Origin of the sequence: Streptomyces sp. NPDC048192 (assembly GCF_043202415.1) — a bacterium.
Lineage (GTDB): Bacteria > Actinomycetota > Actinomycetes > Streptomycetales > Streptomycetaceae > Streptomyces.
Genome location: NZ_JBIDAL010000025.1, coordinates 1 through 57,671 on the forward strand (window position 1 = coordinate 1; position 57,671 = coordinate 57,671).

Consider the following 57,671-nt stretch of genomic DNA (forward strand, 5'->3'; position numbering starts at 1 on the left):
GCCGATGGTACTGCAGGGGGGACCCTGTGGGAGAGTAGGACGCCGCCGAACAATTCTTGGGAAAGGCCCACGCCACACGGCGTGGGCCTTTCTGCATTTCCAGGACCGTTGTTACTGCAGGGCCCACCTTCCCCGAAGGCCCGCTGGACCGGCGCCGCTCAGAGCCGGCCCGCCGCCTTCAGCGCGAGATACGCATCCGCCAGTGCCGGCGCCAGATCCTCCGGTGTCGCGTCCACAACGGTCACCCCGTGCCGTCGTAGCTGCTCGGCGGTGCGTCGGCGTTCCTCCTGGGCCTGAGCGGCCGCTGCGGCCTCGTACACCGCCTCAGCGCTGCCGCGTGCCTCAGCCATGCCTGCGATGTGCGGATCGGCCACCGAGGCCACCAGAAGGGTGTGCCGCTGAGTGAGCTGTGGAAGCACCGGGAGCAGGCCCTGCTCCACCGGCGCGGCGTCGAGCGTCGTGAGCAGGACGATCAGGGAGCGGCGAGGGGCCGTACGCAGAGCCGCCGCGCTCAGGCCGCGTGCGTCCGTCTCGACGAGTTCCGGTTCCAGCGTCGCCATCGCGTTCACCAGGCCGGGCAGTACGTCTCCCGCGGAGCGGCCCTGCACCAGGGCGCGCACTCGGCGGTCGTAGGCCAGGAGGGCCACGCGGTCGCCGGCGCGGGACGCCAGGGCCGCGAGGAGGAGTGCGGAGTCCATCGAGGCGTCCAGGCGTGGCGCGTCGCCCACACGGCCGGCCGAGGTGCGACCCGTGTCGAGGACAAGGAGGATGTGCCGGTCCCGCTCCGGGCGCCAGGTGCGGACGGCCACGCTGGAGTGGCGGGCGGTGGCGCGCCAGTCGATCGAACGGGTGTCGTCGCCGGGGACGTACTCCCGGAGGCTGTCGAACTCCGTTCCCTCGCCGCGTGTCAGCACGCTGGTGCGGCCGTCGAGTTCGCGCAGTCGGGCGAGTTTCGACGGAAGGTGCTTTCGGCTGGTGAAGGGGGGCAGAACCCGTACCGACCACGGCAGGGTGTGGGCGCCCTGGCGGGAGAACAGGCCGAGGGGGCCGTAGGAGCGGACCGTCACCCGGTCGGCCTGGCGGTCGCCGCGGCGGGTGGGCCGCAGCCTCGTCGTCACACGCCGGCGTTCGCCCGGGGGGACGGTCAGCCGGTGACGGCAGGCAGCGATCTCGGTGCCGGGCTGCCAGCTGCTGGGCGGCCAGGCATCCCTAAGGCGGGCCCGCAGCAGACGCTTGGACGGGTTGGTGATCGTGAGTGTGACGTCGGCGGTGTCGCCGAGACGGGTGGTGGTGTCGCCGGACCTGGACAGGACGAGCCGGCGTACGGGGGCGGCGAGTGCGTAGTCGCAGGCGCAGGCGAGGGCCAGGGAGCCGTTGACCGCGAGGAGGCCCGTCCAGCCGGGGTCCAGGATGCCGACGGGCAGGGAGCCGAGGGCCGCGAGGAGAGCGGCGCGTCCGGTGAGTGCCATCAGCGGGGGACCGGGACGTTGGCGAGGACGGCGTTGATGACGGAGTCCGCCGTCACGCCTTCCATCTCGGCCTCGGGGCGCAGCTGGACCCGGTGGCGCAGGGTGGGCAGGGCGAGGGCCTTGACGTCGTCGGGGATGACGTAGTCGCGGCCCGTGAGCCAGGCCCAGGCGCGCGAGGTGGCCAGCAGGGCGGTGGCTCCGCGGGGGGAGACGCCGAGGGTGAGGGAGGGCGACTCGCGGGTGGCGCGGCAGATGTCGACGACGTAGGCGGTGATCTCCGGGGAGACCGTCGTCTTGGCGACGGCGGCGCGGGCTGCCTCGAGATCGGCGGCGTTCGCGACGGGGCGTACGCCGGCGGCGCGCAGGTCGCGCGGGTTGAAGCCCGAGGCGTGGCGGGTGAGGACATCGATCTCGTCCTGCCGGGAGGGCAGAGGGATCGTCAGTTTGAGCAGGAACCGGTCGAGTTGGGCTTCGGGGAGGGGGTAGGTGCCCTCGTACTCGACCGGGTTCTGGGTGGCCGCGACCAGGAACGGTTCGGGGAGCGGGCGGGGGGTGCCGTCGACCGTGACCTGGCGTTCCTCCATGGCTTCGAGCAGGGAGGACTGGGTCTTCGGCGGCGTGCGGTTGATTTCGTCCGCGAGGAGGAGGTTGGTGAAGACCGGGCCTTCCTGGAAGGAGAACGCGGCGGTGCGGGTGTCGTAGACGAGGGAGCCGGTGACGTCGCTCGGCATCAGGTCGGGGGTGAACTGGACGCGTTTGGTGTCGAGTTCGAGGGCGGATGCGAGGGCGCGGACCAGCAGCGTCTTGGCGACTCCGGGGACTCCTTCGAGGAGGACGTGTCCGCGGCACAGAAGGGCGACGACGAGGCCGGTCACGGCGGGGTCCTGGCCGACCACGGCTTTGGCGATCTCGGCGCGCAGGGCTTCCAGGGAGGCCCGGGCGGTGCCCGCTTCCCCGGTGTTCCCGGCGTTGTCAGTGGTCGGGTCCATCATGGACGGCGTACCTCTCTTTCGAGGGCGTCGAGTTGGTCGGTGAGTGCGATGAGGGCCGCGTCGTCGCCGGGCGGCGGTCCGAAGAGGAGGGAGTGCAGGGCCTGTTGGCCACCGGTGAGGTGGGCGGACAGGGCGGGGAGCAGGGCCTCGGGGGAGTGCGCCTGGGCGACCGGGACGCCGACGAGGGGGGCGAGGCGGATGCGGGTGGCGGAGCGAAGAGCGGCGGCGGCGCGGTCGCGGGCGTCGGCCTTGCGGTAGAGGCGGGCGCGGCCTTCGGTGGTCTCGGAGGCGCGGATCGCGACGGGGAGTTTCTCGGGCACGAGCGGGCCGAAGCGGCGTGCCCGCCAGAAGGCGGCCAGGGCTGCCGCGATGAACAGCTGCAGGGTGCCCCAGAGCCAGCCCGACGGGATGAGGTCGAAGAAGGTCTTGCGGTCGCCGTCGCCGGTGGCCGAGGCATCGGAGAGCGAGGGGAGGTACCAGACCAGATGGGGGCGGGAGCCGAGGAGTTGAAGGGCGAGCGAGGCGTTGCCCTGCTTGTCGAGGCGGTCGTTGAGGAGGACGTCGGGCGCGCCGAGTACGACGGTGTCGCCGCTCCCGGATGTCTCGGGGACGCGCAGCAGGGTGGCGAGGCGGGCGCTGGGGTAGCAGGCGTCGGCGTCCAGGTGGGTGGTGGAGTAGCGGATGCCGCCGGTGTCGGCGCTGCCCGCGCGCCGGGCCTCGGGCAGGGCGCAACCGGGGGCCAGCGTGGTGTTCGTGCTCGTGGCGGGGTCCGCGGTGACTCCGGGGACGAGTCGCTCGACGGACGGGCCGCCGGGCGCGACGAGAACGGTGCGTCCGCCGGAGTGGGCCGTGGCCTGGTGCAGCCGGTCCTGCTGGCGCGCGGTCAGCAGGTCGGGTACGGCGACGAGCAGGGTGGTGTCCGGTCCCGCGGCGGCGCGTGCGGCGCCCAGTGTGGTGACCACGCGTGTGGAGATGCCCCGGTCGGCGAGGAGTTGGGCGACGGCGCGGCTGCCGTAGGGGTCGGCGGAGCGCGGGTCGAGTTCGCCGTGCCGGTCGGTGGAGCGGACGACCGCCATGACGACGGCCGCCGCGAGGATGAGTGCGGCGGCGAGCGCGATGCCTCGCTGGCGGGTCCACACCTGGCGGACGGTGGGCGCGGTGGAGGTCGTCGGCAGCGTGGCCTCTGCGGTCACTGGGCGGCCCCCTGGCGGGTGCTGTGGGCCGTGTCGGCGGTGCTGTGGGCGGGCCTGGTGCGTTCCAGGTCGCGGTCGAGTTCGGTGATGCGGTGGTACGACTGCTCGGTGGCCCTGCGTCCGCCGTATGTCACGGCGTCGAACTCACGGGCCGCGGCGCGCAGCCGGTCGGTGTGTGCGGGCAGGGTCCCGCCGGCTTCGGCGGCCGCTTCGTCGGCGGTGCGGCCCGGGCGGACGTCGAGCAGGGTGCGTTCCTCCAGAGAGCGGACGATGGCCCGCATGCGTTCCTGCACGGCCTGGTTCCAGTGACCCTGGGCCGCGTGCGCCTCGGCGGTCGCGCGGTGTTCGGCGGCGCTGCGGGGACGGTCGTCGAACAGGGCGGCGGCGGTGGAGGAGGGCTGCCGGCGCGGTGTGCCCAGGCGCCACCACAGGGCGGCGACGACGGCCACGACGAACAGGATGACGACGATCAGGCCTACCGTGCCGCCGGGAGTCGCCGAGGCGGCCGACCCGAACAGCCGGTCGAGCCAGTCCCAGAACGCGTCCAGCGCACGCTGGAACAGCCCCGGATCGTTCTCGTGGTACATCCGCTTGGACAGCTCCCGGCGGGCCGCCTCCCGCGCGGGATCGCGCGGGAGGGTCACCGGCGGACCGGGAGACGGGCCGCCGGCCGCGCCGAGGGCGGCGTGCGCCGCGCGCAGCAGGCCGCGTACGGCCCCGCCGTCGGCGCCGGCCGGGCCCGCCGCCGTGAGCACTCCCCCCGTGGGACTCACCGCATCAGCTCCCCGGGACGGCGCCGGGTCCGGCGGTGCCCTGGACGCCGGCGGCGCGGGCCAGTTCGAGGTCGAGGGCCTCGCGCCGGATGCGCTGGTCGATGTAGAGGAGCACGGTGACGCCCGCGCTGATCGGGAGGGTGAGCGTGGTGCCGATCAGGGCGCCGACGCCCTGGATGATCAGGGTGGCCCAGCTGGTGTGGCCGGCGCCGGTGTTGAGCAGGCTGTTCATGCCGTCGCCGCTGACGGCGGCCCCGAAGGCGGTGAACGGCATGGTGATGACCGCCGAGACCATGAAGGTGAGGAGCACGGTGAGCAGCACGATGCCGAAGGTGCGCCACCAGGAGCCGCGGACGAGCTTCGCGGACCGCCGCATGGACTTCACCACGCCCTGCCGTTCCAGCATCAGGGCGGGCGCGGCCAGGTAGAAGCGGATGCCCAGCCAGACCACGACGACGGCGGCGGCGAGGAAGCCCAGGACGAGCAGGGCGGCTCCGCCGGCGGTGCTGCCGGCGACCAACAGGGCGATGCCGGGCAGCGCGCCGCCGACGGCGATGCCGGTGAAGATCAGGGCCAGGAGGATGAGCAGGCCGAACAGTCGCGGAATCTGCGGCCGGGACTCGCGCCAGGCCTCGCCGGCGCCGACCGGTCTGCCGAGGACGGCTCGGCTGGTGATGGTGGTGAGCAGGGCGGTGGCGATGATGACGGCGACCGCGCGGATCACCGAGACGATCCCGGTGCCGATCATCGTCTCGCGCAGGGCGCGGAACGCCTCGTCGGGGCTGGCGCCGGGGTCGTTGAGGGTCGACTGGACGGCGGTGTCGTTCAGGACGAGGCCCTGCAGCAGGACGGTGCTGGTGTCGAGGAGGAGGGCGACCGCCAGCGAGATGCCGAGCACCGTGCGCCAGTGGGTGCGCATGGTGGAGACGGCGCCGTCGAGGATCTCACCGACGGCGAGCGGGCGCAGCGGGATGACGCCGGGCTTGGCCGCGGGCGGGGGGCCGCCCCAGCCGCCGCCCCAGGCTCCGTAGCCGGGGGTGCCGTAACCGGGGTAGCCGCCGTAGCCGGGGGGTGGGCCGCCGTAGCCGCCCTGCGGGCCCGCCTGGCCGGCGCCGTGGCCTGCCTGGCCGTGTGGTCCGGCCCAGCCCGGGCCGGGCGGCGGGGGAGGCGGGGCCTGCTGAGGGCTGGGGGCACCGGTGGGCGCGGACCACTGGCCGGGCGGCGGCTGCTCCTTGGACCACTTCACACCCGGGCCCTGCGCATGCGGGTCCGGCTGGGGTGCGGGGGCGGTGTCGCCGGGGCGGTCGGCAGGCTCGGCGGGACCGGACGTGCCGGGTTCCCGCCCCTCGTTCGACGGGGCGGTTCCGGGCGAGGCCCAGCCCGGAGTGTCTGTCATCGAAGCTCCTTCTCGGTGCCCGTCCGCGGTCGCGGCGGCAGGTTGGCAGCCATCGTGCCATGGGGTGGTCATCGGCGGACCGGCCGCGGTGGGGGCTGGATGCCTTCAATTGTTCGCAGGATCCGGGGCAGACTGACGGCATGGCTGATCAGCAGGCGCGAACCGACGGTGACAAGCGGCCGACCGAGATACCTGCGATCCGATGGGAGGAACCGCCCGAAGGCCCCGTGCTGGTCCTTCTCGATCAGACACGGCTGCCGGCCGAGGAGGTCGAGCTGGTGTGCACGGACGCGTCGGCGCTGGTGGAGGCGATCCGTTCGCTGGCCGTGCGCGGGGCGCCCTTGCTGGGCATCGCGGGGGCGTACGGCGTCGCGCTCGCCGCCGCGCGCGGCTTCGACGTGGCCGAGGCGGCCCGCCAGCTCGAGGGGGCACGGCCCACGGCGGTGAACCTGTCCGTCGGCGTGCGCCGGGCCCGGGCCGCGCACGAGGCGGCGCTGGCGCGGACCGGCGATCCCACCGAGGCGGCGACGGCGGCGCTGGCCGCGGCGCGGGCGCTGCACCAGGAGGACGCCGAGGCGAGCCGGCGGATGGCGGCGCACGGGCTGGCGCTGCTGGACGAGTTGCTGCCGGGCGGCGGGCACCGGATCCTCACCCACTGCAACAGCGGTTCGCTGGTGTCGGGCGGGGAAGGCACGGCCTTCGCGGTGGCTCTCGCGGCGCACCGGCAGGGGCAGCTGCGGCGTCTGTGGGTGGACGAGACGCGTCCGCTGCTGCAGGGCGCGCGCCTGACGGCGTACGAAGCGGCCCGCAGCGGTATGGCGTACACCCTGCTCACCGACAACGCGGCGGGCTCGCTGCTCGCGGCGGGGGAGGTGGACGCGGTACTGATCGGGGCGGACCGGATCGCGGCCGACGGCTCGGTGGCGAACAAGGTGGGGAGTTATCCGCTCGCGGTGCTGGCGCGGTACCACCATGTGCCGTTCATCGTGGTGGCGCCCGTGACCACGGTCGATCCGGACACCCCGGACGGGGCGTCCATCGAGGTCGAGCAGCGGCCCGGTTTCGAGGTCACGGAGATCACGGCGCCGCAGGTGGCGGCGGCGGGAGCGGGAGGCGGGATTCCGGTGGCGCCCCTGGGGACGCAGGCGTACAACCCCGCGTTCGACGTGACGCCGCCCGAGCTGGTGACGGCCATCGTCACCGAGGAGGGCGTGGTCTCACCGGTGACGGCCGAGGCTCTGGCGGAACTGTGCGCGAGGTCCCGGCAGGTTGCGGCCGGCTGACCGGCCGCCGGGGATCGCCGACACGCCCGGACCGCGGGGCGCCGGCAGCCGGCACCGGCATCGGTGCCGGCGGACCGGGGGCAGACAGTGACGGCCCGGTACGACTAAGGTCACCGGCCAGTGACCTCCCTCACCAGGGCACCTGTCACTGTTATGAGAATGGGATGATGTCGTTTATGAAGGGACGAGTCCTTGTCGTCGACGACGACACCGCACTGGCCGAGATGCTCGGCATCGTGCTGCGTGGTGAAGGTTTTGAGCCGTCTTTCGTAGCCGACGGCGACAAGGCGCTGGCCGCGTTCCGCGAGACCAAGCCCGATCTGGTGCTGCTGGACCTGATGCTGCCCGGACGGGACGGCATCGAGGTGTGCCGGCTGATCCGGGCCGAGTCCGGGGTGCCGATCGTGATGCTCACGGCCAAGAGCGACACCGTCGACGTGGTCGTGGGCCTGGAGTCCGGCGCCGACGACTACATCGTCAAGCCGTTCAAGCCCAAGGAGCTGGTCGCCCGGATCCGTGCGCGGCTGCGCAGGTCCGAGGAGCCGGCACCGGAGCAGCTGACCATCGGTGACCTGGTCATCGACGTGGCCGGGCACTCGGTGAAGCGGGACGGGCAGTCGATCGCGCTGACCCCGCTGGAGTTCGACCTGCTGGTCGCGCTCGCCCGCAAGCCGTGGCAGGTGTTCACCCGCGAGGTGCTGCTCGAGCAGGTGTGGGGCTACCGGCACGCCGCGGACACGCGGCTCGTCAACGTGCATGTCCAGCGGCTGCGCTCGAAGGTCGAGAAGGACCCGGAGCGGCCGGAGATCGTGGTGACCGTCCGTGGTGTCGGTTACAAGGCAGGGCCGAGCTGACATGTCCCGGGACAGTGCCGCTTCGGCTCCCGGCCGGTCCGGGACTCGGCCGGGGCGGACTGTCGGCCGGGCGGCGGGTACGCGTTTGAGGACCTTTTTCGACGGCGGGCTGCTCGAGGGCGGGGTCCAGGGCAGCCCGGTCATCAGGCTGTTCCTGCGCTGGGTGCGCCGTCCGCTGCTGCCCGTGATGCGGCTGTGGCGGCGCAACATCCAGCTGCGGGTGGTCGCCACCACCCTGGTGATGTCCCTGGGCGTCGTGCTGCTGCTGGGCTTCGTGGTGATCGGGCAGGTGCGCAACGGCCTGCTGGACGCGAAGGTGAAGGCCTCGCAGAGCCAGGCCACGGGCGGCTTCGCGGTGGCCAAGCAGAAGGCCGACGAGGCGGCCGGCGGGGCCGGGACCGGGGCGGCCGCGGGAAGCGGCACCGCCGACGGCACGGCGACCGCGGACGGCCGGCAGTCGCAGAACGTCATCCAGTGGATGAGCGACCTGGTGGAGTCGCTGTCCAGCGGTGGCGCGGGCGCCTTCGACGTCGTCACGCTGCCCGTGGGCGACGACAGCGGCGGCGGCCGCAGCCCGCGCGGCTCCGGGAACGTCAACCCGACCTCCAGCATCCCCGACGACCTGCGCGAGCGGGTCAACAGCGGCACGACCGCCGCCCAGAGCTACACCAGGATCGTCTACTCCAACGGCAAGGACTCGCAGCCGGCGCTGGTCATCGGCAAGCAGGTCAGCGACCCCAACGGGCGGCCGTACGAGCTGTACTACCTGTTCCCGCTCACCCAGGAGGAGAAGTCCCTCAGCCTGGTCAAGGGCACGCTCGCCACGGCCGGGCTGTTCGTGGTCGTCCTGCTCGGGGCGATCGCCTGGCTGGTGGTGCGCCAGGTCGTCACGCCGGTGCGGATGGCGGCCGGGATCGCGGAGCGGCTGTCCGCGGGGCGGCTGCAGGAGCGGATGAAGGTCACCGGCGAGGACGACATCGCCCGTCTGGGTGAGGCCTTCAACAAGATGGCGCAGAACCTCCAGGTGAAGATCCAGCAGCTGGAGGACCTGTCGCGGATGCAGCGCCGGTTCGTGTCGGACGTGTCGCACGAGCTGCGCACCCCGCTGACGACGGTCCGGATGGCCGCCGACGTCATCCATGAGGCGCGCGAGGACTTCGACCCGGTGACCGCGCGGTCGGCCGAGCTGCTCGCCGACCAGCTGGACCGGTTCGAGTCGCTGCTCGCGGACCTGCTGGAGATCAGCCGGTTCGACGCGGGCGCGGCGGCGCTGGAGGCCGAGCCGATAGACCTCAGGGACGTCGTCCGGCGCGTGGTCAGCGGCGCCGAGCCGCTCGCCGAGCGCAAGGGCACGCGCATACGCGTGGTCGGTGACCAGCAGCCTGTCGTCGCCGAGGCCGACGCCCGGCGGGTGGAGCGCGTGCTGCGCAACCTCGTGGTCAACGCCGTCGAGCACGGCGAGGGCAAGGACGTCGTCGTCAAGCTCGCCGCGGCGGGCGGCGCGGTGGCGGTCGCGGTGCGCGACTACGGCGTCGGGCTCAAGCCGGGCGAGGCGACCCGTGTCTTCAGCCGCTTCTGGCGGGCGGATCCGGCACGCGCGCGTACCACCGGCGGCACGGGCCTCGGGCTGTCGATCGCCCTGGAGGACGCGCGGCTGCACGGCGGCTGGCTGCAGGCGTGGGGCGAGCCGGGCGGCGGTTCCCAGTTCCGGCTGACGCTGCCCAGGACCGCGGACGAGCCGCTGCGGGGCTCGCCCATACCGCTGGAGCCCAAGGACTCGCGCCGCAACCGCGGCCTCGACGAGGCCGGGCTGTCCGGCGGGGGCGAGGAGAAGCGGGCGACCGTTCCGGTGCAGAAGGGCGGCGCCCAGTCGTCCGCGCTGCCGCCGCGCGACCCGATCGCGCCGCGGCCCGCTCCCGCCGCCGACCCGGCCGCGCTGCCCGGCAACGGCAACGGCGCGCGCGTGGTGCCCCGGCCCACCGGTGGTCAACGGCGCACCGAGGACAGGCCCGCCGCCGCTCCGGCCGCGGACCCGGGGCCGGGCCGGGGCGAAGCGGCCGAGGCGGAGGAGTCGACCGAGCCAGGGGAGGCATTTCGTGGGCGCTGACCGCGAGGGGGGCGCCCGGCTCAGTCCGGGACGCGCGGTGACATGGGCCGCCTTGGGGACCGTACTGCTGGCCGGGTGCGCCTCGATGCCCGACAGCGGGGATCTGCGGAACGTGGAGTCCACGCCGCGGCAGGACACCGGGGTGCGGGTGTTCGCCATGCCGCCGGCCGAGGGCGCCGGTCCCGCCGAGATCATGCAGGGCTTCCTGGAGGCGCTGACCAGCGACGATCCGGCGTACGACACGGCCCGCAAGTACCTGACGACGGCGGCGGCGCACTCGTGGCGGCCCGAGCAGTCCACCACGGTCCTCGCCAACGGGCCGAGCATCGAGCCGGACTGCAGGCCGGGCCCGGGCTCGGAGCACACCAGCAGCGTCACCTGCGTCCTCGCGGGCAGCAGGGTCGCGACCGTGGACGCGCAGCAGGCGTACGAGCCCGCCGCCGGCTCCTACCGCAAGAAGGTCCACCTCACCCGGGACCCCAAGAACGGCCAGTGGCGCATCGACGAGCTGCCCGACGGCGTCGTCATGGGCAAGTCGGACTTCCAGCGCAACTACACGTCGGTGGACAAGTACTACTTCGCCTCCGACACGGCCGTCGGGTCGACGAAGGAGCCGGTGGCCGTCGCCGATCCGGTGTTCGTGCGCAGCAAGGTGGACCCGATGACGCAGATGGTCCGCTCGCTGGTGTTCGGCCCCACCCACTGGCTGGGGCCGGTCGTCAGGTCGAGCTTCCCGACGGGTACGGCCCTGCAGAAGGGCGTGTCGGGGCTGGCTCCGGACGACCAGAACAAGCTGACCGTGCCGCTGAACCTGAAGGTGTCGCAGGTCGCGGCGACCAAGTGCACGGAGATGGCGACGCAGGTGCTGTTCACCCTGCGGAACCTGGCGCCGACGCTGGAGTCGGTCGAGCTGCAGGGCGTCGGCGGCCACCGGCTGTGCGAGCTGAGCGAGGAGCGCGCCGAGGCCACCGCCTGGCACGGGTCGGCCAAGAGCCCGGAGAACCTGTACTACCTCGACGCCAAGCACCGGCTGGTGCGGATGCCCGCGGGACCCCCGGCCACGACCACCGGCGCGGTACCGGTGCCGGGGCCGCTGGGCGAGGGCGGCAAGGTCCTGGAGTCGGTGGCGGTGTCGCGGGACGAGCACAGCGCGGCGGCCGTCGGCGACCAGGGCAGATCGCTGTACGTGACCTCGCTGGCCTCGGGCGGTTCGCTCGGGGACGCGCTGGTCACCAGCGAGGGCCCGAGCAAGGACGACCGGCTGACCACGCCGAGCTGGGACGCCCGCGGCGATCTGTGGGTGGCCGACCGCGACCCAAGCCGTTCCCGGCTGTACGTCCTCGAACAGGGCGCCGCCAAACCGGCTCAGGTCGCCGTCCCGGACCTGTCCGGACGGATCAGGGACGTGCGGGTCGCCGCCGACGGGGTGCGGATCGCGCTGGTGGTGGAGAAGGACGGCAAGCAGTCTCTGCTGATCGGCCGGATCCAGCGCGACGACGGCTCCGGGCAGGGCACGGCGGTGGTCGAACTGCGCTCCGCCGCGCCCGACCTGGAGCAGGTCAGCGCACTGTCGTGGGCTGGGGACAGCAGGCTGCTCGTCGTCGGCCGGGAGCAGGGCGGCGTGCTGCAGATGCGGTACGTCCAGGTCGACGGCTCCACGCTCGACGGGCCGGCGCCGGGCGCGCTCACCGGGGTGAAGTCGATCGCCGCGTCCGAGGACGAGCGGGTGCCGCTGGTGGCCTGCTCGGAGGACGGGATCGTACGGCTGCCGTCCGGGTCGCAGTGGCAGAAGATCGACAAGGACGGCACGGCGCCGGTCTATCCGGGCTGAGTCCTCCGCCGCGCACCGCCCCTTCCCTGTACGGGTGAGGGGCGGTACGCGTTTTCGCGCGTTGTCCACAGGACGTTGTCCACAGGGGTGGCCGGGGCGCTGCGGCGTTGGCACAGTGGTGCCCATGCGGGGGTGGTGGCAGGACTTCACCGACCTGGTGTTGCCGGCCGACTGCGCGGGCTGCGGAGCACCTCGTACGGCGCTCTGCCCGCGCTGCCGGGCCGCGCTGTACGGACGCGCGCCGCGGCGGGTGCGGCCGGTTCCGGAGCCGGCCGGCCTGCCGGTGGTGCACGCGGCGGCGGCGTACGCGGAGGAGGTGCGCGCACTGCTTCTCGCGCACAAGGAGCGGGGCGCGCTGGCCCTCGCGGGAGCGCTGGGCACGGCACTGGCGGGGGCCGTGCGGGCGGGGCTCGGCGGGAGCGGCGCCGGTGTCCCGGGCCGTGCCGCTGCCGGGGGCGCCGGGGCCGTGCTGCTCGTCCCCGTCCCGTCGGCCCGGTGGGCGGTGCGGGCGCGTGGGCACGATCCGGTGCGGCGGATGGCGCTCGCGGCCGCCGGTGAGCTGCGGCGCACCGGCACGCCGGCCAGGGTGGCGGCCGTGCTGCGCCAGCGGCGGCCGGTGGCGGACCAGGCCGGGCTGGACGCGCGGCGGCGCCTCGCCAACCTCGCGGGCGCGCTGGAGGTGACGGCGGGCGGCGGCCGGCTGCTCGGCACGGGAGATGTCGTGCTGGTCGACGACCTGATCACGACCGGCGCCAGCCTCGCGGAGGCGGCGCGGGCCGTCCGGGAGGCGACGGCGGAGCGAACCGGAGTGAGAACAGTCGTGTACGGAGCCGTAACTCGGGAAGGAAGGGATGAACGACGGACCGGAGCGCGAGAGGAGAGCCGGAACTGGGTGCATGGTGCATCGGAAAAGGCGGCCGGGAACACCGTCCGGCATGCCCTCCGTGCGGCTGTGATCGCCGCTCCGCGGGATTCTTTCGAAATAAACAGGAACTGACCGTCGACCTGCATCGTTGCAGGTAGCGAGAGGGGAATTTCACCTGAACGGGGGTACGCCGGAGTAGAGGGTGACGACATCCGTCCGGGCGAGATATGTTCGGTTGTGAGGAAAGGCGCAGGCCACACCTCTCATATCCGAATGCCGTGTCACGGGTTTTGGGCAATCACCCGTGCCGGTGGGGTGGAGATCTCGCCCACGGGGGAGGAGGAGGTGGAAGTCACCGAGTCCGAGGTCCGGTGCTCACCGGACCTGGTGCGAAAGGGAGATGCTCCGCCGACCGAGCGGAGCGATCCGGGAACGGAGTTCTGCGTGGACATCGTCGTCAAGGGCCGCAAGACCGAGGTGCCCGAGCGGTTCCGCAAGCACGTGGCCGAGAAGCTGAAGCTGGAGAAGATCCAGAGGCTCGATGCCAAGGTGATCAGCCTCGACGTCGAGGTGTCCAAGGAGCCCAACCCCCGACAGGCCGACCGCTGTGACCGAGTGGAGATCACGCTCCGCTCCCGCGGTCCGGTGATCCGGGCGGAGGCAGCGGCAAGCGACCCGTACGCGGCACTCGACCTGGCTGCGGAGAAGCTGGACGCCCGGCTGCGCAAGCAGCACGACAAGCGTTTCTCCCGCCGAGGCGCACGCCGGATCTCGGCGGCCGAGGTCCCCGACCACGTACCGGGCGCGGCGACGCTGAACGGAAACGGTCTCCCCGTCGAGGAGGAGGAGACGGACGGCGTACCGACGAAGAAGATCGGTTCGCTGGAGGTCAAGGGGGAAGGCCCCCTCGTCGTCCGCGAGAAGACGCACGTCGCCGCCCCGATGAGCCTCGACCAGGCGCTGTACGAGATGGAACTGGTCGGCCACGACTTCTACTTGTTCGTCGACGCGGAGACGAAGGAACCGAGCGTCGTCTACCGCCGCCACGCCTACGACTACGGCGTCATCCACCTCAGCACGGACCCGATGGTCGCTGAGGCGCAGCCCCCCGCCGCAGGTGGCACGCTGGGCGGCTGACCGACCGGGTCCCACGCGAGCAGGTGCCCCTGGAAGCGCGTGTGCGCCCCCAGGGGCACCTGTGTGCGACCGGTTCACGCCTCGCACGTCACCCCGGTGTCGCCCGGGCATGAAATCATGGCTGGACCGGCCCAATCGGTGGGCCGCTGCCTTGGGTTGGCGATGGCACAGGACCACAGGCCACAGCCTCAGGGGGAGGAACGATGGCGGACACCTTCGGACCGATGCGGGACGAGGAGGACGACGACGGTGTCATCGGCACGGGCCCTGACGCGGGCTCCGCACGCGCGGAGCCGATCAGAGTCCTGGTCGTGGACGACCACGCCCTCTTCCGGCGCGGCCTGGAGATCGTGCTCGCGGCCGAAGAGGACATCCAGGTCGTCGGCGAGGCCGGCGACGGCGCCGAGGCCGTGGACAAGGCCGCCGATCTGCTGCCCGACATCGTGCTGATGGACGTCCGCATGCCCAAGCGCGGCGGCATCGAGGCCTGCACCTCCATCAAGGAGGTCGCCCCCAGCGCCAAGATCATCATGCTGACGATCAGCGACGAGGAGGCCGACCTCTACGACGCGATCAAGGCGGGTGCGACCGGATACCTGCTCAAGGAGATCTCCACGGACGAGGTGGCGACCGCCATCCGGGCCGTGGCCGACGGGCAGTCGCAGATCAGCCCGTCCATGGCGTCCAAGCTGCTCACCGAGTTCAAGTCGATGATCCAGCGGACCGACGAGCGCCGCCTGGTGCCCGCGCCGCGGCTGACCGACCGGGAGCTGGAGGTGCTCAAGCTCGTCGCCACCGGGATGAACAACCGGGACATCGCCAAGGAGCTGTTCATCTCCGAGAACACCGTGAAGAACCACGTCCGCAACATCCTGGAGAAGCTCCAGCTGCACTCCAGGATGGAAGCGGTGGTCTACGCGATGCGGGAGAAGATCCTCGAGATCCGCTAGCCGTGGCACCCGCCTCTAGGCGAGGGCGCGCTCCAGCTCCCGCGTGAGCGGCTCGCGCAGGGCCGGTGCGTCCACCTGCTCCACACGGACGTCCGTGCAGTTCACCCAGGTCGCCGCCTCGATGAGGGCCTGGGCGACCGCCGGGACCGCCCTCGCGTCGTCCACGGTGACCTGCCGGGCCACCAGCGTGCGCCCCTCACGCGCCGGGTCGACCCGCCCGACCAGCCGGCCGCCCGCGAGCACCGGCATCGCGAAGTAGCCGTACACCCGCTTCTGCCGGGGCACATACGCCTCCAGCCGGTGGGTGAAGCCGAAGATCCGCTCCGTGCGCGCCCGCTCCCAGATCAGGGAGTCGAACGGCGACAGCAGCGTGGTCCGGTGCCGGCCGCGCGGCGGTGCCGCCAGCGCCGCCGGGTCGGCCCAGGCCGGCCTGCCCCAGCCCTCGACCTCCACCGGCACCAGACCCGAGTCGGCGATCACCGCGTCGACCTGCTCGCCCTTGAGGCGGTGGTAGTCGGCGATGTCCGCGCGCGTGCCCACTCCCAGGGACTCGCCGGCCTGCCGGACCAGGCGGCGCAGGCACTCGGCGTCGTCCAGCTGGTCGTGCAGCAGCGCGTCCGGGACGGCGCGCTCGGCGAGGTCGTACACCCGCTTCCAGCCGCGCCGCTCGACGCACACCACCTCGCCGTACATCAGCGCGCGCTCCACCGCGACCTTGGTGCCGGACCAGTCCCACCAGTCGCTCGTCTTCTTCGCGCCGCCCAGCTCCGTGGACGTCAGCGGTCCTTCCGTGCGCAACTGCTTGATGACCTGGTCGTACACACCCTCGGGCAGCTCGTGGTTCCAGTGCGGGCGGTCGCGGTAGGCGCGGCGGCGGAAGGCGAAGTACGGCCACTCCTCGATGGGCAGCACGCACGCAGCGTGCGACCAGTACTCGAAGGCGTGGGTGTCCTTCCAGTACGCCGCCTCGACCGCCTTGCGGCCGACCGCGCCGAGCCGGGCGTACGGCACCAGCTCATGGGAGCGGGCGAGGACCGAGATCGTGTCGAGCTGGACCGCGCCGAGATGGCGCAGCACCCCGCGGACGCCGGCCCGCCGGTCGGGCGCGCCGAGAAGTCCCTGGGCCCGCAGGGCGATGCGGCGGGCGTCGTCCGCGGTGAGCGTGGTGGTCGGGCGCGGAAGGGTCGTCATGCCCCGGACGATAGAGGGCGCCACTGACAGTCCGCCGTGACCTGCGGTTTCACCGGGCGCGGGCGGGCAGGTACGGCGCCGTGGAGGGCAGACTCAGGTCCGAGGGGAGCAGGGAGCCGACCCAGCAGTCCCGGCGCACCCCCTTGTTGTTGATCGCGGCGCGCAGCGTGCCCTCCATGGTGAACCCCGCGCGTTCGGCCACCGCGCGGGAGGCGCCGTTGCCCACCTCGGCGCGCCACTCGACCCGGTCGACGCCGACCTCGGTGAAGATCCACCGGCAGGCGGCGAGCGTGGCCTCCGTGACGTGGCCGCGGCCGCGGTGCTCCTTGGCCGCCCAGAAGCCGATCTCCGCCACGCCGAGCGAACGCATGGTGAGACCGAGCATGCCGGCGAGTTCCCTGCCGCCTTCGTCGCCGGCCCCGCTGCCCGCGCGGTCCTCGCGGGCGCCTTCCGTGGCGCGGAGGAACACGCCGAAGGTGAACATCGAGCCCTGTGCCCAGCCGTCGGGGACCAGCTGCTCGGTGAAGCCGCTCGCGTGCTCGGGCAGATACGGCGACGGCACGGTGGTCCAGCGCTGGATGTCGGGGTCCTGCACGGCGTCGTACACCGCCTGGGTGTCGAGCGGGCCGACCGTGCGCAGGAGCAGTCGGTCCGTGGTCAGTGTGACGGGTTCCATCGGCCGATTGTGCTGGAGTTCCCCCGGTCGGGCCATCGATTTTCGCTGTACGTGATCGAGTGATCACGATTCGCGCAAGACGTTGCCGGAACGCGGCACCATCCGCGTGGCCCGTGCGTTGTCCCGGATGAGAAAGCCGTCGGCTCGCCGGGCCTCCCGGCCCAGCCGGGTCCTCGCATACGATGGCCGTTGCTCAGTACGTCAAATGGAAACCGACCGTCCCAGGCCCGACCGGCAAGGAGACAAACCCCCGTGTCCGTCCTCTCGAAGATCATGCGTGCAGGCGAAGGCAAGATCCTGCGCAAGCTGCACCGCATCGCGGACCAGGTCAACTCCATCGAAGAGGACTTCGTGAACCTCTCCGACGCCGAGCTGCGGGCCCTCACCGACGAGTACAAGCAGCGGTACGCCGATGGTGAGAGCCTGGACGACCTGCTCCCCGAGGCGTTCGCCACCGTCCGCGAGGCCGCCAAGCGCGTGCTCGGGCAGCGGCACTACGACGTGCAGCTGATGGGCGGTGCCGCCCTCCACCTCGGCTACGTGGCCGAGATGAAGACCGGTGAGGGCAAGACCCTCGTCGGTACCCTGCCCGCTTATCTGAACGCCCTGTCCGGCGACGGCGTCCACATCGTCACGGTCAACGACTACCTGGCCGAGCGCGACTCCGAGATGATGGGCCGCGTCCACAAGTTCCTGGGCCTGGACGTGGGCGTCATCCTCGCCAGCATGACCCCGGCGCAGCGCCGCGAGCAGTACAACTGCGACATCACCTACGGCACGAACAACGAGTTCGGCTTCGACTACCTGCGCGACAACATGGCGTGGTCGAAGGACGAGCTCGTGCAGCGCGGCCACAACTTCGCGATCGTCGACGAGGTCGACTCCATCCTCATCGACGAGGCCCGTACGCCGCTGATCATCTCCGGCCCGGCCGACCAGGCCACGAAGTGGTACGGCGACTTCGCCAAGCTGGTCACCCGCCTCAAGCGCGGCGAGGCCGGCAACCCGCTCAAGGGTGTCGAGGAGACCGGCGACTACGACGTCGACGAGAAGAAGCGCACGGTCGCCATCCACGAGTCCGGTGTCAGCAAGGTCGAGGACTGGCTGGGCATCGACAACCTGTACGAGTCGGTGAACACCCCGCTCGTGGGCTACCTGAACAACGCCATCAAGGCCAAGGAGCTCTTCAAGCGCGACAAGGACTACGTCGTCATCGACGGCGAGGTCATGATCGTCGACGAGCACACCGGCCGTATCCTCGCCGGCCGCCGCTACAACGAGGGCATGCACCAGGCGATCGAGGCGAAGGAAGGGGTGGACATCAAGGACGAGAACCAGACGCTCGCGACGATCACCCTGCAGAACTTCTTCCGCCTCTACAAGAAGCTCTCCGGCATGACCGGTACGGCGATGACCGAGGCCGCCGAGTTCCACCAGATCTACAAGCTCGGCGTGGTCCCGATCCCGACCAACAAGCCGATGATCCGCAAGGACCAGTCGGACCTGATCTACCGCACCGAGGTCGCCAAGTTCGAGGCGGTCGTCGACGACATCGCCGAGAAGCACGAGAAGGGCCAGCCGATCCTCGTCGGCACGACTTCCGTCGAGAAGTCGGAGTACCTCTCGCAGCAGCTCAGCAAGCGCGGCATCCAGCACGAGGTGCTGAACGCCAAGCACCACGAGCGCGAGGCGCAGATCGTCGCACAGGCGGGCCGCAAGGGCGCCGTGACCGTGGCCACCAACATGGCCGGCCGTGGTACGGACATCAAGCTCGGCGGCAACCCCGAGGACCTCGCCGAGGCGGAGCTGCGTCAGCGCGGCCTTGACCCCGAGGAGCACATCGAGGAGTGGGCCGCGGCCCTGCCGGCGGCGCTGGAGCGCGCCGAGGCCGCGGTCAAGGCCGAGAAGGAGGAGGTCGAGGCGCTCGGCGGTCTCTACGTCCTCGGCACCGAGCGGCACGAGTCGCGCCGTATCGACAACCAGCTGCGCGGTCGTTCCGGCCGACAGGGCGACCCCGGCGAGTCCCGCTTCTACCTCTCCCTCGGCGACGACCTGATGCGCCTGTTCAAGGCCCAGATGGTCGAGCGCGTGATGTCCATGGCCAACGTGCCGGACGACGTGCCGATCGAGAACAAGATGGTCACGCGCGCGATCGCGTCCGCGCAGTCGCAGGTCGAGCAGCAGAACTTCGAGACCCGTAAGAACGTTCTGAAGTACGACGAGGTCCTCAACCGGCAGCGCGAGGTCATCTACGGCGAGCGGCGCCGGGTGCTGGAGGGCGAGGACCTGCAGGAGCAGATCCAGCACTTCATGGACGACACCATCGACGCGTACGTCCACGCGGAGACCTCCGAGGGCTTCCCCGAGGACTGGGACCTGGACCGGCTGTGGGGCGCCTTCCGGCAGCTGTACCCGGTGAAGGTCACCATCGAGGAGCTGGAGGAGGCGGCCGGCGACCGGGCCGGGCTGACCGCCGAGTTCATCTCCGAGTCCATCAAGGAGGACATCCACGAGCAGTACGAGGCCCGCGAGGCGCAGCTCGGCTCCGAGATCATGCGTGAGCTGGAGCGCCGGGTCGTGCTGTCGGTCCTCGACCGCAAGTGGCGCGAGCACCTCTACGAGATGGACTACCTCCAGGAGGGCATCGGCCTGCGCGCGATGGCGCAGAAGGACCCGCTGGTCGAGTACCAGCGTGAGGGCTTCGACATGTTCACCGCGATGATGGAGGGCATCAAGGAGGAGTCCGTCGGCTATCTGTTCAACCTGGAGGTCCAGGTCGAGCAGCAGGTCGAGGAGGTCCCGGTCGAGGCCGCGGAGGCGGTCGGCGAGGGCGTGCCGGACACGGTTCCGGCGCAGGCCGGGGCGCGGCCGGAGATCCGGGCGAAGGGTCTGGACGTTCCGCAGCGGCGCGACCTGCACTTCTCGGCGCCGACCGTGGACGGCGAGGGCGGCATCGTGGAGCGCGACCTCGAGGACGAGGAGCCGGTGCGCTCCGAGGCGGACGGTCTGACGCGCGCCGAGCGGCGGCGGCAGGCGAAGGGCGGCCGGCGCCGCAAGAAGTAACGCGCCGTCGCCCACGGGCCGGAGAAGCAACACGCCCATCGGCACGGGTTGTTGCCGCAGGGAGAAGGGCCGGGTTCCTTTCGGGACCCGGCCCTTCCGCGGTCGCGGCGCCCGCCGCGACTACGGGCGCCGCACCTGCGGACCTACGGCCGCGACCCGGTCTCCACGGCCGTGCAGCGCCAGCGGAGGTCCCGGCCGCGTTCCAGACGGAAGGCCAGGGCGCGGAGCCGGTCGCCGGCGGCGATGCGGGCGAACACCTCGAGGGTGCCCTCGCCGGCGACGTAGTAGCCGATGTCGTGGACGACCGGACGGGCCCCACGGGTACGCAGGGGGCTGCGCTCGGCGAGGCGGGCCAGGTCGTCGTAGGCGCGGCCCGCGGTGTGCCGGAGCATCCAGTGGACGGGCCGCTGACCGCTCAGGACGGCCAGCAGGCGGTCGGCGAAGAGGTCGGTGGGGCGGTGCGGCGGCGGGACGGCCGGCGGCGCCGTGCGGACCGCGCTCGGGCCCGCGGGCGCGGGCGGTGGCGTCTCGCGCCTGTTGCCGACCGGCGGCTTGCGGGGCGGGGCGCCGCCCGGGCGGCGGGTGTCGTGGCGGGTCGGCGGGCGGTGGCGCGGCTGCGGGGTGCGGCTCGTCGCCCTGGGCAGGGTGCGGCTCATGACCTTGTTCATGGGGTCCCCGTTCGGCGGGCCCGGACGTACCGGGCGGTAACTCGCTGGTGGGGATCTTGTACGGGGCCCGCAACCGGGTGGCAAGGACGGCGGGGACGTGGCGGCGGCGCCCGAGCGGTTCACCTATCCGAGGGACGCGGGGGCCGCCGGGCCGCGGAACGCAGCGGGTGCGCCGGGTGAACGCCGGGCGCGGGGTGGACGGCTTCCCGCGTGTGGGCACAGACCCGAAAGGGGACGGGCACACGTATCCTGAAGGCCCTCCGGGAGACGCGGCAGCCGGCCTTCCCGGGGCCACAGCGGAGCCTTTTGAGCAGGAAAGAGCGGCCAGCATGCGCGTCTACGTCCCCCTGACCCTTCCCGGTCTCGCCGAGGCGCACAAGACGGGCGAGCTGGGGACCGGACCGTTCGCCGCGTACGCCGTCACCCCCGGGCTGCGCGAGTGGTACCTCTCCGAGGACATCGAGGAACTGGAGTACGCGGCGCTCAGCCGCGCCGCGCTGGCCTCGCTGCGGCTGCTGGCGGCGGACCCCGATGCGGTACGGCGCCGGGTGGTGGTCGCGGTGGACGTGGCCGACGCCGCCGTGCGCGTGGACCCGGACCGCGCGCTCGACCCGGCCGCGCTCGGCGAGGTGACCGTGACGGCGACCGTGCCGCTCGCCAAGGCGGCCGCGGTGCACGTCGACGCCGATGACGCGGAGCAGGACGTGGCCGCGGCGGCCGAAGCGCTCCCGGCGGCCGACGGCGGGGACGACGACGCGCAGTTCGTCGTGGACGGTGCGGAGGATCACGAGCTGCTGTGGTACGCCACGCAGGAGATCCCCAACCTGGTCGGACTGGCCTGATCACGCCCACGCCCCCGCGGGGGCCGCGCGCGGGCGCCGGTCCGGCGCCGTTGTCAGTGGCGGCGGGTACGGTCTTTGGCATGGGGATGCAGGCAAACGCGCACATCGTCTGGGACTGGAACGGCACGCTGTTCCACGACAATGACGCGATCATCGGGGCGACGAACGCGGCCTTCGCCGAGCTGGGGCTCGCGCCGATCACGCTGGAGCAGTACCGGGCGCTGTACTGCGTGCCGGTGCCGAAGTTCTACGAGCGGCTGCTCGGGCGGCTGCCGACCGATGCCGAGTGGGAGCTGATGGACCAGGTCTTCCACCGGTACTACGCCGAGCACCGGGCGCGGTGCGGGCTGACCGAGGGCGCGGAGGCGCTGCTCTCGGGGTGGCGGTCGGCGGGGGGAAGCCAGTCGCTGCTGAGCATGTACGTGCACGAGGAACTGGTGCCGCTCGTGCGGGGGTTCGGGATAGAGGCGCACTTCCTGCGGGTCGAGGGGCGCACGGGGCCGTCCGGGGGCAGCAAGGCCGCGCACATGGTCCGGCATCTGGGGGCGCTGGGCGGGATCGTGGAGCCTGCGCGGACCGTGGTGATCGGGGACGCGGCGGACGACGCCGTCGCGGCGCGGGAGGTGGGAGCGCGGGCCGTGCTGTACACCGGGGGATCGCACAGCCGGGCCAGCCTCGAGCAGGTGGGGGTCCCGGTGGTGGACACGCTGGCGGAGGCGGTGGAGGAAGCCCAGCGAATAGCGGCGTAACCGACTCCGCCACCGCCCGGCCCCGGCCCACCGGCGCCCTGTTCAGCTCGCCGGCGCCCTGGCCGGCCCACCGGGCGTCCTGGCCGGCCCACCGGCGCCGTGTCGGCCCACCGGCGCCCTGGCTGGCCCACCGGGCGTCCTGGTCGGCTCACCGGTGCCCTGGTCGGCCTACCCGGGCCTTGGCTGGCCCACCGGGCGCCCTGGCCCGCCCTCCGGCGCCCTGGCTGGCCCACGGGCACCTTGGCTGGCCCACCGGCGCCGGGTCGGCCTACCGGCGCCTTGGCCCGCCCTCCGGGCCCTGGCTGGCTCACCGGCGCCTTGGCCCACACACCGGTGCCTTGGCTGGCCCACGGGCGCCGGGTCGGCTCACCGCCGCCCTGGCCCGCCTACCGGCGCGCTGGCCGGCTCACCGGCGCTTTGGCCCGCCTGCCGGCGCCCTGGCCTGCTCACCGCGTCCTGCTCAGCTCGCCGGGGCCTTGGAGCGGAGTACCTTCAGGAACTCGCGCATCCAGGTCGGGTGGTCGGGCCAGGCGCGGGAGGAGACGAGGGTGCCGTCGACCACCGCTTCGGTGTCCTGGAAGCTCGCTCCGGCCGCCTGCATGTCCGGCTCCAGCGCGGGGTACGCCGTGACCCGGCGGCCGCGCAGGCTGTCGATCGCCGCGGTGAGCAGGGGACCGTGGCAGATCTGGGCGACCGGCCGGTCGGAGTCGAAGAACGCCTTGAGGATCTTGCGCAGTTCGGGGTCGTTGCGCAGGTACTCCGGGGCCCGGCCGCCGGGGATGACGAGGGCCGCGTACTCGCCGGGGTCCACGTCGGCGAAGGCCAGATCGGCGGGCCAGGTGTAGCCGGGCTTCTCGGTGTAGGTGTCGTAGCCGGGTTCGAAGTCGTGGACGACGAAGCGCAGGGTCTTGCGGGACGGGGCCGCGATGTGGACCTCGTAGCCCTCCTCGCGAAGGCGCTGGTACGGGTAGAGGACTTCCAGGGACTCCGCCGCGTCGCCGGTGACGATCAGGATCTTCGTGGGCATGTCGGCTCCTCCGGGTGCTCCGGTGCTCCTGTACTGCCGGCGCGCACGGCCCGCGCGCTGTCCGCACGCGCTGTGTGCTCCGTGCGCTCCGTGTGCTCCTGTGCGGGACTCGCTGTCACTGGCAACGTGCCAACACCGGGCATGCTTGCCAAGGGGGACGGTCGCCGTTCGGGCCCATGTCCTGCTCTCAGGGTGCAGTCGGGGTCGGTGCGGCGCGACCGGGACACCCACACGCGTCACCCCCCTCCGGATACGTCACCGCGGCCCGCCCCACCCCTGTGCAGAACGTCAAACTTGACCCCTCGGTTTTGTACACATACGGCTCATGACGGGCCCCCGGTAAGGAGCGATAGCCTTGTGGCGTGATCAGCGCGATATCTCGCGGGGGCGACGCTGCCCCTGCCCTGCGCCCGGGTTGCACGGAGCACCTCCGTGACCGGGCGGCGGTCGCTGGTCTTCGCGGGCGGGACGGGGCCGTGGCAGCCCCGGGGACGCCGAGGACACCCCTGGAGACGGTGGCGCCGAGAGCAGCGTCACACCCGACGGGCGTATCGAGAATGGCTGAAATCCCCCCGCTCATCTCACCTCGCGGCATAGCGTCGATGCGGACCGGAGACCCCGGGCCGTGGCGTCGAGCCGGAGGGAAAGAGACCGTACTTCCTTCTACGTCACGCAACGGCGCGCGACAGGAGTCAGAGGACAATGCAGACCAAGCTGGACGAAGCCAAGGCCGAGCTGCTCGAGAGGGCTGCCCGGGTAGCTGAGAACAGCCCGGTCGGGGGGCACCTACCGACCGGGACCGCGGGCGAGGGCTCTCCGGACACCTCGGACAGCGAGTCCGTGCTCGCGTTCCTCCAGCGCTACTACCTGCACACCGCCCCGGAAGACCTCACCGACCGCGACCCGGTCGACGTCTTCGGCGCCGCGGTCTCGCACTACCGTCTCGCCGAGAACCGCCCCCAGGGCACGGCGAACGTGCGGGTCCACACCCCGACCGTGGAGGAGAACGGCTGGACCTGCAGCCACTCGGTCGTGGAGGTCGTCACCGACGACATGCCCTTCCTCGTCGACTCGGTCACCAACGAGCTGACCCGGCGCGGGCGCGGCATCCACGTCGTGATCCACCCCCAGTTCGTCGTCCGGCGCGACCTGACCGGCAAGCTGATCGAGGTCCTGACCGACCCGCCGGGCGGCGACCTGCCGCACGACGCGCACGTCGAGTCCTGGATCCACGTCGAGATCGACCGGGAGACCGACCGCGCCGACCTGAAGGAGATCACCGCCGACCTGCTGCGCGTGCTCAACGACGTCCGCGAGGCGGTCGAGGACTGGGAGAAGATGCGGGACGCGGCGACCCGGATCGCCGCCGGCCTGCAGAGCGAGCCCCTTCCCGGCGACCTGCCCGCGGCCGAGGCCGAGGAGGCCCGCGAGCTGCTGCGCTGGCTGGCCGACGACCACTTCACCTTCCTCGGCTACCGCGAGTACCAGCTGCGCGAGGACGACACGCTCGCCGCCGTCCCCGGCACCGGCCTGGGCATACTGCGCTCGGACCCGCGCCATGCCGAGGACGAGAAGCACCCGGTCAGCCCCTCCTTCGAGCGGCTGCCGGCCGACGCCCGCGCCAAGGCCCGCGAGCACCGGCTGCTCGTGCTGACCAAGGCCAACAGCCGCGCGACCGTGCACCGGCCGTCGTACCTGGACTACATCGGCGTCAAGAAGTTCGACGCGGACGGCAACGTCGTCGGCGAGCGCCGCTTCCTGGGCCTGTTCTCCTCCGCCGCCTACACCGAGTCCGTGCGCCGCGTCCCGGTCATCCGCCGCAAGGTCGACGAGGTGCTGGAGCGCGCAGGGTTCTCGCCCAACAGCCACGACGGCCGCGATCTGCTGCAGATCCTGGAGACCTACCCGCGCGACGAGCTGTTCCAGACGCCCGCCGCCGAACTGCAGTCCATCGTCACGAGCGTCCTCTACCTGCAGGAGCGGCGCCGGCTGCGGCTCTACCTGCGCCAGGACGAGTACGGCCGCTACTACTCGGCCCTCGTCTACCTGCCGCGGGACCGCTACACCACCGGGGTCCGCCTCAGGATCATCGACATCCTCAAGGAGGAGCTCGGCGGCGTCAGCGTCGACTTCACCGCCTGGAACACCGAGTCGATCCTCTCCCGGCTGCACTTCGTCGTCCGCGTCCCGCCGGGCACCGAGCTGCCCCAGCTGTCGGACGCCGACAAGGAGCGCATCGAGGCCCGCCTGGTCGAGGCCGCCCGTTCCTGGGCCGACGCGTTCGCCGAGGCACTGACCGCCGAGTGCGGCGAGGAGCGCGCGGCCGAGGTGCTGCGCCGTTACAACAACGCCTTCCCCGAGGGCTACAAGGCCGACCACACCCCGCGCGCCGCGGTCGCCGACCTCGTCCACCTGGAGCAGCTCAGCGAGGACAAGACCTTCAGCCTGAGCCTGTACGAGCCGGTGGGCGCGGGACCGGAGGAGCGCCGGTTCAAGATCTACCAGAAGGGCGGCACCGTCTCCCTGTCCAAGGTGCTGCCGGTGCTCAGCCGCCTCGGCGTCGAGGTCACCGACGAGCGGCCGTACGAGCTGCGCTGCGCGGACCGCACCACGGCGTGGATCTACGACTTCGGCCTGCGCATGCCCCAGGCGACGAGCGCGGGCGGGGACCTCGGCGACGACGCCCGCGAGCGCTTCCAGGAGGCCTTCGCCGCCACCTGGACCGGCAAGGCGGAGAACGACGGCTTCAACGCGCTCGTGCTGAGCGCCGGGCTGACCTGGCGGCAGGCGATGGTGCTGCGCGCCTACGCCAAGTACCTGCGGCAGGCCGGCTCGACCTTCTCGCAGGACTACATGGAGGACACCCTCCGCAACAACGTCCACACCACCCGGCTCCTCGTCTCCCTGTTCGAGGCCCGGATGTCCCCGGACCGGCAGAAGGCCGGCCTGGAGCTGATCGACGCCCTCCTCGAGGAGGTCGACGCGGCCCTGGACCAGGTGGCGAGCCTGGACGAGGACAGGATCCTGCGGTCCTTCCTCACCGTCATCAAGGCGACCCTGCGCACGAACTTCTTCCAGGAGGCGGAGGGCGGCAAGCCGCACGACTACGTCTCCATGAAGTTCGACCCGCAGGCCATCCCGGACCTGCCGGCGCCCCGCCCGGCGTACGAGATCTGGGTGTACTCGCCGCGTGTCGAGGGCGTGCACCTGCGCTTCGGCAAGGTCGCGCGCGGCGGCCTGCGCTGGTCCGACCGGCGCGAGGACTTCCGCACCGAGATCCTCGGCCTGGTCAAGGCGCAGATGGTGAAGAACACGGTCATCGTGCCGGTCGGCGCCAAGGGCGGCTTCGTCGCCAAGCAGCTGCCGGACCCGAGCGTGGACCGCGACGCCTGGATGGCCGAGGGCATCGCCAGCTACAAGATGTTCATCTCGGGCCTGCTCGACATCACCGACAACATGGTCGCCGGCGAGGTCGTGCCCCCGCAGGACGTCGTCCGGCACGACGGCGACGACACCTACCTGGTCGTCGCCGCCGACAAGGGCACCGCCACCTTCTCCGACATCGCCAACGGAGTCGCCGAGAAGTACAACTTCTGGCTCGGCGACGCCTTCGCCTCCGGCGGCTCGGCCGGCTACGACCACAAGGGCATGGGCATCACCGCGCGCGGCGCGTGGGAGTCCGTGAAGCGGCACTTCCGCGAGCTGGGCGTGGACACCCAGACCGAGGACTTCACGGTCGTCGGCATCGGTGACATGTCCGGTGACGTGTTCGGCAACGGCATGCTGCTCTCGGAGCACATCCGTCTGGTCGCCGCCTTCGACCACCGGCACATCTTCATCGACCCGAACCCGGACGCGGCCACCTCCTACGCCGAGCGCCGCCGGCTGTTCGAGCTGCCCCGCTCCAGCTGGGCCGACTACGACACCGAGCTGCTGTCGGCGGGCGGCGGGATCTTCCCGCGCAGCGCCAAGTCGATCCCGGTGAACGCCCACATCCGCGAGGCACTGGGCATCGAGGACAAGGTCACCAAGATGACCCCGGCCGACCTGATGAAGGCCATCCTCAAGGCGCCGGTGGACCTGCTGTGGAACGGCGGCATCGGCACCTACGTGAAGTCGTCGGCCGAGTCGCACGCGGACGTCGGCGACAAGGCCAACGACGCCATCCGCGTCGACGGCAGCGACCTGCGGGTGAAGGTCGTCGGCGAGGGCGGCAACCTGGGCCTGACCCAGCTCGGCCGGATCGAGTTCGCCATGCACGGCGGCAAGATCAACACCGATGCGATCGACAACAGCGCCGGCGTGGACACCTCCGACCACGAGGTGAACATCAAGATCCTGCTCAACGGTCTGGTCGCGGACGGCGACATGACCGTCAAGCAGCGCAACAAGCTGCTCGCCGAGATGACCGACGAGGTCGGCGCGCTGGTCCTGCGCAACAACTACGCGCAGAACACCGCGATCGCCAACGCCCTGTTCCAGGCCAAGGACATGCTCCACGCCCAGCAGCGGTTCATCCGCCACCTGGTGCGCGAGGGCCACCTGGACCGGGCGCTGGAGTTCCTGCCGACCGACCGCCAGATCCGCGAGCGCCTCGCCCAGGGGCAGGGCCTCACCGGCCCGGAGACCGCCGTCGTCCTGGCGTACACGAAGATCACGGTCGCCGAGGAGCTGTTGCACACCACGCTCCCCGACGACCCGTACCTGCGGGGCCTGCTGCACGCCTACTTCCCGACGGCCCTGCGCGAGAAGTTCGCCGAGGCGATCGACAAGCACCCGCTGCGCCGTGAGATCACCACGACCGTGCTGGTCAACGACACGGTCAACACGGGCGGTACGACCTATCTGCACCGCCTGCGCGAGGAGACCGGCGCCTCCCTGGAGGAGATCGTCCGGGCGCAGACCGCGGCCCGCACGATCTTCCGCTCGGCGCCGGTCTGGGACGCGGTGGAGGAGCTGGACAACAAGGTCGACGCGGCCGTGCAGACCCGGATCCGGCTGCACTCGCGCCGGCTCGTCGAGCGCGGCACGCGCTGGCTGCTCAACAACCGGCCGCAGCCGCTCCAGCTCGCCGAGACGGTCGAGTTCTTCGCCGAGCGGGTCGAGCGGGTCTGGCAGGAGCTGCCCAAGCTGCTCAGGGGCGCCGACCTGGAGTGGTACCAGCAGGTGTACGACGAGCTGTCCGCGGCCGGCGTCCCGGACGAAGTGGCCACGCGCGTGGCCGGGTTCTCCTCCGCCTTCCCGGCGCTCGACATCGTGTCGGTGGCCGACCGCATGGGCAAGGACCCGCTGGACGTCGCCGAGGTGTACTACGACCTCGCCGACCGGCTCAGCATCACGCAGCTCATGGACCGCATCATCGAGCTGCCCCGCAACGACCGCTGGCAGTCGATGGCCCGCGCCTCCATCCGCGAGGACCTGTACGCGGCGCACGCGGCGCTCACCGCGGACGTCCTCGCGGTCGGCAACGGCACCTCCACGCCGGAGCAGCGCTTCAAGGCCTGGGAGCAGAAGAACGCGCCCATCCTGAGCCGGGCGCGCACCACCCTGGAGGAGATCCGCGGTTCGGAGACCTTCGACCTCGCCAACCTGTCGGTGGCGATGCGGACGATGCGGACGCTCCTGCGCACGCATTCGTAGCCGTACGGCAGTCAGAGCGCCCCGGGCCGACGTCGCATCGGCCCGGGGCGTTCCTTTTCTTGCCGAGGATTAGTCAAAAAAGACCGGTGAATTTACCGTTTCCTGCTCATCGGCCGGTTTCGGATAGGGTCTTGGCTGTGACTGTTCAACTCACCGAGACACGCCCGGCAGCACCTCCCGCACCGGCTCCGGCCCGGCGGCCCGCCACGCGGGTCGTGCTGGAGGTCGTGAAATTCGGGATCGTCGGCGGCAGCGGTGTCCTCGTCAATTTCCTGATCTTCAACCTGCTGCTGCACGGCCTGGGTTGGCAGGCGATGACCGCCACCGTCCTGGCCAGCTGTATCGCGATGGCGACCAATTACCTCGGCTTCCGCTATTTCGCCTATCGCGACCGGGCCTCGCGCACCCGCGGCCAGATCGTCCTGTTCTTCGTCTTCAGCGGCCTCGGTGTCGTGATGGAAATCGGCCTGTTCTGGGTCGGTTACCACGGCCTCGGCCTGCACGGCATGCTCGAATCCAACGGGGTGAAGGCACTGTCGATCGTGCTCGCCTCCGCGTTCCGTTTTCTCGTCTACCGCACCTGGGTGTTCCGGCAGGATGCACACCGCACCGTCTGAGACCGAACCGGTGAGCCGCACCGAACCGCCGACGGCCGTGGCGCGCGCCGGCCGTACGCTGCCGCAGGCGGCCGCCGCGCTCGTCGTGGTCCTGCTGCTTCTGGTGATCGTCCGCCTGCCCTGGGCGGGCGACCTCGGCATGCACGCGGCCACCGTCCAGCGCCTGAGCCACCACCTGACCCACCCCGGCAACCCGCTGGTCGACGCCGACACGCCGAGCCCCTACTACTCGCCGTGGATGCTGGTCCTGGGCGCGGTCGCCAAGCTGACCGGCCTGTCGGTGTTCGTGGTGCTGCGGCTGGCCGCGCTGGCCGGCCTGAGCCTGCTGGTCACCGGTGTGTGGCGGTACGTCCGCACCCTCTCCGCGCACCGCGCGGCCCCCGCCCTGGCTCTGCTCTGCCTGCTCTTCCTGTGGGGCACGCTGCTGTTCAACTGGTCCGGCTTCCTGGGCCTGAACTCCCTCGCGCTGACGGTGTCGTACCCCAGCGTGTTCGCGCTCGGCCTCAGCTTCCACTTCTGGGCCTGGCTGACGCGGGCGGCACGCGAGGAGGCGCCGTGGGGGCGGTGGCTGTGGCTCGGCGTGCTGTGGGCGCTGATCCTGCTGTGCCACCAGTTCACCGGAGTCGTGGCCTCGCTCGGCGCGCTGGCGATGGTGATCGCGGCGCGCCCGCCCCGCCCGGTGCTGCTGCGACTGTCCGCCGCGCTCGCCCTGGGCCTGCTCCTGCTGTGGCTGTGGCCGTACTACGACTTCTTCTCCCTCTTCTCCGCCGGGGCGGACCTGGAGGCCATCCACAAGCCGCTGTACGAGCATCTGGCCGCGCGCTTCGGCCTGGTGCTGCTCGGGGTGGCGGCCCTGGTGCTGCGCGTCAGGCGCGACCGCCGGGACCCGCTGGCGCTGTTCTTCGTGCTGGGTGTGCTGGTGTTCGCCGCGGGCGGGCTGAGCGGCCACTACTCCTGGGGGCGTGCCCTGCCCGCCGCGCTGATTCCGGCGCAGCTCGCCGCCGCGCTGGAGGCCGTGTCGGCCGGCCGGCGGGCCGTGCGTGCGGGCTGGGCGTGTCTGCTGGGCGCCGCGCTGCTCGTCGGGGCGTGGACGCAGGCCGGCACGCTCGGCTATGTGACGGGGCGCGGGGCGCTGCCGTCCGCCGTCGCCGCGAAGTACCGGACGCCGTGGGTGGGATACCACTGGATCACGCCCTGGGTGAAGTACGGGGACGTGGTGATGGCCAAGGAGTTCCCGGCGCGGCAGATTCCGGCGTACGGGCCGTACACGGTGGCGCCGGGGTATCCCGATGTGTTCCTGAAGGATGCCGCGCGGCGGGCGGACGCGGTCGCCCGCTACTTCGCCGCGGGGACGGCTTCGGCCGAGCGGGCCCGGATTCTGCGGGCGTACGACGTGAAGTGGGTCGTGGGACCGAAGAGCCTGGCGGGGCCGGGACTTCGCGAGGTGAAGGCCGGCCCGGCCGCACAGATCCTGTACCGAGTGGTGCGCTGAGCTGTCGCTGGGCCCACCCGTGCCGCCTGGGGCCCCAGGCCCTCAAGGCACTGGGGGAGGCACGACTGCCGGCAGCCGGGGCGTCCCCCGCAGGGGGCGCCCCGGAGCTTTTACCTCAGCACGCTCGACAACAGCTTCGCTGCCTTGCGGACGCGGGGGCGGGCGATCTTCTGGACGACCGGGCGGATCACGTGGGCGGTGACTCCCACCGGGCGCCAGCGGAGCTGCAGGCGGCCGGGGTTGCGGCCCTCGGGTTCGATGGTCAGCTCGTGCGGGGCCGCGCCGGAGCGGTACTCGATGCGGGCCGTCAGGACCGGGAAGGTCAGCGGAGCCAGCAGCAGACCGGAGTTGGACAGGCCCTGCTGCTGGAGCCGGACGAGGGGATGCCGTACGCCCGCGAAGCCCTGGAGGGGCAGCGGGGCCTCGGTCAGGTCCAGGCGGACGGTGCCCTCGAAGACGCCGGGGCTAACCGGGTCGAGCCGGAAGGGGACCGTCATCCGGCGGTTGCCGGGGGAGAGGACCAGGCCGGCGCGCTGCGGGCCGACCGGGAGGCGCAGGCCTGGGTCGTAGGTGCGGATGGCCAGGGTGAGGGACGCCCCCGGCCCCGGCGTCAGCTCCGTGATCTCGTGCCGGAACAGCGCACTCGGGAAAGGGCGTGTGTCCAGTTCGAGGTCGGACACGGCCAGTTCGCGGCGGGCGCGGTCGGCCGAGGGCACGCCGTCGCCCCAGTACGGGACGCCGGACGCGTCGGAGGTGACCTGGCGCGGAGCGACCTCGTGTCCGAGTCCGCGGGCCGCGAGCCTGGTCTCCTCGAGCCGGCCCTGCCGCAGCAGTTCCAGGACGACCCGTTCCTGGCGGGGCAGCCGGGTGTACGCGCCGTCGGACAGCGTCTCCAGGTACGGGTTCATGATGTCCGCGAAGGCCTGGAGCCACTCCTCGTCCCGGTAGGGCAGGTCGCCCGCGTACATCCGGAAGTCGTGCTTGAGGAACTTGTAGTCCTTGTCCTCCCGCAGCCCCGCGTGCCCGCTCTCGGCCAGGAAGTCGTCGATCAGGCGCTGGACGTGGACGCGGTCGCGGACGTTGGCGACCTTGTGCCGCTGGTTGGAGATGGACGCCGAGGCGGCCGCCGCGAACGGGTCGATGTACCAGACGTACACCGGGTCCGGGATGATCGTGAACGCCTTCGCCAGGCAGTAGGCCTGCGCCGAGAACAGCTGGTCCTCGTAGTGGATGCCCTCCGGGAAGCGCAGCTGGTGGCGGTCCAGGAAGGAGCGGGCGTACATCTTGCTGGTGGAGAGGTGCTCGAAGAGCAGGCGGGGGTCCGCCTCGATGCCCTCCACGGTGCGGCGCTCGGCGACCAGGTGCGGCATCCACGTCGTACGGCGGCCGTTGTCCACGCGGACCCGGCGTACCGCGCCCATGGTGAAGTCGACCTCGCGCTCGCGGTGCGCGGCGAGCAGCAACTCGACCGCGCGGGGCGGGAGTTCGTCGTCGCTGTCGAGGAACATCAGATACGGGGCGCGGGCGATGTCGACGGCCCGGTTGCGCGGGGCGCTGCAGCCGCCGCTGTTCTCCGGCAGGCGGAGGTAGCGGATGCGGGGGTCCTCCGACTCCAGCCGGCGCGCCACGGCGGGCGTGTCGTCCGTGGAGTGGTCGTCGCTGATGATGATCTCGATGTTCGCGTGCGTCTGCGCGCGCAGCGAGGCGACGGCCCGGGGCAGGCGGGCGGCGTCGTTGTAGACGATGACCGTCACCGTCACGTCGGGGGTCGTCATGCCGAGGCCTCCTCGGGGGTCGGGGCGGGGGCGCGTTCCTCGAGCGGGACCACCGGTGGCAGCGACTCCTCCGGTTCGCCCAGGAACACCCGTCGTACGACCCGCTCGGCGGCGCGGCCGTCGTCGTACTCGCAGAACCGGCGCCGGAAGGCGGCCCGCGCCTTGGCCGCGGTCTCGTCGCGCCAGGCGCCGGAGGCGAAGATCTCCGTCAGCTCCTCCTGGGTGCGGGCGACCTGGCCGGGGTGGTCGGTCATGAGGTCGAAGTAGACGCCGCGGGTGGTGCGGTAGGTCTCCCAGTCGTCGGCGTAGATCACGATCGGGCGGTCGAGGTTGGCGTAGTCGAACATGATCGAGGAGTAGTCCGTGACCAGCGCGTCGGCGGCCAGGCACAGCTCCTCGACGGGGTCGTAGGAGGAGACGTCGATGATCCGGCCGGAGCGGCGCAGGCCGGTCAGCGGGGAGGCGGCGCCGCCGTAGAAGTAGTGGGCGCGCACCAGCAGCACGGTGTCCTCGCCGAGCCGGTCGGCGAGGGCCGCGAGGTCCAGGCGCGGGGTGAAGCCGGCCTCGTAGTCGCGGTGGGTCGGGGCGTACAGGACGGCCGTCCTGCCCGGCGGGATGCCGAGGCGCCGGCGCGCGGCGCGGACCTCCTCGGCGCCGCTCGTGTAGAAGACGTCGTTGCGCGGATAGCCGTAGTCGAGGGAGGTGTAGCGGGCCGGGTAGGCGCGCTCCCACATGCGGGTGGTGTGGCTGTTGGCGCTGACGCTGTAGTCCCACTTGTCGATGCGGGCCAGCAGGGCGGCGAAGTCCAGGCCCTTGGCGGCGGCCGGGTGTTCCATCTGGTCCAGGCCCATGCGCTTGAGCGGGGTGCCGTGGTGGGTCTGGAGGTGGATCGCCCCGGGGCGTTTGACCACCGCGTTGGGGAAGTTGACGTTGTTCGTCAGGTACTTGGCGGTGGCCAGGGTCTCCCAGTAGCGGCGGGTGCCGGGGACCACGAAGTCGGTGCCGGGCGGCAGCAGGGCGGTGTTCTCCTTCGACACCGTCCACACCTGGTGGATGTGCGGGGCGAGTTCGGTGAGCTTGGCGGCGATCGCGGCCGGGTTGCAGGCCACCCCGCGGTCCCAGTAGGCGGCGAACACGGCCAGGTTCTCGTCGAGGGGGCGGCTCAGGGCGCGCCGGTACTGCTGGTCGCGGAGCTTGGCGCCGGCCTGCCTCTTGCGGGTCCGTACGGCCTTCTTGGCGGCGCGGCGGGTGCGGTTGGCGGCCTGGAACGCGCGGTACTTGGTGTACGCGCCCTCCTCCAGCAGGGCGTGCCGTACGCCTTCCACGCCGGCCGGGCGCTCGTGGTTCTCGGGGCGCCAGCGGACCGCGGCGAGGGAGGCGCGGCGGAAGAACTCGCGGGCCACCGCGTCGGGCAGGTTCTCGCCGGCGAAGGTGCGGACGAGGTCGCGCATCATCAGGTCGTAGAGCACCGCGCGGGCGGCGCGGCGGTCCTTGGCGAGCGCGAGGAGCGACTCGTAGCGCTCGATCAGCGCGAAGTGGTCCTCGGGGGCGAGCGGCGGCAGGCTCTCGGGGCGCAGTTCACGGCTGTCGTACGCCATCTGGTTCAGGCAGGCGACGCGGCCGGCGTGCAGCAGGGCGGCGTGGGCGGCCTGCGCTTCGTCGTCGGTGCCGAGCTGCTTCTCGTGGGCCCGCCAGAAGGCGGCGCGCAGGGCGCGGTTGCCGAGGATCGGCCTGAGGCGCAGCAGGTCGGCGGCCTCGTCCAGGGGGCGGCTCTCGCGGCCGACGGCGGCGAGGAGACGGCCGTCGCGGGAGGGGGTGCCGGCGGTCTGCCAGGTGGTGGCGACGTGGTCGAAGAGGAGGACGTCGGCGTCCTCGGCGCCGGCGGCGTCCAGTTCGGCGGTGCGCTCGGCGATCTGCCGGGGGGCGCCGGCCGGCAGGCCGTCCTTGGCGTGCACGAAGTGCAGCCAGCGGCCGGTGGCGCGGGCGGCGCCCGCGGCCCGGGCCGCCGCGTCCGACGTGCCCTCCGGCAGCGGGACGACCACGGTCTCGGGGGCGTGGGCCTCGGCCGTCTCCAGTGCCCAGTCGCCGACCGCGGCGACGACGACCTCGGCATCGGGCAGCGGCCGGGACTCCAGTGAGTCCAGCAGCTCGGTCAGATGCCCCTGTGCGTTCGGTCCGTAGACGATGACGCTGAGTTGGGGCATCGCAGTGGACTCCTTCGGCTCGTCGGCGTGGACACCCTTCATAACATACTGTCACTAAGCGGATGAAAGGGATAACCGCACGTGGAGTAAGAGACGCCCGGAAGGAAGAGGCGGTTCCGTAGTCCGGGGTTTCCTCTCCGGATGCTTTTACGCCGCCTTCTTACCGTTGCCGCCGGGCTTCTTGTCGCTCTTGTCGCCGGTGAAGGCCTCGTACTCCTTCATGACCTCCTCGGTCGGGCCGTCCATGCGCAGTTCGCCGCGCTCCAGCCACAGGACCCGCTCGCAGGTGTCGCGGATCGACTTGTTGTTGTGGCTGACCAGGAAGACCGTGCCCGCGCGCTCGCGCAGTTCGCGGATGCGCTCCTCCGAGCGCATCTGGAACCGGCGGTCGCCGGTGGCCAGGGCCTCATCGATGAGCAGGACGTCGTGGTCCTTGGCGGCGGCGATGGAGAACCGCAGCCGGGCGGCCATGCCGGAGGAGTACGTGCGCATCGGCAGGGTGATGAAGTCGCCCTTCTCGTTGATCCCGGAGAAGTCGACGATGTCCTGGTAGCGCTCCTTGACCTGCTCTCGGGACATGCCCATGGCGAGGCCGCCCAGGTAGACGTTGCGTTCACCCGTGAGGTCGTTCATCAGGGCGGCGTTGACGCCGAGCAGCGAGGGCTGGCCGTTGGTGTAGATGTGGCCGTTCTCCACGGGGAGCAGCCCGGCGACGGCCTTCAGCAGCGTCGACTTGCCGGAGCCGTTGGTGCCGATCAGGCCGACCGCCTCGCCCTTGTAGGCGATGAAGGACACGTTCTTCACGGCGTGCACCCGGCGCACGCCGGCCGCCTTCTCGGTCTGCTTGCGGCGCAGGATGCGGTTGAGGGCGGCGGTGGCGGAGCCGCGGCCCGCGCCGGTGCCGTTGACGCGGTAGACGATGTCGACGCCGTCGCAGATGACGGTGGGGATCTTCTCGGTGGGGGTCTGCTCAGCCACGGCCGTACTTCTCCTCAGCCTTCCAGAAGTAGATGAAGCCTCCGACGCCGGCGAGCAGGGCCCAGCCGGTGGCGGTCGCCCACACGTGCGGGGGGAGCTGCTTGGCGTGGAAGCTCTTGATCAGCGCGTAGCGCATGAGGTCGATGTAGACCGCGGCCGGGTTGCTCTCCAGCAGGACCGTGACGATGTGCGGCAGGTGGTCCTTCTTGGTGAGCTTGCTGATGCTCCACATCACGCCGGACACGTACATCCAGGTGCGCAGCACGAACGGCATCAGCTGGGCGATGTCGGGGGTCTTGGCGCCCATCCGCGCCATGATCATCGCCATGCCCGCGTTGAACAGGAACTGCAGGAGCAGCGTGGGGATCACCAGCAGCCAGCCGGGGGTGACCGGCAGGCCGAAGCCCAGCAGGATGACGACCAGCGCGGCCATCGAGAACAGCAGTTGCTGGAGCTGCTGGATGCAGAAGGAGATCGGCAGGGCGGCGCGCGGGAAGTGCAGGGCGCGCACCAGGCCGAGGTTGCCGGAGATCGCCCGGGTGCCCACCTGGATCGAGCTCTGCGTGAACGTCCACACGAACACGCCGGTGACCAGGAAGGGGATGTAGTCCGGGACGCCCTTCTTGGTGCCGAGCAGCACGCCGAAGATGAAGTAGTAGACCGCCGCGTTCAGCAGCGGGGTCATGACCTGCCAGACCTGGCCGAGCTTGGCCTCGCTGTACTGCGCGGTGAGCTTGGCGGTGGCGAAGGCGGTGATGAAGTGCCGCCGGGCCCACAGCTGGCGGACGTACTCCGGCAGGGTCGGGCGGGCGCCGCTGACCGACAGGCCGTGCCGGGCGGCGAGCGCCGCGAGATCGTCTTCGGCCGGGGCCTGGGTGGGGGGCGGTGTGTCGAGGACCTGGCTCACATCCGCTGCTTTCGCTCGGGGGGAGGGGATGCCGCGGCCCGGCCGGCAGCCGGGACGCCCGGTCATGCGATCCGACGTTTCCTTACGCTTCTCTTCACGTTCTCTTACGTCGGGACGGGACCGTATCGTCGCAACGCGAGCGTAGAACCAATCGACGTCGGAACGCAACCGTTTCGTCGTAACGGCCTATGCTGGGGCCATGACGACAAACGCCGACGAGACCTCGACACGGCCGCGCCGCCGGACGCCCGCCGGAGCCGCCGTACTCCGGGAGGACGTGACCGAGGCCATCCGGGCGGCGGTCTTCGAAGAGCTCGCGGCCGTGGGCTACGCCCGCATGTCCATCGAGGGCATCGCGCGGCGGGCCGGCGTCGGCAAGACCGCGGTGTACCGGCGCTGGCGTTCCAAGCTGCATCTCGTGCTGGACGTCGTCTCGGCGATGGCGGTGCTGGGCCTGCCGGTGCCCGACACGGGCTCCCTGGAGGGCGACCTGCGCCTGCTGTACGAGGTCACCTCGCGCGCCCTGCGCCATCCGGTCGCCTCGCAGATCATCCCCGACCTCCAGGCGGAGGCGGCCCGCAACCCCGACATCGCCGACGCCTTCCAGAAGGCCCTGCGGGACGGCCAGGAGGGCGTCGCCAGCAAGATCGTGGCGGCGGCGGAGGAGCGGGGCGAGGTCCGCGCGGGCGTCGACCCCGACCTCGCCCTCGACCTGATCTCCGGCCCCCTGTACTGGCGCGCGGTGGTGATCCGCACCCCGAAACTCCCCAAGGGCTACCTGGCGAACCTGGCCCGCGCGACGGCGGGGGCGCTCAAGGCGCTGTGACGAACGCGCCCCGGTCCCGGCCACGCGAAACCAGCCGTTCCGCCAGGCCGGTCAGGTCCCGCGCGCGCAGTGTCCGCCCGTCGAAGCCCGGCAGGGGCACATGCAGGGGGTCCAGCCAGCGCGGTGGTATCGCGGCGGCCCCGTACACCGCTCCGGCCGGCGCGCCGGTGACGGCCGCCACGGTGTCCGTGTCCCCGCCCAGGTCGATCGCCGCGCGGACCGCCTCCTCGTACGACGCCGTGGTCCTCAGCGCCCACGCCGCCGAGCCCAGGCAGGGCCACACGGCGCCGTTGAACTCCGTCGCCCGGTCGGGGTGCCAGCCGGCGGACAGGACCACCTCGTAGCGCGGCCGGTGGCCGGGGTGCAGCGCGGTCAGGGCGGCCGGTACGGCGGTGAGCGGGTCGGCGCCGGTCAGGGCGGTCCGGATCAGCTCGTGCAGCACCGCCGTGCCCTCCCCTGCCGCGGGGTCGCCGTGGGTGAGCGCGGAGAGGCGGCGGGCGGCGTTCATGGTGGCGGCGCGGCCGTCCCGGGCGAAGTACGCCGCGGACGGCGCCGCCCGCATCAGCGCGCCGTTTCCCACCGCCCGCCCGTTGACCCGGAAGTGCAGCGCGGCGGCCGTGTCCCAGGGCTCGCCGCCGGTCAGCACGGCCTCCGTCTGCAGGCCGATGTCCTTCGGGTCGGCGGCCGCCCAGCGCCGGAAGCGGCCGAAGACGTCCGGCAGGTCCAGGCCGCCCCGTTCCAGCAGGGACTCGGCGGTCAGGACCGCCAGCTGCGTGTCGTCCGTCGCCTCGCCCGGGTCCCAGCCGCCGCCCCCGCACATCTCGCCGCCGTGTCCGGGGCGGGGGAAGCGGGCGGAGAAGGCGCCCTCGGGGCCGAACTCGAACGGCGCTCCGAGCGCGTCCCCCACGGCGGAACCGAGCACGGCGCCGACCGCGCGGTCGATGAGCCCGGTGAAGCCCACCGCGGCAGCCTGGGCCCTGCCGTCAGACTCCGGCCTGCCCCGCGACGTCATGCACGCTCCCCCACTGCCTCGAAGGCGTGGGAGGGGCCCCACTCGCCGCACCGGGACCGGGGCCCAGTACGCCTTCGGCCGGAGGGACCCCAGAGCGCGCACCTGACGCCGCGAGGCCCGCCCCTCGGCGAACGGCGGGAGTTTGACGACAGGGCCTAGGACCGTGCCGCCTCCGGGTGGTGGTGTACCCAGCCGGTCCAGGCCGAGGTGATCATGTCCTCGACGTCGTACTTGGCCTGCCAGCCCAGTTCCGTGGCGATGCGGGCCGCCGAGGCGACCACGCGTGCCGGGTCGCCGGGGCGGCGCGGGGCGACGGCCGGCGGGCGGGCGTAGCCGGTGATCGCGTTGATGCGGTCGATCATCTCGCGGACCGAGACGCCCTCGCCGCGGCCGATGTTGAGGGTCAGGTCGGCGCCGGGGGAGGAGGCCAGGGCGCGGGCGACGGTGACATGGGCCTCGGCCAGGTCGACCACGTGGATGTAGTCGCGCACGCAGGTGCCGTCCGGCGTGGCGTAGTCGTCGCCGAAGATCCGCGGCGCCGCGCCCTCGGTGAGCTTCTCGAAGACCATCGGGACGAGGTTGAACACGCCGGTGTCGGCGAGTTCGGGGGTGGCCGTGCCCGCCACGTTGAAGTAGCGCAGCGACGCCGTGGACAGGCCGGTGGCCCGGCCCGTCGCGCGCACCAGCCACTCGCCGGCCAGCTTGGTCTCGCCGTAGGGGGACAGGGGCCGGCAGGGGGTCTCCTCCGTCACCACGTCGACGTCCGGCATGCCGTACACGGCGGCCGAGGAGGAGAAGACGAAGGAGGGGACCTCCGCCCGCGTCACCGCCTCCAGGAGGGTGCGCAGGCCCTCGACGTTCTGCCGGTAGTACTCCAGCGGGCGCTCCACCGACTCGCCGACCTGCTTCTTCGCCGCCAGGTGCACGACCCCGGTGATCTCGTGCTCCGCGAGCGTGCGGGCCACCCGGTCCGCGTCGAGCACGGAGCCCTGCACCAGCGGGACCTCCGCCGGCACGCGCCGGGCGTCGCCCGTGGACAGGTCGTCGTAGACCACCGCGCGCTCGCCCGCCTCGGTCATCGCCCGTACGACGTGTGCCCCGATGTATCCGGCACCGCCGGTGATCAGCCAGGTCATTGCGGCCGTCTCCTCGTCAGTCGGCCCGTGCGACCGCTCGGCGGAGCGGAAGCGGGCATCTCTCGGTCAAGCAGTGGGCGTCCCGCCGGCGCACTCGGCGTACCCGGTGCAGCGGCGGGCGTCCCGGTGAGCCCGGGGGCCGTCTCAGTGAAGCAGGCGGCGCAGCCGGCCGCGCACCACCCGCAGTACCCCGCGCACGCCGGTGGCCACGCGAAGCGCCAGCGCGCCGGAGTGCGTGGCGTACGGCTGCACCAGGAGCACGCCGTGCCGGACGCTCGGGACGGCGCGCCGGACCAGCCGCCCGGCGCCCGTCAGCGCGTGCGCGGTGACGTCCCGCTGCGCGCCGTCCGCGAAGCGCAGGGTCAGCCGCAGGTCCCAGGTGCCGGCGCCGAGCGCGGCCAGGTCGACGGGCAGCTCGGCCGTCCAGCTGTCCGCGGCGCTGTTCACACCGGATTCCGAACCGGCGCGCGTGTCGCCGCGGGCGCCGGAGGGCGTGAGCGGCACCGCCGTACGCCCCCTGGTTCGCCCGTCGTCCCGGGACTCCCATGCCACGTCGACCTCGCGCGGGCCGGCCTCGGCGACCCTGCCGTACAGCTCGTGCAGCCGCAGGCGCAGCAGCGAGGCACGCGCGCGTGGCCGCAGTTCCGCGTCGACCGTGAGCGGAAGGACCGCGACGGGGCGGGTCAGCAACGGCGTGAGGGTGACCTGGGGAAGGTCGGCGGACCAGACGGGGACGCCGTCGGGGGTGCGGGCGTACGGCGGCAGCAGCCGCGCCGGGCGGGCGGCCAGCTCGCGCAGCCGGGGCAGGTCGCGCGGCTCCGGCGACTCCATGACGACCCGCGCCAGCACCCGGCCCGGAGCGCTCGGGTTCAGCTCCCAGTCGGCGGCGTCGTAGCGCGCGAGGTACGCACGGGTGTGCGTCCACCACGCGCGCCGGTAGTCCGCGTCGCGCAACCCCAGCTCGCGCGCATACATGCGCACCTCGTGATCGAGGAACTTGGCCCGCGCCGCCCTGGCCAGCTCCTTCTGCCCGGCGCCCAGCAGGATGTCGTACGCCAGCGCGCACGCCTCCACGCGCGCCTTCCAGTTGTCTATGTGCTCCCGGTTCAGCGAGAGCGACAGCTGCTCCGCGGAGCGGCGCACATGCCACACGTACACACGGTCCGGTACGAGCGCGATGCGCGGGCCGGCGGCCAGCACGCGTGCGGTGAAGACGATGTCCTCGTAGAGGAAGCGGCCCTCGGGGAAGCGGATGCCGTGCTCGCGGAGGAAGCCGGTGCGATACAGCTTGTTGACGCACAGCGTGTCGTGGACCAGGCGCGGGCGCTGGGCCGGGCGCGCGAGGACGGTGCGCGCCGTGTAGAGGGGCGCCTGCCAGGGCTGTTCACGCCCCGAGGGCAGCTCCCGGCGCACGCACAGCCCGCTCGCGACCTCGGCGTGCGCCTCGGTGGCCGCTGCCAGCAGCGCGTCCACCGCACCGGGCGGCAGCACGTCGTCGCTGTCCAGGAACATCACGTACGGTGCGGTCACCGCGGCGATCCCGGCGTTGCGCGGGCTGCCGCAGCCACCGCTGTTCTCGCTCCGGCGCACCACCCGCAGCCGGGGCTCCCCGGCGGCCAGCCGGTCGAGCAGTTCGGCGCTGCCGTCCGTGGAGCAGTCGTCCACGGCGACGACCTCGGCGACCGCCGGCCCCTGCGCCAGCGCCGAACGCACGGCCTCGCCGACATGGGTACGGTCGTTGTAGCCGATGACGACGACGGCGACCTGCGCCGTGCGCGCCGCCTCGGCGGTGTCTGCCGTATCGGGTGTGTCGTTCGCGTCTGATCGCATCGGGTCCACGGGCCGGGAGCGTAGAAATGTTCGGTAATACCCCGTTAAGAGAGGCTTAGCGCTCGCTCCGGAAGACGGTCGGAACCGGGCCGGGGTTCCGTTGCCGGCACGTTCTTTTGCCTCGGCTGGGCCGAGCGCCACAACCGGACCAGCGACAGCACGGCCGCGACGGCCAGGATCCCGTTGCGGGCCAGCATCAGCAGACACCCGGTCCAGGTGCCCGCCATCACCTCGCCGTAGTTCATCGGGAACACCAGGGTGCTCAGCGCCGTCGCCGCCACGACCAGCGCCGCGACCGGCCGCTGGCTGGTGTGCCGCGAGGTCAGGCACACCGCGGCGAGGCCGAGCAGCCAGACCATGTACTGCGGGCTGATCACCCGGCTGGTGACCGTGAACAGCAGCACCGCGCTCAGCGCCGCGTCGAACGGCGTCGCCTCGGTCCAGCGCCGTGCCCGCACCCGCCACAGCACCAGCAGCCCGAAGGCGACCACGGTCAGCGCCAGACAGGCCGCTGCGACGGCCGCCACATGCGGGCCGACCAGCTCGGTGGCGCCGTACCGGTAGCGCGCCCGGCCCGGCCAGCCGGCGTGCCGCGCCAGGTTCAGCGCCGTACCGCCCAGCGACTCGATCTGCACGCCCCGCCCGCCCTGCTCGCGCAGGAAGGACAGGGGGTGGTCGAACCGCACGGCGAGGACGCAGAACGCGGTGACCGAGGCCGCTGTCGCCCACCCCCACGCCCGGCGCGTCGCGGCCCCCCGGGGTGTGCCGAGCAGCACCAGCGCCGGCCACGCCTTCACCAGGGCGCCCAGCGCCCCGAGCACACCGCACGCGCGCGTGGAGCGCCCGAGCACCAGCAGGGAGAGCACGGCGAGGGCAGTGGCCTGGACGTCGTACCGGGCGAGCGGGAGCTGCAGCAGCAGCGGCAGGCCGCACGTCCACAGGGCCGCGCCGCGCAGGCTGCGCCCGGCACGCCGTCCCGTGCGGGTCAGCGCGGCCGTGACCAGCGCGTCCGCGGCCAGGGTGAGCAGCACGAACGCCGGGAAGTACGCCGGCCACGGCAGCATGCGCGGCGCCAGCAGCACCACGCCGGCGCCCGGCGGGTACTGCCACAGCGTGTCGTGCACCGGGAACGAGCCGCGCGCGAGCACGCCGGACCAGTCGGAGTACAGATGCCGTGCCTCACCGGAGACCGTGCCGCCGCCGAGCAGCCGAGCGGTGTCGTGGGTGAGCAGCCACAGCATGAGGGCGCGGGTGCCCAGCCAGGCGAGAGTGACGCAGAGGACCCGACCGGAGTTGACACGGAGACGGTTCATCGCACGGGAGCCTAAGCGGCACGGATCGCATATCCCCGCTGATACGCCGTCAGAAGCGTAAAAACATTGTCTCATCGCACAAGATCGGGCAGGCGCTGTGGTGAACGTCGGGCTACCTGTGAAACCGCGGTCCCGCGCGGAGGCTGCGACGGCGGCCGTCGCGCCGCCCGGCGCCACGGCGCGCGTGCCGCGCGGCGAGGAGGGCAGGGGCCGCCGCCGGGTCGCCGTGGGCGTGCCCGCGCTGGTGATGCTCGCGGTCGGGCTCCGGGGGCTGGACCGGAACGGAATGTGGCGCGACGAGGCCGTCAGTTTCCAGGTCGGGCGGCGCACGGTGCCGCAGATCTGGCGGCTGCTGCACGACGTGGACGCCGTGCACGGCCTGTACTACCTCCTCGCGCACGCCGTCCTGACCGTGCACCCCGGCGAGGTGGTGCTGCGGCTGCCCTCGGTGTGCGCGGCGGCGGTGACGGCCGCGCTGGTGGCGGCGCTCGGCGCGCGGCTCCTCCGGCCGCGCGCGGGGCTGTGGGCCGGTCTTCTGTACGCCGGCACGCCGATGGCCGGGCACTACGCGCAGGAGGGCCGCTCGTACGCCCTGGTGGCCGCCGGGGCGACCGGGGCGACGCTGCTGTTCGTCCGGGCCGTCGAGGGGGGTTCGCGCGCGCGGGCCTGGGCGGCGTACGGCGCCGTCCTCGCGCTCACCTGCTGGCTGCACGAGTTCGCGGTGCTGCTGCTGTGCGCCCACGCGGTGTCGCTGGCGCTGGCCCGGGCGGAGGCGAGGGCGTGGCGCGGGTGGGGGTGCGCGGCGGGCGGGGTCGTGGTCACGCTGGTGCCGCTGGTGCTGGTGTCCCGTGGCCAGGCGGCGCAGGTGGCATGGCTGCGGAGGCCCACGGCGGTCAGCGCGCAGGAGCTGGCGCGGGCGTTCTTCGGGCCGTCGGGGGCGGTGTGCGCGGTGTGCCTGGCGCTGGTGTGCGCCGGGCTGGCGGGGCTTGTGAAACGGCGGGGGGAGATCACTCTTGTGGGGGTGGCCCTGCCGTTGACGGTGGTGCCGCCGGCGGTGCTGATGCTGGCCTCGCAGGTGTCGCCGCTGTTCGTCGACCGGTATGTGCTGTACGCGTTGAGCGGGGCACCGTTGCTGGTGGTGGCGGGGGCGGAGCGGGTGGCCGGGGCGGTAGGGCGGCTCCCGCTCGGTGGTCGCCGGGTGCCGCCGCGGCTCGCCGCGCTCGCCGGGGTCCTCGCCGTCGGTGCCGGATTCCTGCACCAGCTTCCGGTGCTGCGGGCCGACCGGGATCCCGGCACGCGGCCCGACGACCTCGGCGCCGTGTCCCGGGTGGTGGCGCGTCAGACTGCGCCGGGCGACGCGGTGCTGTTCGTGCCGGCGCTCGCGCGGAATGCGGCGCTGGCCTATCCGGGGGCGTTCCGCGGGCTGCGGGACGTGGCCCTGGTGGAGGGGGCCGCCGGGTCGGGGACCCTGTACGGGCGCGAGGCCGGGCCGGGTGAGGTGCGGCGGAGGGTGGCGCGGCTGGACCGGGTGTGGGTCGTGGCGTACCCGGGCCTGCTCGCCGGGCGCCGGCGCCCGGCGAGTCCCGTCGCACGGGCCGAACTCGCCGTGCTGCGACGGGACTTCACCGGGCGGAAGGAGATCCGGCGGGGCGGCCTGACCGTACGGCTGTATGTGCGCGACCCCCTGTCCGGACCGGTCAGCCGGCCTCGCTCTCCGCTGTCAGGGCCGCCGCGTCCAGGGCGGTCGTGAGGCGGTCGAGGCGTTCGCGCAGGTCGGTGATCTCCGCCAGGTCGAAGCCGGTCGCCCCCATGATGCGGCGCGGCACCTGAAGGGCCCGCTCGCGCAGCGCCGCGCCCTCCTCGGTGAGCCGCACCTGGACCGAGCGTTCGTCCCGCGCGCTGCGCTCCCGGAACACCAGGCCGGCCGCCTCCAGCCGCTTGACCAGCGGGGACAGCGTGCCGGAGTCGAGCCGCAGCTGCTCGCCGAGCTTCTTGACGGGCAGGTCGCCCTGTTCCCAGAGGACCAGCATCACCAGGTACTGCGGGTAGGTGAGCCCGAGGTCCTTGAGGATCACGCGGTAGACGCCGTTGAAGGCGCGGGACGCGGCGTGCAGGGAGAAGCAGATCTGGCGGTCCAGGCGGAGCCAGTCGGCGTCGGCGGGGGAAGGGGGCGAGGCGGTCATGCGTCCAGGGTAGCGCTGGCGGGCCATTTAGTTGTGCACAACTTAATTGTGTGCTCTACTTGTGCTCGCAAGCCCGCACCGCACACACCGCACCGAGAAGGACGGGTCACCATGGACGCGCTCTACACCGCAGTCGCCACCGCCACACACGGCCGGGACGGCCGTGCCGTCTCCTCCGACGGCAGGATCGACCTCAAGCTGGCCCCGCCGGTGGAGCTGGGCGGCAACGGCGAGGGCACCAACCCCGAGCAGCTCTTCGCCGCCGGGTACGCCGCCTGCTTCGGCAGCGCCCTCGGCCTGGTCGGCCGGCAGGCCAAGGTCGACGTCAGCGACGCGGCCGTGACCGCCGAGGTCGGCATCGGCAAGCAGGGCGAGGGCTTCGGGCTGAAGGTGACGCTGCGCGTCGAGCTGCCCGACACCGTGGACCAGGAGACCGGCCGCAAGCTGGTCGAGACCGCCCACCAGGTCTGCCCCTACTCCAACGCCACCCGCGGCAACATCGACGTCGACCTCGTCATCGAGTAGGCCCGCACAAAGCCCTCCGAGGGTGCCGGCCGCCGGCCGGCACCCTCGCGCGCGTGGCCTAGGCCGAGGCCAGCGCGTCCCGGCCGGCCTGCTGCCCCGGGACCCGGACCGCGCCCGGCCCGGTCAGCGGCTCGCCCAGCAGCAGCGTCCGTACGACCCGCTCGGCGGCCCGGCCGTCGTCGAACTCGCAGAACCGGGACCGGAACACCGCCCGCAGCCGCGCCGACTCCTCGTCCCGCCAGGCCCCCGAGGCGAACAGCCGGGCCAGCTCCCGGTAGGAGCGCGAGACATGGCCCGGCGGCTCGGCGGTGATGTCGAAGTAGGCGCCCCGGCTCGCCGCGTACGCGGGCCAGTCGTCGGCGTGGACCACGATCGGCCGGTCCAGGTTGGCGTAGTCGAACATCACGGCCGAGTAGTCGGTGACCAGCACGTCCGCCGCGAGCATGACCTCCTCCGGGTGCTGCTCGTCGGTCGCGTCGACGACGATCCCGCGCCGGGACAGCTCGGCGAGGCCCAGCCCGCGCGCGGGGCCCGCCGCCAGCGACGGATGCAACCGCACCACCAGCGTGTGCCCCTCGCCCAGATCGGCCGCGAACCGGGCCAGGTCGATCCGGTCGGCGTGCCCGAGACGGCGGTAGTCCCGCCGGGTCGGCGCGTACAGCACCACCGTGTCCGTCTCCGGGATGCCGTACCGCCGCCGGAAGTCGCTGTCGCCCCCGTTCACCAGCACGTCGTTGCGCGGGCTGCCCGTGCGCACCGAGGCGAAGTGGCAGGGGTAGGCCCGCTCCCAGACCAGTTCGGAGTGGCGGTTGGCGACCAGGCTGTAGTCCCAGCGGTCGGCCCGGCGCAGCATCTGCGGCACGTCGAAGCCGAGCCGCGCGCCCGGCTTGTCCAGCAGATCGGCGCCCATGAACTTCAGCGGGGTGCCCTGGTGGGTCTGGATGTACACGCTGCCGGGCCGCTTGACCAGCGTTCCCGGCCAGTTGACGTCGTTGACGAAGAACGTCGCCCGTGAGGTGACCTCCAGATAACGCCGCGAGCCCACGATCACGTGCTCCACACCGGACGGCAGTTCCGCGGCGGTCTCCTCGTCCCGCACCACCCACACCCCGCGCAACCGCGGGGCGATCTCCCGCGCCTTCGCGTACACGGCGGCCGGGTCGCCGAGCATCCCCCGGTGCGAGGACGCCGAGTAGACGACCAGGCCGGGGTCCAGCGGGCGGCGCGCGTGCAGGCCGGCCCAGCCGGAGCGGGCCCGCGCGGCCGCCGCACCGCGGGCCATTCCGGCCAGCCGCGCCGCCTCCGCGCCGGCCCGCGCCGCCCGCCGCCTGATCCGGTATGCCGTCCAGGAGCCCTCCAGCAGGCCCACCTCACCGCCGGTCACGGCGCCCTCGGGCTTGTACGCGCGGAACTTCTCCGCCGTGCGCCGGAAGAACTCGGCCTTGTCGGCGGGCGGCAGCCGGTCCGGCTTGGCCAGGATGTCCAGGCAGTGCTCGCCCATCTTGCGGTGCAGGTACGGCCGCCAGTGCGCCAGTCGGGGGCGCTGCTCCAGGAACGCGAACACCCGGTCGTACTGGTCGTGGATGTCGAAGTGCTTGCGGCTGGTGGTGGACAGGATGTTGCCCTGCCGGCGCTGCCGGTAGTTCACGCAGATCCGGTCCAGTGCGGCGATCTGCCGGGCGCTGAGCATGACCGGGAACGTCCAGGGGGTGTCCTCGTAGTAGCCCGGCGGGAACGCGAAGCCCTCCGCCTCGACGAACTCCCGCCGGTAGACCTTGTTCCACACCACCATCAGCAGGTCCAGGATCCGCGGGAACTCGTCCGCGGTGAAGGTGCCCGGACCGGCCTCGGCGAGCACCTCGGCCAGGGCGTTGCGCCGGGTGCCGCCCCACCAGTAGGTGCGGGCGTAGTCGAAGACCAGCACGTCCGGGTCCCCGGCCTCCTCGAGCCGGTCGGCCATCGCCTGCAGCGCGCCCGGGGTGAGGGTGTCGTCGCTGTCCAGGAAGAACAGGTAGTCGCCGGTGGCGTGCGGCATCCCGGCGTTGCGGGCGCGGCCGAGGCCCACGTTCTCCGGCAGGTGCAGCACCTTCACCCGGGGGTCGCGTCCCGCGTACTCGTCGAGGATGGCGCCGCAGCCGTCCGGGGAGCGGTCGTCCACGGCGATCAGCTCGAAGTCGTTGAAGGACTGCAGCAGCACCGAGTCCAGGCACTCGCGCAGAAAGGCCTGCACCTTGAAACAGGGCACGATCAGACTGAAGCGGGGCACGGCGGGTCAGCTCCTCACGAGGGTCGCGGCGGCGGGGGCGGGGACGCGCTGCGCGAGCGGCACCACCGGTGCGATGGCCTCGGGCGGCTCCCCGAGCAGCACCCGCCGTACCACCCGCTCGGCGGCCAGGCCGTCGTCGAACTCGCAGAACCGCTCCCGGAACGCGGCCCGCAGCGCCGCCGCGTCCGCGCCCGCGTACGAGCCGTCGCGGAAGACGGCGGCCAGCTCCTGAGGTGTGCGCGCGACCGGTCCGGGCGGCTCGGCCGTCAGGTCGAAGTAGACGCCCCGGGTCTCCCGGTAGACGTCCCAGTCGTCGGCGTACACGACGATCGGCCGGTCCAGGTTGGCGTAGTCGAACATGATCGAGGAGTAGTCGGTGACCAGCGCGTCCGCCGCCAGGCACACGTCCTCCGAGGAGCGGTGCGCGGTGACGTCGATGATCCGGCCGGAACTCGCCGCGGACCCCCGGTCGTAGAAGTAGTGCGCGCGCAGCAGCACGACGACGTCCTCACCGGCCGCCGCGCAGAAGGCCTCCAGGTCGAGGCCGGGCTCGAAGCCGGTGTGGTGGTCGCGGTGGGTCGGCGCGTACAGCACGGCCGTCGCGCCCTCGGGCACCCCCAGCTCCCGCCGGATCCGGGCCACGTCCTCGGCGCCCGCCGAGTAGTAGACGTCGTTGCGCGGATAGCCGTACTCCAGCGCCTCCCAGGAACCGGGGAAGGCGCGCTCCCACATCTGCGTGGAGTGCCGGTTGGCGGAGAGGTTGAAGTCCCAGCGGTCGACGCGGCCGAGCAGCCGGGTGTAGCTGCCCGACTGCGCCGCCACCACCGGGTACGGCGACTGGTCCACGCCCATGGTCTTCAGCGGGGTGCCGTGCTGGGTCTGCAGGTGCACACTGCCGGGGCGCTTGACGATCCCCTCGGCGAAGTTGGCGTTGTTGATCAGGTACTTGGCGCGGGCCAGCACCTCCCAGTAGCGGCGCGAGCCGATCACCGCGTACTCCACGTCCTTCGGCATCGCGTGCTCCTGGCCGGCCTCCACCAGGAACACCGAGCGGATGTGCGGGGCGAGTTCCCGGGCCTTGGCGTGGATCGCGGCCGGGTTGCAGGCGTAGCCGCGGCCCCAGTAGGCGCAGTACACGGCCAGGTTCTCGTCGAGGGGGCGGCGCAGGTCGCGGGCGTAGCGCAGCCGGGTGCGCACCGCGCGCGGGCGGGGCAGCCCCTCGGCGGCGTTCACGGCCACCCGGTTGGCGCCGCGCAGCGCCCGGAACGCGCTGTACGCGCCGGTCGCCAGCAGCCGGTGCTGCACGCCCAGGCTGCCGCCCGGCGCCCGGTAACCGGCCGGCCGGTGGCGCCGGTAGAGCCGGGCGGCGCGGCGGAAGAACGCCCGGTGCCCGGACGGGAGCCGCTCCGGCCGGGACGCCGTCTTCAGCACCTGGCCGAAGAGCTGCTCGAACAGCGCGCGCGTCCGCTCGGCGGGCAGCTTCCGCTCGGCGGCCCGCGTCAGCACCAGGTCCACCTGGTCGAGCAGCTGGTGCTGGTGCGGCCCCGGCAGATTGAGCCGGCTGCCCTGCCGCCGCAGCCGGTGCCGTACGACGACCCGGCGCAGCACCGCGATGCGCCCGGCCGCGAGCGTGGTCAGCCCGCCCCAGCCCAGGTCGGTGAAGTGGCTGTCAGGGAAGGCGAGTTCGTGCTCGGTGAGGAAGGCGCGGCGGTACACCGCGCTCCACGCCGGGAACTGCACGCCGGTCAGCTCCGGCAGGTCGGCGGGGGTGAAGGCGCCCTTGGGGGCGCGGGCCAACAGCGGCGCCGCCGGGTTCGTCGGCTCGCCCTCCCACCAGGGGGCGCGCTCATGCTCGACGTAGAGCACGTCCACGCCGGCGGTCTCGGCCAGCCGGGCGTCCAGCGCCGCGAGCGCGCCCGGCAGCAGCAGGTCGTCACCGTCGAGGAACAGCACGTACGCGCCGGTCGCCGCCCGGATCCCCGCGTTGCGCGCCCCGCCCAGACCGGCGGACGGCGGCGAGTCGACCGGGGTCACCCGGCAGTCCCGCGCCGCGAAGCCGGCGGCCACCTCGGCGGCCGGGGCGCCGGGGCCGTCGCAGACCGGGATCAGCTGCAGATCGGCGAAGGACTGGCCGAGTACCGAGTCCAGCGCCTGGGACAGCCGTCCGGCGACCCCGTGGGACGGGACGATGATGCTGAAGCGGGGCATGCTGTCCTTTCTGTCGTCTTGCGGACGCGCGTCCTGCGGACGGGACCTGTCGTCCGCCCGGGCCGCCCCGCCGGGCGGCGTACGGGCGGCCGGCTCGGGGCGGGCCGGGTCGAGCCGAGGAGCGCGGGAACTCCCGGAAGGGCCAACGCGGTTCAGCACCTCTCGGTGACGGCCGCGGCCCCCGAAGGCTGCGACACGGTGGCCGGCAGGGACCCGGCGCAGGCCGACGGCACCGGCTTGCGCTGGGCGGGCGGGATCACCGGCAGCGGCTCCGTCTCGCCCAGCACCACATGCCGTACGACCCGCTCGGCGGCGCGTCCGTCGTCGTGGGGGCAGAACCGCTCCCGGAACACCGCGCGCAGCTGGGCCGAGCGCGAGCCGCGCCAGTGGCCGGTCGCGAAGATGTCGATCAGCTCGTCCTCGCTGCGCCCGACCGCGCCCGGCGGGCAGGCGGGCAGGTCGACGTAGGCGCCGCTGGCCGCCCGGTACACCTCCCAGTCGCCGGTGTGCACCACGATCGGCCGGTCCAGGCCCGCATAGTCGAACATGACCGGGTGGTAGTCGGTGAGCAGGGCGTCCGAGGCCAGGCACAGGGCGTGCAGGCTCGGGTGGCTGCGGACGTCGATGATCCGGGGGCCCTCGGGACACCGCTCGCCGTGGGTGCGGGCCAGGATCACGAAGCGGGGGCCGAGCCTGCGCGCGAGCCGCTCCAGGTCCAGCGGCGGGCGCTGGGTGCGCACATGGTCCCGGTGGGCCGGCGCGTACAGGACCGCGACCGCGCCCTGCGGGACCCCGAGCGACTCGCGCAGCCGGGTCACGTCCGCCGACGTGGCCCGCTGGAAGACGTCGTTGCGCGGCGCTCCGCACTCCAGCGTGCGGTACCGGCCGGGGAAGGCCCGCTCCCAGACGAGCGTCGCGTGCCGGTTGCCGGACAGCACGACGTCCCACTGGTCGACGCCGCGCAGCAGCCCGGCGAAGTCGGTGCCGCGGGCCGCCGCCGGGCGCTCCTGGAGGTCCAGGCCGATGTGCGCCAGCGGCGTGGCCTGCTGGGCCCGGATCAGGATCTGCCCGCGCCGCTTGCGCAGGCCCGGCTCCAGGTCGCCGTCGGTGACGAGGTACCTGGCGCGGGCCAGCGCCGTGAAGCAGGCGGCCGTGCCGGGGCGCAGCAGGCGCGGGCCGGGCGGCACCGCGTGCTCGTGCTCCGGACGGACGATCCAGGCGGTGCGGATGTGCGGGGCGTGGGTGCGCAGCGCCTCCTCCAGGGCGCCGGGGTCACCGCCGTGACCCCGGCCCGCGCCCGGGGCGAACACCGCCCGGTCGGCGCGGACGGGCAGCCGCAGCTGGATCCGGTAGTGCAGCCGCAGCACACCGGTGCGCAGGGCGCGGGCCAGTCGCACCGCCGCCTTCAGCGTGCGCCGGCGCACGGCCGAGGCCAGCCGGAGGGCGCGGAACGTGCGGTGCAGACCGAAGCGGACCAGGATGTTCCGGCGCCGCATCCGGGCGCCGGGGGCGTGGTGGCGGCGGTAGTGGCCGCGTGCGCGGCGCAGGAACTCGCCGTGGCTCCCGCGCGGCAGCCGGCCCCTCCTGGTGAACACCGTCGCGTAGTGGTCGATCATGCGGCGGAACAACTCGGGGCGCCAGCGGGCCAGTTCGGGGTGTGCGTCGACGTAGGCGAACACCCGGTCGTACTGCTCGAAGAGGTCGAAGTGCCTGCGGCTGGTGGTGCCGAGGATGCTGCCCTGCCGGCGCTGCCGGTAGTGCACGCACACCCGGTCCAGGGTGGCGATCGACTCCGCCGCCATCAGCACCGGGAACGTCCACGGGGTGTCCTCGTAGTAGCCCGGCGGGAAGGTGAAGCCGTGGCGTTCGACGAACTCCCGGCGGCAGGCCTTGTTCCAGGCCACCATCAGCAGCCGCAGCAGCTCCGGGCGGTCCTCGAGGCGGAAGGGCGCCGGGCCGTGCTCGGTGAGCGGGCCGGTGAGCTGGTTGCGCACCGACCGGCCGTCCCAGTACGTGCGCGTGTAGTCGTACACCAGCACGTCCGGCTCGCCGGACTCCTTGATCCGGTCGGCGATGGCGCGCAGCGCGTCCGGGGCGAGTGTGTCGTCGCTGTCCAGGAAGACCAGGTAGTCACCGGTCGCCTGGGCCATCCCCGCGTTCCTGGCCCGTCCGAGCCCCTGGTTCTCGGCCAGGTGCACGGGCCGCACGCGCGCGTCGCGGGCCGCGTACTCGTCGATGATCTCTCCGCAGGCGTCCGGCGAGCAGTCGTCCACGGCGATCAGTTCGAGATCGGGGTACGACTGCGTCAGCACCGAGTCCAGGCACTCGGAGAGATACGCCTGGACCTTGTACGCGGGGACAATGACACTGAACCTGGGCAAGGCGGGCATCCATGGGTCGTCGGCGGCGCGGGGTTTCTGACCGGAAACGGCCGATGGAGTGAATTGGTTACGGTTCGTACGGCATATGGGGGACGCCGGGAGGACGGCCGGTGAACGGCGAGGGGCGGACCCGCCCGCGGGCCCGCCCCCTGTGCGAGAGCGGCTACTTGACCGCGCCCGCCATCACCCCGGACACGAACTGCCGCTGGAACGCGAAGAACACGGCCAGCGGGATCACCATGGAGATGAACGCGCCGGGCGCCAGCACGTCGATGTTGTTGCCGAACTGCCGGACCTGGGTCTGCAGCGCGACCGTGATCGGCTGGGTGCCCGACTTGGTGAACACCAGCGCGACCAGCATGTCGTTCCACACCCACAGGAACTGGAAGATGCCGAGGCTCGCGATCGCCGGGCCGCCGAGCGGCATCACCACCCGGGCGAACAGCCGCAGTTCACCGGCGCCGTCGAGACGGGCCGCCTCCAGCAGCTCGCGCGGGATCTCCGCGAAGAAGTTCCGCAGCAGGAACACCGCGAACGGCAGACCGAAACCGGTGTGGAACAGGATCACCCCGAGGATCGTCCCGAACAGGCCGATCTTGCCGAACAGTTCGGCGATCGGGATCAGCGCCACCTGCACCGGCACCACCAGCAGGCTCACCACGCCCAGGAACCACCAGTCCCGGCCCGGGAACTCCATCCACGCGAACGCGTAGCCCGCGAGGGAGCCGACCACGACGACCAGGATCGTCGCCGGGACCGTGATCAGCACGGTGTTCCACAGGGAGTGGGTGATGTCGCCGTTCTCCAGCAGCTTGCGGTAACTCTCGAACGTCAGCTGGGACGGCTTGGAGAACACCTTCCACCAGCCGCTCGCGCTCATGTCCTCGGGCGCCCGCAGCGAGGAGACGAGCAGACCGATCGTCGGCACCAGCCAGAACAGGCCGACCACGATCAGGAAGACGCGGACCAGCCCGCCGCTCAGCCTCTCGGCGATCCTCGCCCCGACCGACTGCCGCGCCTTCACCGTCTGCACCGGCCCCACCTTCGTGACACCCCCGGCGGCCACCGTCATCGCCTGACCTCCCGCCTCAGCCGACGGATGTTGAACAGCATCACCGGGATCACCAGGACCAGCAGCAGGACCGCGATGGCGCTGGCGACGCCCGGCTGGTTCTCGGCGAAGCCCTTGCGGTACAGCTCCAGCGCCAGCACGTTCGCGTCGTCCTGGGAGGAGCCCGGGGCGATGATGTAGACGAGGTCGAACACCTTCAGCACGTTGATCATCAGCGTGACGATGACGACCGCCAGGACCGGGGCCAGCAGCGGCACGGTGACCTTGCGGAACACCTGCCACTCGTTGGCGCCGTCCACCCGCGCCGCCTCCAGCAGCTCCCGGGGCACGCCCGCGAGCCCGGCCGCGATCAGCACCATCGCGAAGCCCGCCCACATCCACACGTACGCCCCGATGACCGCCGGTGTGACCAGCGACGGACCGAGCCACTCGACGCCGTTGTACGGCTCCCGGAAGTTGCTCGCCGGAAGCCGCAGCCGGGCCCCGTCGGCGGACGCGGGCAGGGTGAACGTGCCGTCCCCGGACGCCTTGGTGGAGGCGACCACCTTGCCGTCCTTCACCGCCTCGATCCGCATTCCGGCGTACCCCAGCTCGGACGGGTCGGGCGCGCCGAGCCGCCCCACGCCCTTGCCGCGCGTGAAGTCCTGCCAGGTGGTGCCGGTGATCCTCCCCGGCTCCGGCCTGGCCGCCGCGGCCTTCTTCGCGCCGTCCGGCATCTGGTCCGGGGCGACGCCGACGAGGGGCAGCGTGACCGGCTGCCCCGCGTGCACGGGTGCCTTGGTGATGAAGCCGCCGCCCTGCGGGACGAGCGGCGACTCGCGGCCCGGGTGGGCCTTCGGGAACGCCGACGACTGCGCGAAGGTGTCGTGCACGCCCACCCACACCGCGTTCGCCACGCCCTTGGCCGGGTCCTGGTCGTACACCAGCCGGAAGATGATCCCGGCCGCCAGCATCGAGATCGCCATCGGCATGAAGACGACCAGCTTGAACGCCGTGCCCCAGCGGACCCGTTCGGTCAGCACCGCGAAGATCAGACCGAGCGCGGTGGAGACCGCGGGCGCGAACACCACCCAGATGACGTTGTTCTTGAAGGCGGTGCGGATGCCGTCGTCCGTGAAGAGCGTCCTGTAGTTGTCGACTCCGGAGAAAGCGTCGCCGTTCGCGTCGTAGAAGCTGCGGACGACGGAGTACCCGATCGGGTAGACCACGAGTGCGCCGAGCAGCACCAGGGCGGGCAGCAGGAACAGCGCTGCCACCGCCTTGCGGGTGCCGGTCACGCTCTTGCGAGTGCGGGGCGCGGCGGGGCCCGGTGGGGCCCCGGCCGCCGTTGCCGCCGACGCCATCGCCGGCTCAGCTCCCGCTTCCGTACGCGGCCGCCGCGTCCTTCTCCAGCTTCGCCTGGGCGCCCGCGACGTCCTTGGGGTTCTTCAGGAAGTCCTGCAGGTCCTTCCACTCGCCCTTGCCCGGGGTGCCGCCGAAGGCCTGCGGCGCCTGGTCGGACATGTCGAAGCGGAAGTCGTCGCCGGACGCGATCAGCGCCTTGGCGATCTTCTGCTGCACCGCGTTCGGATACGCCGAGACCGGCACGTTCTTGTTCGGCGACAGATAGCCGCCGAGCTTCGCCTGGATCGTCGCCGCGTCCGGGGAGGCGAGGAAGGTGACCAGGGCCTGGGCCGCCTTGGAATCCTTCAGGATCACCGCCGCGTCACCGCCGGAGACCACGGGCGCGGTGGAGCCGACCGCCGGGAACGGGAACACCTTCGCGTCCGTGCCGATCTTCGCCTTGGTCTCACCGATGTTGACCTGCGCGAAGTCGCCCTCGTAGACCATCGCGGACTTGGGCTGGTCCCCGCCGTTGAAGGTCTGGGTGACCGAGGCCGGGAACTCCGTCTGCAGCGCGCCGTTCTGGCCGCCCGCGAGATAGTCCTTCCTGCCCCAGATCTGCGCGAGGGTCGTCAGCGCCTGCTTGACCGACGGATCCGTCCACTTGATCTTGTGCTGGGCCAGCTCGTCGTACTTCTGCGGCCCGGCCTGGGACAGATAGACGTTCTCGAACCAGTCCGTCAGCGGCCAGCCGTCCGCGCCGGCCACCGAGAACGGCGTGACACCGGAGTCGTACACCGCCTGCGACGTGGTCAGCAGGTCCTTCCAGGTCTTCGGCTCCTTGGCGCCCGCGTTCGCGAACACCTTGGCGTTGTACCAGATCAGCGACTTGTTGGCGGCCTTGTAGTAGGCGCCGTACTGCTTGCCGTCGACCTTGCCGATGTCCTGCCAGCCCTGTGAGTAGTTCTTCTGCAACTCCTTCACGGCCTCCGGGCCGAGCGGCTTGGCCCACTTGCGCTGCACGGCCTGCTTGATGGCGCCGGGCTGCGGCAGCATGGCCACGTCCGGCGGCTGGCCGCCCGCGATCTTCGAACCGAGGAAGTTGATGATCGGGTCCTGGGCGGGCACGAAGGTGACCTTCGCGCCGGTGCGCCGGGTGAACTCGGCCAGGACCTGCTTGAAGTTCTTCTGCTCCTGACCGGTCCAGACGGCGGCGATCTCCAGGCTGGCGCCGTTCAGCTTCGGCAGGCTGAGGGTCGAACCCGTCTGGGACGGCTCGCTGTTGTCCCCGTTGCCCTTCTTGTCGTTGTTCCCGCCGGAGCACGCGGTGAGCGCGAGGGCTCCCGCGAGCAGCGCGGCGAGTGTCGTGACGGCCCTGCTCGTCCGGATGGTGCTGCTCTTTCTGTGCATCACTTCCCCGTTCTTCGTTCTTCGTTGAACGTCAGAACTCTGTCCCGTGCGCTCCGGTCTACGCCGGGCCGTTCACGGTGGGCAAGAGCGCCTGCGGTGTCCAGCGGCGCATCGTGACCCGCTCGTGACCGGGAACGTATGCGGCTGGTCCCCCGCCGGGACCCGGCTAGAGAAGCGACGGAACCCGGGCCGCGGACACCTCGCGCGCCGCCCGCTCCACCGCGCTCGCCAGCAGGGCCAGGTCGGTGGGGCCGTTGCCCAGCTCCCGCACGGGCCGGCGGGCCGGCGGATCGCCCATCCGCTGCCACTCCAGCGGCACCACCGTGGGCCGCTGGGTCGCGGTCCGCGGGATGCGGCCCGTCACCCGGCCACCCTGGAAACCGACGGCCCGGCCGTCCGCGTACACCAGCCGGCCGCGCCCCGCCGCCGGCTCGTCCGGCCCCTGCTGGACAGCGGCCAGCTCGACGCGCAGGGCCGCCCGCCGCGCCGGCTCCGTCTCCGCCGTACGGCCCCCGGTCCCGGCGGCCGCCACCATGTGCACCCCGAGCCGCTCGCCCTCCCGGGCCACCGCCTCCAGCGCGCGCATCACCGATCCCGCGGCCGGCCGGCCGGGCGAGCCCAGCGGGGGCGACACCAGCGCGTCCAGGTCGTCGACGACGACCACCAGCCGCGGCAACGGCGGCGCCGCCTCGGCCTGCTGCCGCGCGGCCGCGCCCGGCCGCAGCCGCAGGGTGGAGCTGGGCGGCGCCTCCAGGTCGCCGTTCGCGGGCGTGCGCTGCGCCACGATCCGCCCCGCCACCGCACGCCCCGCGTGCCACTGCGCGAAGTCCGTCCGGCCCAGCAGCTCCGCCCGCCGCTTCAGCTCGGCGGTCAGCGACTGGGCGAACTCCCGCATCCGCACCGGGTCGTTGGCGATGAGGTGCGTGGTGACGTGCGGTATGTCGGTGCACACGTGCAGGCCCTCGCCGCGCCCGGCGCCCGCGCCGATGCCGTCCCGTCCGTCGATCAGCACCACGCCCAGCCGGTCCGGCCGCTCGGCGGCGGCCAGCGAGGCCACCACGGCCCGCAGCAACTCCGTACGACCGCTGCCGGCCGGGCCCTCGATCAGCAGATGCGGACCGTCGGCGACGAGGTCGGCGGTGACCGGCCCGCGCGGCCCGGCGCCGAGCACGGCACGCGCCCGCCCGCCCAGGGACCGGGTGTCGTCGGCCGCGTCGGCCCAGCGCGCCATCAGCGACGCCGGGGTGGCCCGGGCCAGCCCCAGCTCGTCCAGCAGCCGCGCCGACTGCGGCAGCGGCGCCGCCACGCGGGGCTCCCGCGCACCGGCCGGGGCGTCCGGGCGCAGCGGCGCCAGCGCCCGCGCGAACCGCTCCGCCCAGGCGCCGGACACGGCGTCCACGGCGGCGAGCGTCCCCGGCCCGACGGGCCCGCCCGGCGCCACCCGCATCAGCCGCAGCGCCGTCGCGACATCGCCGCTGAGCAGCGCGACGGCACCGCAGTGCCGGAA

General features: G+C 72.6%; 41 protein-coding genes (1 of these 41 running past the window's edge). 16 read left to right on the forward strand and 25 right to left on the reverse strand.

Annotation, left to right across the window (positions count from 1 at the left end):
* Nucleotides 1–158: 158 nt before the first annotated feature.
* The 5 genes from ACGFZN_RS36855 to ACGFZN_RS36875 are packed head-to-tail and all read right to left on the reverse strand — an operon-like array spanning nt 159 to nt 5,823.
* Nucleotides 159–1,469 (reverse strand): DUF58 domain-containing protein, encoded by a 1,311-nt coding sequence (locus ACGFZN_RS36855; RefSeq protein WP_393862838.1) that lies wholly within the window; start codon nt 1,467–1,469, stop codon nt 159–161.
* Nucleotides 1,469–2,458 carry an AAA family ATPase gene (locus ACGFZN_RS36860; RefSeq protein ID WP_393862920.1) on the reverse strand — a complete coding sequence of 330 codons (990 nt, stop codon included), beginning with the start codon at nt 2,456–2,458 and terminating at the stop codon, nt 1,469–1,471. The genes ACGFZN_RS36855 and ACGFZN_RS36860 overlap by 1 nt, the downstream gene beginning before the upstream one ends.
* Nucleotides 2,458–3,654 (reverse strand): DUF4350 domain-containing protein, encoded by a 1,197-nt coding sequence (locus tag ACGFZN_RS36865; protein WP_393862839.1) that lies wholly within the window; start codon nt 3,652–3,654, stop codon nt 2,458–2,460. Before ACGFZN_RS36865 ends, ACGFZN_RS36860 begins: the two co-directional genes overlap by 1 nt.
* Nucleotides 3,651–4,427, reverse strand: a complete 777-nt coding sequence (locus tag ACGFZN_RS36870; RefSeq protein WP_393862840.1) for a DUF4129 domain-containing protein — start codon at nt 4,425–4,427, stop codon at nt 3,651–3,653. Before ACGFZN_RS36870 ends, ACGFZN_RS36865 begins: the two co-directional genes overlap by 4 nt.
* Before the next feature lie 4 nt (nt 4,428–4,431).
* On the reverse strand, nt 4,432–5,823 hold the full coding sequence (locus tag ACGFZN_RS36875; protein ID WP_393862841.1) for a glycerophosphoryl diester phosphodiesterase membrane domain-containing protein: 1,392 nt from the start codon (nt 5,821–5,823) through the stop codon (nt 4,432–4,434).
* 140 nt (nt 5,824–5,963) lie between these two features.
* Here ACGFZN_RS36875 and mtnA point away from each other — a divergent pair, with 140 nt between their 5' ends.
* The 7 genes from mtnA (at nt 5,964) to ACGFZN_RS36910 (ending at nt 14,850) form a co-directional block, all read left to right on the forward strand.
* Nucleotides 5,964–7,106 carry an S-methyl-5-thioribose-1-phosphate isomerase gene (gene mtnA, locus ACGFZN_RS36880; RefSeq protein WP_393862842.1) on the forward strand — a complete coding sequence of 381 codons (1,143 nt, stop codon included), beginning with the start codon at nt 5,964–5,966 and terminating at the stop codon, nt 7,104–7,106.
* A gap of 164 nt (nt 7,107–7,270) precedes the next feature.
* Entirely contained in the window at nt 7,271–7,960 is a 690-nt protein-coding gene (mtrA, locus tag ACGFZN_RS36885; RefSeq protein ID WP_191870552.1) for a two-component system response regulator MtrA, read from the forward strand.
* A gap of 1 nt (nt 7,961) precedes the next feature.
* Complete coding sequence (gene mtrB / locus ACGFZN_RS36890; protein ID WP_393862843.1) at nt 7,962–10,067, forward strand: MtrAB system histidine kinase MtrB; 2,106 nt, start codon at nt 7,962–7,964, stop codon at nt 10,065–10,067.
* Nucleotides 10,057–11,898, forward strand: a complete 1,842-nt coding sequence (locus ACGFZN_RS36895; protein ID WP_393862844.1) for an LpqB family beta-propeller domain-containing protein — start codon at nt 10,057–10,059, stop codon at nt 11,896–11,898. Before mtrB ends, ACGFZN_RS36895 begins: the two co-directional genes overlap by 11 nt.
* Nucleotides 11,899–12,022: 124 nt before the next feature.
* On the forward strand, nt 12,023–12,895 hold the full coding sequence (locus ACGFZN_RS36900; RefSeq protein ID WP_393862845.1) for a ComF family protein: 873 nt from the start codon (nt 12,023–12,025) through the stop codon (nt 12,893–12,895).
* A gap of 312 nt (nt 12,896–13,207) precedes the next feature.
* Nucleotides 13,208–13,900, forward strand: a complete 693-nt coding sequence (gene hpf / locus ACGFZN_RS36905; protein ID WP_393862846.1) for a ribosome hibernation-promoting factor, HPF/YfiA family — start codon at nt 13,208–13,210, stop codon at nt 13,898–13,900.
* Nucleotides 13,901–14,103: 203 nt separating this feature from the next.
* Nucleotides 14,104–14,850, forward strand: a complete 747-nt coding sequence (locus ACGFZN_RS36910; RefSeq protein ID WP_393862847.1) for a response regulator — start codon at nt 14,104–14,106, stop codon at nt 14,848–14,850.
* Between the two features lie 15 nt (nt 14,851–14,865).
* Here the strand turns inward: ACGFZN_RS36910 and ACGFZN_RS36915 are convergent, their stop codons facing one another.
* Both ACGFZN_RS36915 and ACGFZN_RS36920 read right to left on the reverse strand, forming a co-directional pair.
* On the reverse strand, nt 14,866–16,041 hold the full coding sequence (locus tag ACGFZN_RS36915; RefSeq protein ID WP_393862848.1) for a winged helix-turn-helix domain-containing protein: 1,176 nt from the start codon (nt 16,039–16,041) through the stop codon (nt 14,866–14,868).
* A 49-nt stretch (nt 16,042–16,090) separates the two neighbouring features.
* Nucleotides 16,091–16,717 carry a GNAT family N-acetyltransferase gene (locus ACGFZN_RS36920; protein WP_393862849.1) on the reverse strand — a complete coding sequence of 209 codons (627 nt, stop codon included), beginning with the start codon at nt 16,715–16,717 and terminating at the stop codon, nt 16,091–16,093.
* Nucleotides 16,718–16,969: 252 nt separating this feature from the next.
* Between ACGFZN_RS36920 and secA the strand changes: the two genes are divergently transcribed.
* Nucleotides 16,970–19,780: a preprotein translocase subunit SecA gene (gene secA, locus ACGFZN_RS36925; protein WP_393862850.1), complete on the forward strand. Its 2,811-nt coding sequence runs from the start codon at nt 16,970–16,972 to the stop codon at nt 19,778–19,780.
* Nucleotides 19,781–19,923: 143 nt separating this feature from the next.
* Here secA and ACGFZN_RS36930 read toward each other — a convergent pair whose 3' ends face one another.
* Complete coding sequence (locus tag ACGFZN_RS36930) at nt 19,924–20,448, reverse strand: Rv3235 family protein (protein ID WP_393862851.1); 525 nt, start codon at nt 20,446–20,448, stop codon at nt 19,924–19,926.
* A gap of 329 nt (nt 20,449–20,777) precedes the next feature.
* Here ACGFZN_RS36930 and ACGFZN_RS36935 point away from each other — a divergent pair, with 329 nt between their 5' ends.
* Both ACGFZN_RS36935 and ACGFZN_RS36940 read left to right on the forward strand, forming a co-directional pair.
* Nucleotides 20,778–21,290 (forward strand): DUF6912 family protein, encoded by a 513-nt coding sequence (locus tag ACGFZN_RS36935; RefSeq protein ID WP_393862852.1) that lies wholly within the window; start codon nt 20,778–20,780, stop codon nt 21,288–21,290.
* 80 nt (nt 21,291–21,370) lie between these two features.
* The gene (locus ACGFZN_RS36940) at nt 21,371–22,039 is read left to right on the forward strand and encodes an HAD family hydrolase (protein ID WP_393862853.1); all 669 of its coding nucleotides are present in this window, start codon (nt 21,371–21,373) and stop codon (nt 22,037–22,039) included.
* 460 nt (nt 22,040–22,499) lie between these two features.
* Here ACGFZN_RS36940 and ACGFZN_RS36945 read toward each other — a convergent pair whose 3' ends face one another.
* Nucleotides 22,500–23,066, reverse strand: a complete 567-nt coding sequence (locus ACGFZN_RS36945) for a DJ-1/PfpI family protein (RefSeq protein ID WP_361979270.1) — start codon at nt 23,064–23,066, stop codon at nt 22,500–22,502.
* 702 nt (nt 23,067–23,768) lie between these two features.
* On the opposite strand from ACGFZN_RS36945, the gene ACGFZN_RS36950 reads away from it, so the two are divergent.
* From ACGFZN_RS36950 to ACGFZN_RS36960, 3 genes are all read left to right on the forward strand, one after another.
* The gene (locus tag ACGFZN_RS36950; RefSeq protein ID WP_393862854.1) at nt 23,769–28,706 is read left to right on the forward strand and encodes an NAD-glutamate dehydrogenase; all 4,938 of its coding nucleotides are present in this window, start codon (nt 23,769–23,771) and stop codon (nt 28,704–28,706) included.
* A gap of 137 nt (nt 28,707–28,843) precedes the next feature.
* The gene (locus tag ACGFZN_RS36955; protein ID WP_393862855.1) at nt 28,844–29,323 is read left to right on the forward strand and encodes a GtrA family protein; all 480 of its coding nucleotides are present in this window, start codon (nt 28,844–28,846) and stop codon (nt 29,321–29,323) included.
* Nucleotides 29,304–30,815, forward strand: coding sequence for a hypothetical protein (locus ACGFZN_RS36960; RefSeq protein ID WP_393862856.1), 1,512 nt, complete (start codon nt 29,304–29,306; stop codon nt 30,813–30,815). Before ACGFZN_RS36955 ends, ACGFZN_RS36960 begins: the two co-directional genes overlap by 20 nt.
* 110 nt (nt 30,816–30,925) lie before the next feature.
* On the opposite strand, the gene ACGFZN_RS36965 is transcribed toward ACGFZN_RS36960, so the two are convergent.
* The 4 genes from ACGFZN_RS36965 to ACGFZN_RS36980 all read right to left on the reverse strand — a co-directional run bounded on the left by ACGFZN_RS36965 (nt 30,926) and on the right by ACGFZN_RS36980 (nt 36,679).
* A complete protein-coding gene (locus ACGFZN_RS36965) occupies nt 30,926–32,590 on the reverse strand; it encodes a glycosyltransferase family 2 protein (RefSeq protein ID WP_393862857.1) in 1,665 nt (554 codons plus the stop codon).
* Nucleotides 32,587–34,794: a CDP-glycerol glycerophosphotransferase family protein gene (locus tag ACGFZN_RS36970; protein ID WP_393862858.1), complete on the reverse strand. Its 2,208-nt coding sequence runs from the start codon at nt 34,792–34,794 to the stop codon at nt 32,587–32,589. Before ACGFZN_RS36970 ends, ACGFZN_RS36965 begins: the two co-directional genes overlap by 4 nt.
* Before the next feature lie 147 nt (nt 34,795–34,941).
* Nucleotides 34,942–35,772 (reverse strand): ABC transporter ATP-binding protein, encoded by an 831-nt coding sequence (locus tag ACGFZN_RS36975; RefSeq protein WP_393862859.1) that lies wholly within the window; start codon nt 35,770–35,772, stop codon nt 34,942–34,944.
* Entirely contained in the window at nt 35,765–36,679 is a 915-nt protein-coding gene (locus ACGFZN_RS36980; protein WP_393862860.1) for an ABC transporter permease, read from the reverse strand. The genes ACGFZN_RS36975 and ACGFZN_RS36980 overlap by 8 nt, the downstream gene beginning before the upstream one ends.
* 199 nt (nt 36,680–36,878) lie before the next feature.
* On the opposite strand from ACGFZN_RS36980, the gene ACGFZN_RS36985 reads away from it, so the two are divergent.
* Nucleotides 36,879–37,505: a TetR/AcrR family transcriptional regulator gene (locus ACGFZN_RS36985; protein WP_393862861.1), complete on the forward strand. Its 627-nt coding sequence runs from the start codon at nt 36,879–36,881 to the stop codon at nt 37,503–37,505.
* Here ACGFZN_RS36985 and ACGFZN_RS36990 read toward each other — a convergent pair.
* From ACGFZN_RS36990 to ACGFZN_RS37005, 4 genes are all read right to left on the reverse strand, one after another.
* Nucleotides 37,492–38,466, reverse strand: a complete 975-nt coding sequence (locus ACGFZN_RS36990; RefSeq protein WP_393862862.1) for an ADP-ribosylglycohydrolase family protein — start codon at nt 38,464–38,466, stop codon at nt 37,492–37,494. The genes ACGFZN_RS36985 and ACGFZN_RS36990 overlap by 14 nt on opposite strands.
* A 206-nt stretch (nt 38,467–38,672) precedes the next feature.
* Complete coding sequence (galE, locus tag ACGFZN_RS36995) at nt 38,673–39,653, reverse strand: UDP-glucose 4-epimerase GalE (RefSeq protein ID WP_393862863.1); 981 nt, start codon at nt 39,651–39,653, stop codon at nt 38,673–38,675.
* A 144-nt stretch (nt 39,654–39,797) separates the two neighbouring features.
* Entirely contained in the window at nt 39,798–41,483 is a 1,686-nt protein-coding gene (locus ACGFZN_RS37000; protein ID WP_393862864.1) for a glycosyltransferase family 2 protein, read from the reverse strand.
* Between the two features lie 44 nt (nt 41,484–41,527).
* Nucleotides 41,528–42,796, reverse strand: coding sequence for a glycosyltransferase family 87 protein (locus ACGFZN_RS37005; RefSeq protein WP_393862865.1), 1,269 nt, complete (start codon nt 42,794–42,796; stop codon nt 41,528–41,530).
* 118 nt (nt 42,797–42,914) lie between these two features.
* Between ACGFZN_RS37005 and ACGFZN_RS37010 the strand changes: the two genes are divergently transcribed.
* Nucleotides 42,915–44,546, forward strand: coding sequence for a glycosyltransferase family 39 protein (locus ACGFZN_RS37010; RefSeq protein WP_393862866.1), 1,632 nt, complete (start codon nt 42,915–42,917; stop codon nt 44,544–44,546).
* On the opposite strand, the gene ACGFZN_RS37015 is transcribed toward ACGFZN_RS37010, so the two are convergent.
* Nucleotides 44,494–45,006: a MarR family winged helix-turn-helix transcriptional regulator gene (locus tag ACGFZN_RS37015; protein ID WP_393862867.1), complete on the reverse strand. Its 513-nt coding sequence runs from the start codon at nt 45,004–45,006 to the stop codon at nt 44,494–44,496. The genes ACGFZN_RS37010 and ACGFZN_RS37015 overlap by 53 nt on opposite strands.
* An 84-nt stretch (nt 45,007–45,090) precedes the next feature.
* Here ACGFZN_RS37015 and ACGFZN_RS37020 point away from each other — a divergent pair, with 84 nt between their 5' ends.
* Nucleotides 45,091–45,504 carry an organic hydroperoxide resistance protein gene (locus ACGFZN_RS37020; RefSeq protein ID WP_351207029.1) on the forward strand — a complete coding sequence of 138 codons (414 nt, stop codon included), beginning with the start codon at nt 45,091–45,093 and terminating at the stop codon, nt 45,502–45,504.
* Between the two features lie 58 nt (nt 45,505–45,562).
* Here the strand turns inward: ACGFZN_RS37020 and ACGFZN_RS37025 are convergent, their stop codons facing one another.
* The 7 genes from ACGFZN_RS37025 to ACGFZN_RS37055 all read right to left on the reverse strand — a co-directional run.
* A complete protein-coding gene (locus ACGFZN_RS37025) occupies nt 45,563–47,770 on the reverse strand; it encodes a CDP-glycerol glycerophosphotransferase family protein (protein ID WP_393862868.1) in 2,208 nt (735 codons plus the stop codon).
* A 6-nt stretch (nt 47,771–47,776) separates the two neighbouring features.
* Nucleotides 47,777–49,978 carry a CDP-glycerol glycerophosphotransferase family protein gene (locus tag ACGFZN_RS37030; RefSeq protein ID WP_393862869.1) on the reverse strand — a complete coding sequence of 734 codons (2,202 nt, stop codon included), beginning with the start codon at nt 49,976–49,978 and terminating at the stop codon, nt 47,777–47,779.
* 152 nt (nt 49,979–50,130) lie between these two features.
* Nucleotides 50,131–52,359 (reverse strand): CDP-glycerol glycerophosphotransferase family protein, encoded by a 2,229-nt coding sequence (locus tag ACGFZN_RS37035; protein ID WP_393862870.1) that lies wholly within the window; start codon nt 52,357–52,359, stop codon nt 50,131–50,133.
* 163 nt (nt 52,360–52,522) lie between these two features.
* Nucleotides 52,523–53,431, reverse strand: coding sequence for a carbohydrate ABC transporter permease (locus ACGFZN_RS37040; RefSeq protein WP_393862871.1), 909 nt, complete (start codon nt 53,429–53,431; stop codon nt 52,523–52,525).
* Nucleotides 53,428–54,708, reverse strand: a complete 1,281-nt coding sequence (locus tag ACGFZN_RS37045) for a carbohydrate ABC transporter permease (RefSeq protein WP_393862872.1) — start codon at nt 54,706–54,708, stop codon at nt 53,428–53,430. The genes ACGFZN_RS37040 and ACGFZN_RS37045 overlap by 4 nt, the downstream gene beginning before the upstream one ends.
* Nucleotides 54,709–54,781: 73 nt before the next feature.
* A complete protein-coding gene (locus ACGFZN_RS37050; protein WP_393862873.1) occupies nt 54,782–56,164 on the reverse strand; it encodes an ABC transporter substrate-binding protein in 1,383 nt (460 codons plus the stop codon).
* Between the two features lie 166 nt (nt 56,165–56,330).
* Nucleotides 56,331–57,671: the end of an FHA domain-containing protein gene (locus tag ACGFZN_RS37055; RefSeq protein ID WP_393862921.1), read on the reverse strand. 2,391 nt of this gene lie beyond the right edge of the window; the window shows 1,341 of its 3,732 coding nt (coding positions 2,392–3,732); the start codon falls outside the window, past its right edge; the stop codon is at nt 56,331–56,333.

Coding starts and splice junctions, on each gene's coding strand:
- ACGFZN_RS36855 (WP_393862838.1), bottom strand. CDS start 1,469: ATGGCACTCACCGGACGCGCCGCTCTCCTCGCGGCCCTCGGCTCCCTG.
- ACGFZN_RS36860 (WP_393862920.1), bottom strand. CDS start 2,458: ATGGACCCGACCACTGACAACGCCGGGAACACCGGGGAAGCGGGCACC.
- ACGFZN_RS36875 (WP_393862841.1), bottom strand. CDS start 5,823: ATGACAGACACTCCGGGCTGGGCCTCGCCCGGAACCGCCCCGTCGAAC.
- mtnA (WP_393862842.1), top strand. CDS start 5,964: ATGGCTGATCAGCAGGCGCGAACCGACGGTGACAAGCGGCCGACCGAG.
- mtrA (WP_191870552.1), top strand. CDS start 7,271: ATGATGTCGTTTATGAAGGGACGAGTCCTTGTCGTCGACGACGACACC.
- mtrB (WP_393862843.1), top strand. CDS start 7,962: ATGTCCCGGGACAGTGCCGCTTCGGCTCCCGGCCGGTCCGGGACTCGG.
- ACGFZN_RS36900 (WP_393862845.1), top strand. CDS start 12,023: ATGCGGGGGTGGTGGCAGGACTTCACCGACCTGGTGTTGCCGGCCGAC.
- ACGFZN_RS36910 (WP_393862847.1), top strand. CDS start 14,104: ATGGCGGACACCTTCGGACCGATGCGGGACGAGGAGGACGACGACGGT.
- ACGFZN_RS36915 (WP_393862848.1), bottom strand. CDS start 16,041: ATGACGACCCTTCCGCGCCCGACCACCACGCTCACCGCGGACGACGCC.
- ACGFZN_RS36920 (WP_393862849.1), bottom strand. CDS start 16,717: ATGGAACCCGTCACACTGACCACGGACCGACTGCTCCTGCGCACGGTC.
- ACGFZN_RS36930 (WP_393862851.1), bottom strand. CDS start 20,448: ATGAACAAGGTCATGAGCCGCACCCTGCCCAGGGCGACGAGCCGCACC.
- ACGFZN_RS36935 (WP_393862852.1), top strand. CDS start 20,778: ATGCGCGTCTACGTCCCCCTGACCCTTCCCGGTCTCGCCGAGGCGCAC.
- ACGFZN_RS36940 (WP_393862853.1), top strand. CDS start 21,371: ATGGGGATGCAGGCAAACGCGCACATCGTCTGGGACTGGAACGGCACG.
- ACGFZN_RS36945 (WP_361979270.1), bottom strand. CDS start 23,066: ATGCCCACGAAGATCCTGATCGTCACCGGCGACGCGGCGGAGTCCCTG.
- ACGFZN_RS36950 (WP_393862854.1), top strand. CDS start 23,769: ATGCAGACCAAGCTGGACGAAGCCAAGGCCGAGCTGCTCGAGAGGGCT.
- ACGFZN_RS36960 (WP_393862856.1), top strand. CDS start 29,304: ATGCACACCGCACCGTCTGAGACCGAACCGGTGAGCCGCACCGAACCG.
- ACGFZN_RS36965 (WP_393862857.1), bottom strand. CDS start 32,590: ATGACGACCCCCGACGTGACGGTGACGGTCATCGTCTACAACGACGCC.
- ACGFZN_RS36970 (WP_393862858.1), bottom strand. CDS start 34,794: ATGCCCCAACTCAGCGTCATCGTCTACGGACCGAACGCACAGGGGCAT.
- ACGFZN_RS36985 (WP_393862861.1), top strand. CDS start 36,879: ATGACGACAAACGCCGACGAGACCTCGACACGGCCGCGCCGCCGGACG.
- galE (WP_393862863.1), bottom strand. CDS start 39,653: ATGACCTGGCTGATCACCGGCGGTGCCGGATACATCGGGGCACACGTC.
- ACGFZN_RS37000 (WP_393862864.1), bottom strand. CDS start 41,483: ATGCGATCAGACGCGAACGACACACCCGATACGGCAGACACCGCCGAG.
- ACGFZN_RS37005 (WP_393862865.1), bottom strand. CDS start 42,796: ATGAACCGTCTCCGTGTCAACTCCGGTCGGGTCCTCTGCGTCACTCTC.
- ACGFZN_RS37015 (WP_393862867.1), bottom strand. CDS start 45,006: ATGGCCCGCCAGCGCTACCCTGGACGCATGACCGCCTCGCCCCCTTCC.
- ACGFZN_RS37020 (WP_351207029.1), top strand. CDS start 45,091: ATGGACGCGCTCTACACCGCAGTCGCCACCGCCACACACGGCCGGGAC.
- ACGFZN_RS37030 (WP_393862869.1), bottom strand. CDS start 49,978: ATGCCCCGCTTCAGCATCATCGTCCCGTCCCACGGGGTCGCCGGACGG.
- ACGFZN_RS37040 (WP_393862871.1), bottom strand. CDS start 53,431: ATGACGGTGGCCGCCGGGGGTGTCACGAAGGTGGGGCCGGTGCAGACG.
- ACGFZN_RS37050 (WP_393862873.1), bottom strand. CDS start 56,164: ATGCACAGAAAGAGCAGCACCATCCGGACGAGCAGGGCCGTCACGACA.